The sequence below is a fragment of the Paraburkholderia sp. LEh10 genome (assembly GCF_017814945.1).
Lineage (GTDB): Bacteria > Pseudomonadota > Gammaproteobacteria > Burkholderiales > Burkholderiaceae > Paraburkholderia.
This window is the reverse complement of record NZ_JAGIPX010000016.1, coordinates 1-56958: the sequence shown is the minus strand read 5'-3', so window position 1 is coordinate 56958 and position 56958 is coordinate 1. Positions and strand designations below refer to the sequence as shown.

Below are 56958 nucleotides of genomic sequence, written 5' to 3'. Positions count from 1 at the left end.
CGAACGTTGACAGCGCGTTCAGATCCGGCGCGACGATACGCAGCAAATAGTCCGCGTCGCCGACGACCGCGTGGCACTCCAGCACTTCGGGCAGCACGTCGATTTGCTGCTGGAACTGCTCGATGATCGAATCGCCGTGGTGCTTGAGCTTCAGGCTCGTGAATGCGGTGACGCCGAGCCCGAGCTTTTCCGGCCGCAGCACTACCCGATAGCCGTCGACCACGCCGATCGCTTCCAGCCGCTGCAAGCGCCGCCCGATCTGCGACGGGGACAGCGGCACCTGTTCGCCAAGCTGCTGATGCGTCGCGCGCCCGAAGCGCTGCAATACATCGAGAAGCGCCAGATCGAAGTGATCGAGCTCTACCATGGGGATTCTCCGCATCCATTCGCGTTTTGATGCGCGATTATCGCATTTATCAGGCTCATCGCGAGCAATTTGCGCTGTTTCCGCGCGCCGTCCGCTATAGACTTGCATTATCCAATTTCCAGCGGGCGCGCTGCCCGGACAAATCATGTCCGCCTCTAATACCGCCAAGCTCAAGGAGCAATTCGACGCCGGTCTAGAAACCCGCGCCGACTTCACGATCGACCAGCCGATGGATCGCTACAGCGCGGTCGATCACATGGTCTGGAAGCAACTCTACGCGCGGCAGACCACGCTGCTGCGAGGGCGCGTTTGCGACGAGTTTCTCGAAGGCGTCGCGCGGCTGAATCTGTCGCCGGAAAGCGTGCCTTCGTTCGACTCGATCAACGAACAGGTGACACCCGCGACGGGCTGGCAAATCGTCGCCGTGCCGGGGCTCGTGCCGGACCAGGTGTTCTTCGAGCATCTGGCGAACCGCCGCTTTCCGGTGACATGGTGGATGCGCCGTCCCGATCAGCTCGACTATCTGCAGGAGCCCGACTGTTTCCATGATCTGTTCGGTCACGTGCCGCTTCTGATCAACCCCGTGTTCGCTGATTACATGCACGCGTATGGCCGTGCCGCCCTCGCCGCTCACGACGCGAACGCGTTGCCGCTGCTCGCGCGCCTGTATTGGTACACGGTCGAGTTTGGCCTGATCCGCGACGAAGCGAGCCCCAACGGCGTGAAGATCAATGGCGCGGGCATCGTGTCGAGCAAGGGCGAGACGCTCTACAGCCAGCAAAGCGATGCGCCGAACCGCATCGCGTTCGATCTCGAGCGTGTGATGCAGACGCAGTACCGGATCGACACCTTCCAGAAGACCTACTTCGTCATCGACGACTTCGCGCAACTGTTCGACGTCGCACGTACCGACTTTGCGCCGTTGCTGACGAGGCTCGCCGGCACCACGCCGTTCCCGGCGGGTGAAATCCGCGCCGCAGATCGGGTGATCACGCGCGGCACGGGCGAAGGCTGGGCGACGGACGCGGACGTCTGACGCAGCGCACTGCAGCGCACCTTCAAGCGTGGAAAAATACAACGGACGCGCGCAATAGCGCCTTCGGCGCATGCAGCATAGGCACGGCCGCGCAGCGCTTCGAAACAGGTGAAACGATGATTCAGAAACTCTCTTCCGACAAGCGCGCGGCGCACGTCGCGCAACTCAATGGGTGGCAAGACGTCGAAGGCCGCGACGCGATCAGGCGGCAATTCAGGTTCGCCGACTTCAACGAAGCGTTCGGCTTCATGACGCGCGTCGCGATCAAGGCCCAGGAGATAGACCATCACCCGGAATGGTTCAACGTCTATAGCACCGTCGACATCACGCTATCGACGCACGACGCGAACGGACTCACCGAACGCGATATTCGGCTCGCGCGTTTTATCGATGAGATCGCTGTTGGGAAGTGACGCTAACGCAAAAGCAGACGCAAAAAGCAGACGCAAACGCGCTCGCGAAAAGTTGATCGGACGAAAGCCGCCCACGTTCGACGGTGTTAGGGAAAGCCCGCAATGAAAGCGTTTTGCAGGTAATCAGGCCACCAAACCTTCACTTCTACAGGCCATTTTTAAGGGACACGTAAGAATCCCACGCAGCGCGGGCTGACTCGTCCAAACCTTCCTGCGGCAGCACCGTCTGTCGCTGTACAATCATCAGCGCATACGGCTTGGAGAGCGCGCTTGCCTCCTTGCACAGAACGAGTTCGTCGCCGCTCGAAGGCGAGCGGGTACGCCAGAAATTGATCGCGGCTTCCAGTTCGTAGATCGTAATATCGGACATAGCTGGCTGATCTGTTGAAGGCCGCATCGACCGCAGGTCGCGCGGCATTCTGTGCAGCAGGCGCCCCGGCGAACCGCGTGCCTCTTGCCCAACCCATTGTACTTGAGCGAAACCCATGCGACTCCTTCTGATCGAAGATGACCGCCCTATTGCACGCGGCATCCAAAGCAGTCTCGAACAAGCCGGCTTCACGGTCGACATGGTCCACGACGGCATCTTCGCCGAACAGGCCCTCACGCAAAACCGCCATGAGCTCGTGATCCTCGATTTGGGCCTGCCCGGCATCGACGGCATGACGCTGCTCTCGCGCTTCCGTCAGAGCAACCGTCACACGCCTGTGATCGTGCTGACCGCGCGTGACGAACTGAACGACCGCGTGCAAGGCCTTAACTCCGGCGCGGACGACTACATGCTGAAGCCGTTCGAGCCCGCCGAGCTCGAAGCGCGCATCCGCGCAGTGATGCGCCGCAGCGGACCGCACGGCGACATGCCGCGCCCGGAAGTGTCGCTCGGCGGTGTGCGTCTGTCGGGTGTGGACCGCCGCATCTTCAACGACGACAAACCGCTCGAGCTGTCGCCGCGCGAATTCGCGGTGCTCGAAATGCTGTTGCTGCGCCATGGCCGCGTCGTCAGCAAGGCGCAACTGCAGGATCACCTGACGCACTTCGGCGGCGATCTCGGCGATACGGCGATCGAAGTCTATGTGCACCGAGTGCGCAAGAAACTCGAAAATTGCCGCGTCGAAATCGTCACGGTGCGCGGCTTCGGTTATCTACTCCAGGAAATCCGCCAGGCGTCATAATGGTCGGCAAGACCGTTGTGGTCTGACGGCGTCCGGGTCGTTCGACGGGCGGCCGCAAGCGCATCGATAAATGCGCCGCGGCCGCCTGTGCCATTTTGCCCGGCAGCGGCCGGCGATCGCCCGGCAACGTTCGGCGGCTTTCGCACGGCGCGCGCCATGCGTGCGATTCGCCAAGCGCGCCGCTGAAACCCCGCCGTTCAAACGCATGGCTGACGCAGCCGGTCATCCGTCAACGTCGGCTTTTTATCGCGGGTTCGATCATGCCCTATCCCGCCGCGAATAGTCTGCGCCGCCAGTTGCTGCGCCGGCTCGCCGCTCCCCTTTCGTTGCTCGCGCTGATGAGCGGCCTCATCGCGTATTGGCTCGCATGGCAATACACGCAGCACGTGGTCGACCGTTCGCTCGCCGATCTCGCCACGGCGATCTCGAAGCAGATCCAGATTGCCGGTCCCGATGCCCCCATCACCGTGCCGCCGCTCGCTCAGGCGATGTTCTCCGATCCCGTCGAACAACTGGTGTACCGGATCAGCAATGGCGAAACCGAAATCGCCGGCGATCCCAAGCTGCCGCTGCAAGGCACGAACGTGCGGCGCATGCACTACGCGTATGTGTTCGAGACGCAGCATGAAGGCACGGCTGTGCGCGTCGCGCAGGTGCGCGTCGATCAGCCGACGGGCAATCCCGTCGTCATCGAAGTCGGCCAGCCGGTGCATCATCGCTTTCGCATCGCCGCCGAGTTCCTGGTCGCGATCATGATGCCGCTGCTGCTTCTGCTGCTTGCGGGCTGGGTGATCGTGTGGCGCGTCGTGAACCAGCAGCTCAATCCGCTGACCGATCTGGCCGATTCGCTGAACCGCCAGACGCACACATCGCTGGAACCCGTCGACGAAAGCTTCGTTCCCGTCGAAATCCGTCCGTTGACGGGCGCGCTGAACGGCCTGCTCGACCGCCTGAAATCCGCGCTCGACGCACAGCGCAAATTCATCGCGGACGCCGCACATCAACTGCGAACGCCCCTCACAGCGATCAAGCTGCACGCCGAACAGGCGGCCATCGCGCGCGATCCGCAGCAGGCGCTCGCTGCCGTCAAGGAATTGCGTGCCGCCGCTGATCGCGCGGTGCGTCTGTCGAATCAGTTGCTGTCGCTCGCGCGCGCCGAGCCGGGCGAACAGGCCGCGCGTTTCGTGAATCTCGACGTCGCGTCGCTCGCGTTCGATACAGGTGCCGAATGGGTTCCGCGCGCGCTCGCCGTGCATGTCGACCTCGGTTTTCAGCGGCTCGACGATCCATCGAACGATCATCCGCTGGTCGCGCGCGGCAATCCCGTGCTGCTGCGCGAAGTGATCGCGAACCTGCTCGATAACGCGCTGAAATACGTGCCGCCGTCACGGATGAACGGCGCGCGCATCACGATGACGGTTACGCAAACGGTGGTGGACGGCGTCACGATGGCGGAAATCACGGTCGAGGACAACGGCTCGGGCGTGCCGCCGAAACAGCAGCCCGATCTCTTCAAGCGCTTCTTCCGTGGCGACGGGCAGGGACAAAGCGATAGCAGCGTCGATGGCGGCGCGGGTCTAGGGCTCGCCATCGTGCACGACATCATGGCGCTGCATCGCGGCAGCGTGCATTACGAAGACGCCGCAGAAGGCGGCGCGCGCTTCATCGTGCGTCTTCCCATCGAAACGGGCGCGGTGCTGCGCGAACCCGAACAGACATGGGAAACAAAAAAACCGGCGCATCATGCGCCGGTCGATCCGTGATATCCGCTTCTTGAGCGCGCTGCCTCAAATGCAGCCGGCGGCGCGCCTGGATTATTTCTTCTTCTTCGATTTCTTCGCGTCTTTCTTGTCGGGCGCCGCGAGCATCGTGCCGCGGCACTTGCGCGCGCCACACCGGCACTCGTATTCCTTCTTCAGCTTCTTCGTCTGACGCGCGTCGATCACGAGGCCGTAGTCGTAGAACAGCTCTTCACCGGCTTCGATATTGCGCAGCGCGTCGATATACACGTGGCCGTCGATTTCTTCCGCCTCGCAGTTCGGCGCGCACGAGTGGTTGATCCAGCGCGCACTGTTGCCCTTCACCTTGCCGTCGATCACGTCGCCGCTATCGAGCGCGAAGTAGAACGTGTGATTCGGTTCGTCCGGATTATGAGGATGCCGTCGCAGCGCTTCCTTCCACGAAATCCGTTCGCCCTTGTATTCGATCAGCCGCTCGCCGGCCGCGATCGGTTCGAGTGCAAACACGCCTTTGCCGTGCACGCCCGATTGACGCACAGCGATCCTGCGTGAACTCATTGAATCAATCCTTTGTAGAACGGTGGATGAGCAAACTCTTGTTCGCCGATGCCTCCGCGTCAGGCACGCACCTCGATGCATCGCGTTTCTGGCGCGGATAGCAAACGCGGCGCCGTGCTGGCGCCGCGTCGACACGTGACGCGCAGCGTCACAACCGAAATCGTACACGGATGATACGACTTCGTTCAACCGTCAAACGCGCGGATACGTATGTATCGCAAGCAATGCTGCACGCGACGCGCGTCAAGGACGCCCAATGTCAGCGCTGTCCGAACGAAATGTCGCCGAACAGCGCCTTTTGATCGCGAGGTTGTGAGCGCCAGTATTGCGGCGGAGCATCGACGGTTGCACCGAGCTTCGCGGCGGCGTGCCAAGGCCAGCGCGGATCGTAGAGCATCGCGCGCGCCATCGCAATCAGATCCGCGTCCCCCTCTTCGATCAGCCGGTTCGCATGGTCGGGGTCGGTGATGAGGCCGACGGCCATCGTCGTCATACCCGTTGCCTCCCTCACCGCCTTCGCGAACGGCACCTGATAGCCGGGTTCGACGGGTATCTTCTGCAACGGCGACACGCCACCCGACGACACGTCGACCCAGTCGCAACCGCGCTTCTTCAACTCCCTGGCAAAAGCGATGGTGTCTTCGATCGTGGTGCCGCCGTCGACCCAATCGACGGCCGATACGCGCACGCCGACGGGTTTGTCGGCCGGGAACGCAGCGCGCACGATGTCGAAGATTTCGAGCGGGAAACGCATGCGGTTTTCACGCGAGCCGCCGTATTCGTCGCTGCGCTGGTTCGCGAGCGGCGACAGGAACTGATGCAGCAGATAGCCATGCGCCGCGTGCACTTCGAGCGCATCGACGCCGAGACGCGCGGCACGGCGGGCCGTCGCTGCAAACGCTTCGCGGATACGGTTCAGCCCCGCGTTGTCGAGCGCGAGCGGCGGCTCTTCGCCAGCCTTGTGCGGCAATGCCGACGGCGCATGTGGCAGCCAGCCGCCTTCGGCAACGGGGATCAGCTGCCCGCCGTCCCACGGCACGTGGCTCGATGCCTTGCGTCCCGCGTGCGACAGCTGCATCGCGACGTGCACCTTCGAATGCTGGCGAATTGCGGCGAGCACCGGCTTGAGCGCGGCCTCCGTCACATCGTCCCACAGGCCGAGATCGTTCGGCGTGATGCGTCCATCGGGCTCGACAGCCGTCGCTTCGATGCACAGCATGCCTGCGCCCGACAACGCGAGATGACCGAGATGAATCATGTGCCATGCCGTTGCTTCACCGCGTTCGGCCGAGTATTGACACATCGGCGACACAACGATGCGGTTTGGCAGCGTCACGCTACGCAGCGTGAGCGGAGAAAAAAGTGCGCTCATGGTTACGGTGTTGCCCGTGGAAGCTCAAGAGCGATCGAGGATAGCACCGGGTCCGATTTGCTGCAGACCTGGCGCGGCGCGCGAGGTCATGCGTGGAATGCGCGCTGCAAACGATGAGGCGCCAGTCGGTGCGGCGTTCAGCTTTTCGTCGCGAGCTGATCGAGCCATTCCCCAAACATGTTGCACGCTGCAACTTCGAGCTTCGGACCGTGCTTGGCGGTATCGGCGCGCAGCTCACGCACATCGATGCCATGGCCCGCGATTTCGCCGGCATTGCCGATCAGCCAGGGCTCGAAACGATCAGTGCGGATCTCGGGGTGACATTGCAGGCCGAGCACATGCTTGCCCCACGCGAACGCCTGGTTCTGACAAGCCGGCGTAGACGCGAGATGCACCGCGCCCTGCGGAAGATCGAATGTATCGCCGTGCCAATGAAGCATCGACGTGTGCGCCGCGTCCAGATGGCGCAACGGCGACTCTTTGCCCGCCTCGGTGAGCGTCAACGGCGTCCAGCCGATTTCGGTTTGACCTGAAGGGTAGACCCGCGCGCCCAGCACGCGCGCGATCAGTTGCGCGCCGAGACAGATGCCAAGCGTCGGCAAACCGGCAGCGATGCGCTTTTCGATCATCGCGACGAGCGGCGCGATGGTCGGGTAGCCGTCATCGTCGTACGCGCTGATCGGGCCGCCCAGTATCACCATCAGCGACGGCATGACAGGATTGGGCGCCTCGATGCGCGCAAAGCCGACGTCCAGATAGCGCACCGGCCGCCCTCGCTCGCCGAGTACCCGTTCGAGACTGCCCAGATCCTCGAAGTGCACGTGGCGTATGGCCAGAACTTCGTGATTCATCGGCACATCCCACTGTCAGGTTGACTGAACACGCGCTAACGCACGCCGGAAGACACGCCGCAAGCCGATGCACGGGCGACGCGAGCAGCCGGCCGCCGATCGCGCAAAGCGTGCGATCGGCGGCCGGCTTCGCAGTTTAGCCGACTCAGCCTTGCTGCGCGAAGATCTTCCAGGTCTTTTTCTGCGTGGCGGCGTCAGCCGTTTCGTGCACCGAGCAGTCGAGACGCAGATCGGTGTCCGCCATCGACAGATCGAGCAGCACGCAGCGATGCGGCGTTTTCTTCGGATTCTTGCTCGGTTCGAGGTGCGTGCAGGTCACGCACATCCGGTGCGGCGGGATATCGCCCTGCACTTCGAGCTGGCGCACGGTCTTCAGCAGCGTGCGATAGAACATCGATTGCTCTTCGTCGCGCAGCGTACCGACCGCCTTCGCGAGGAAGTCCGGCCATTGCGCCGCACGCTTGGCCGCCGTGCGGCCGCGCGCCGTCAGACGCACGGCAAGCGCCCGCCCGTCGTCGAGTGCGCGGCGCTTTTCCACCAGGCCCTTGGTTTCCAGCGTGCTCACGGCGTCGCTCGTGGTCGCGGCCGTCAGCGCGGTTTCGCGTGCGATTTCGCCCAGACGCATCGGTCCCTTGCGCTGCATCAGCAGCACGAGGATTTCGCCTTGAGTCGGCGTCAGGCCCGCGCCTTCCGCCCACTCCCATGCCTGGCTCCGCATGGCCGTGCTGAGTCGCAGCAGGCTGTGGGTCACCCGCCCGGTTGCCTGCTCTCCGTATACGCCTTCGCTCATAGTCTTTCGTTCGTTGTTGACAGCTTGCCGTGTCCCGCCGGCATCCGAATCGATGCCTCGGGGTCGACAGTCTGTAGGGGGATTCTTCACCGGTCAACCCGGTCTGCCATTTACTGCTATCTCAAAAATTTCCCGTGATGCCGCCTGTTCCGGCTGCTTACACAGGCATTGCACATGCTCCGTGTCCGCTGCGATCTGTTGTCCGGGCACCAACGGCGTGATCCGGGCGGGCCGCAACGGCGAAAAACGACATTCTATGCGAGAGCGGCGAATCGTACAGCTAAGTTATCCAATGCAATCTGTGGATAACCACGGGAAAGACGGAGGATGGCTTGTGCGCCGATTCTTGATAACCGTCGAGCCGGCAGGGCGTCTGCCAATCGTTCTCCCAGGTTTACGCTTTCGATGCACGTCCCATCCGCGTGGTTATCGTTTACGCAGCATATTGAGTTTTCAGGAAATTATTCGGTTGTCCACAGGCAAACGCAATGCTTGTTAACTACTACTACGTTTGTATACGTAAACATTGGATAAACCTGAAGGACGGCCTATCGGAAACTCGACCTACAAAAAAACCCGCCGAAGCGGGTTGTGTCGAGCCTGGTGATCGGGCCAGTTGCCTTTTCGGCGCAAAACGGGCCAAGGCTCGGATCCAGCGGGACCCGCAACCACGCCCCGCTTCGCTGCCCGCGTCACGCGCGCCATTGCAGACACTGCTGCCGCACTACTTCGTGCAGCGATTTTTCGTGCGCGACCATATTGCGCAGCCAGGTCGCATCGTTCATCTGGCCGCGCGCGATCGAACCGATCTCGTCGAGCGCCTTGCCCGAGCCCAGCGCATCCGCATGCGGCGCAATGCGCTCGAGCGTGTGAATGATGTCTTCCGAAATCGTGCGGCGCTCGCCCGTCTGCGGATCGATGCAGGTGCCGGCAAGGCCGAAGCGGCATGCTTCGAAACGGTTGAACGTATAGACGAGGTAGTCGTCTTCCTTTGGCGTCAACGGCTTGTCGAGCAGCAGATGGCGCGCGAGCGTCTGGATGTAGCACGCAATGGCTGCCGCGCGATCCACGGAAAGCGGCGTATCCATCACGCGCACTTCGATCGTGCCGAAGCCGGGCTTGGGCCGGATGTCCCAGTAGAAGTCCTTCATGCTGTTGACGACGCCCGTATGCACCATCTTCGAAAAGTATTCCTCGAAGCTGTCCCAGGTCAGCACGAACGGCGCACGGCCCGACAGCGGAAACGCGAACACGGAATTCAGGCGTGCCGAGTGAAAGCCCGTATCGACGCCCTGCACGAACGGCGACGACGCCGACAGCGCGATGAAATGCGGAATGTAGCGCGACATCGAATGCAGCAAAAACAACGCGCTATCGGCATTCGGACAGCCGATGTGCACGTGCTGGCCGAACACGGTGAACTGCTTCGCGAGGTAGCCGTAGAGTTCGGAAAGGTACTGGAAGCGCGGCGTATCGACGATCTTCCGCTCGCTCCACTGCTGGAACGCGTGCGTGCCGCCGCCGCACAGCCCGACGTTCAGGCGGTCGGCCGCGGCGACGAGCACGTCACGAATGGTTCGCAGATCGGCGACGGCCTGTTCGTGCGACGTGCAGATGCCCGTCGACAGCTCGATCATGCTTTCGGTAATTTCCGGCGTGATGCTGCCCGGAATCTTTTCGTCCTTGATGAGCCGGAGCAGGTCGGTACCCGCTTTGGTCAGATCATAGTCATGGGTGTTGACGATCTGCATCTCGAGTTCGACACCGAAGGTGAACGGTTTCGAATCGACGAAGGCTTCGAGTGACATGGCGTTTCCTGATTCATGTCGGCCGGACGCCGCCCGCTGGCGCAGGCCGCCCGGCCGGATTGACTGGCGGATGCCGCAGCGAACGCGTGCGCTGCGCGAAAAAAGCTGTTGCGCCCGTCAGTGCCAGACCGGTATCGGCCGGCCCCAACCGGCGCTGCCGTTGCTTACTCGCGCCGCTCGCCGACGAGCGCCAGCGAGCGATACACGAGCCAGGGACCGACGATCTGCAGCACGACGATCGAACACATGACGACCGCCCGCAGTGTCGGGTCGAAATTCGGATAAAGCTGGTACGTATCGTCGACGAGCAGATACGCAAGCGCCGACATCGGCGACAGTGACAGCCCGAGCGCCATCCCCTGCTTCAGATTCAGCCCGCTCGGCCTTGCGAACGCGAGCACGCCGACCAGCTTCGCGACGAGCCGCGTGACGATCAGACCGACGGCCGCCACGCCGCCCAGCATGATGTCCTTCCATTCGAACGTCGTCAGCGTCAGCACGAACAGAATCACCGTCAACAGCCAGCCCGCCGTGCCGAAATGCTGCGGCCAAAGTTGCGGGCGCGCTTCCAGATTCTTCACGATGATGCCGGCGGCCAGCAGGCTGAGAATGGTCGAAAGCCTGAACAGATGCGCAAGCGCGATCGCGAGCAGCACGAGGCCGAAGAGCGCGACAAACGAGTGTTCGTCCTGCAGGTTCACACGCTTGTAGAAAAACGTGATGGTCCGCGCGAGCACATACGCAAGGATCAGCGAACCGATCAGCAGGTACAGCGGCTGGACAATTGTCGCCAGCAGATTGCCGTACGCCTCCTGATGCAGCCAGCCGGACGCGAGCTTTTCGATGATGACGGCGTACATGCTGTTGAGTGCCGTCAGCGTCATCAGGCGCTGCGTGACCTGACCTTCCGCGCGCAACTCGGTCTTCAGCTGGATCACCATCGCGGGCGAAGTCGCCATTGCAATCGACGCAAGCACGAGCGCCGTCACCGTCGACACGTGCAGGAACAGCAGCACGAGCAGCACGAGCGCGAAACTGAGCGTTGATTCGGCCACGCTCGACACGATGAGCCATGTATTGCGACGAATCCAGCGCAGATCCAGGCGGCTTCCGAGCTCGAACAGCAAGAGGCCGAGCGCGACGTCGAGCAGCGGGCGCGCGGTGCTGGCCGACTCCGAGTCGATCACGCCCGAGCCCGCCGCACCCGCGATAAGGCCAATGACGGCATAGCCCGACACGCGTGGCAGGTGCCATGCCCGGTAGCACAGTTCGCCGACGAGCCCGGCGGCAAGCAGCGCGAGGCCGGCCCAGAAAATGGCATCGGGCGTGAGCGGCCAGGCTGGGAAAAATGAAAACGCCGACTTCATCGTGGTGGCTTCTCCTTGGCAGCAACGGCAGGCAACGCAAACGGGCAGACGCTGGCGGTGCGCAAGGCGCGGGCCGCGCCGTCGCCGCGATCGGCACGTCGGCCGGCGTTGCGGGTTGTCAACGATCGGATGAAAAACTGAAACGAACACGCCGATGCCGCGCGACTACAGGCGGCTCGACGTGAGTGAAAAGAGCGCCGTCGACTTTTGAATCAGATTCTGAGGGTCCGGCAACCGTTCCATTGACGCGTCGGTTTGCGGGGGCAAAACACGATGCGGAAGAACGGCGATTGTGCCATACCTTGTTTGCAGTTGACGGAAAAGCGTCCAACGAGCTGTCAAAGCGGTAAAAACGTACGCTAATTTCATGACAACAGGAAAAAACGACAGGCGAGAACCCATGTTTCCGAGGGATAACGGCCCGTTGCCGCTGTGCTCGACGAGTGTCGGCTTGCGCCTGTGTTTGATTGCTGCTGGGCTTCGGCGTTCCGGTTGCGGCGGGCGAACGAAGGCGTTGGAACCGTCAGATGCGCCGGATGCGTCGCGTAGCGAAGGCGCTCGCTTCAAGCAGGAGAAAGTTCATGCCGCGGCGCGTCGACGGCCCTCGGCTTTTCATCAATAGGTTTACTCGTATGTATACGTAGTAGAAGTTAACAAGGCCGCCGAGTTTCTGTGGATAACCTCGGTTTACCGAAACGAATCAGCGTTTTGCTGAGCGCATAACCGGATGTGTTTGATGTGCGCCCGGCGTTGGATTCGACGAATAACTTTTTGGGTTGTTTACGTGGCCGTCGAGTTACCCCGTTTACGTCCACATCGATTCCACACGAGTTTCGCCTGCAGTTTTCCCGGTTATCCACAATTTGTTGTGGATAACTTTTAACGGTAATACGTTCAGCGTGCCGTGCCTTGGCGCAGCGCGCGCAACAGGAACCGTGCGGGGTCGAGCGCCTCCGCGAGATCCCGTTCGATCGGCCAGGGCTCGCCCTCAATCTGCGATGCGATCAGCTCCGCGCCCAGCGACGCCCACACCAGACCGCGCGAACCGAACGCGAATGCACCATAAAGCCCCGGCGCGCGCGGCAGATCGAGCGGCCATGCGCCGCGTAGCCTGGCTGCGTCGTGGATCGCGGCTGATTCGTCAGCGAATGCGCCGATCATCGGCAGACGGTCGCTGGTCACACAGCGAAACGCAACGCGCCCTTCCAGCGACGCTTGCGCATAGGCGTCGATTGCCGCGTTCATATCGGGCAGCATATGCGCGACGCGCTCGATGTTTTCGACATGCGCATCGGCGCGCAACGCGGTGTCGGGGTCGTCGATGTCATAGGTTGCGCCCGTCAGCGTGACGCCGTCGGGCAGCGTCAGCGCGTACCCTTCACCGATCACGGGCACGCGCAACGCGTTGGCGCCTGCGGGCAGCAGAGTCAATTGACCGCGTACGCTGCGCGTCGACGCATGACGCAAGCCGGCGACACGCGCCGCTTCATGCGCATTGGCAAAGATGACAACGGGCGCGCCGGCGACGGCAACGCCGTTGGTGTCGAACACAATCCATTGATCTTCAAGGCGCTCGACGCGCGCTACATCGACATTGAAATACCGTTCGAGCAAGCCGCCCGCGACTTCGCATTGCGCTGCGCACAGCGACGCGGGATCGATCCAGCCGCCATGCGGAAAGAACCAACCTGCTCGCGCGACGCGCATGCCGGCGGCGCGCTGCGCTTCATCGCGCGAAACAGGTGTCACGTAGTCTCGTGGATAAGCGAAAGAAGCAAACGCGTGAGCCATCGCCGACGCTTCATCTTCGTCGGCGGCAATTTGCAGCAGGCCTTCGGGACCACGCAACGGACGATGTCCGCGCCGCTCCAGCAACGACCATTGTCGCAACGCGTGCAGAAATCCGGCGCGCGTGATGCGCGAGCCGACGCTATCGTCGCGTGACATCATCGGATGAAATACGCCGGCTGGATTGCCCGACGCATCGCGCGCAACGGCGGCATGCCGTTCGAGCGATGTGACGCACCAGCCGCGCGCCGTCAACCGCTCGATCGCCGCGCAACCCGCGAGTCCCGTGCCGATCACGACGGCATGTCGTTCGCCGACGGAAAGCGGCAGCGGCGGCTCGTGACGACGCACGCGATAGCGCGGCGCGAAGCGTCCGACAAGCATCGCGCGCTTCCATCCGAAGCCGTCGATTTTCCTGTACTCGAACCCCGCCTGCTGCAAGCCGCGCTTTACATCGCCGGCACTCGTATAGGTGGCGAAGGTGGCCTGATCGCCGGCCAGACGCGCGAGCGCCTTGAAGATCGCGGGCGTCCATAGCTCCGGATTCTTCGCAGGCGAGAAGCCGTCGAGATAGAACGCATCGGCCCGCAGCCAGAGCGTGTGCAGCGTTTGCACGGCATCGCCGAAGACGAGCGTGAGCGTCACGCGGCCATCGTCGAACTCGAGACGGTGCGTGCCGGGCACGAGCGTCGGCCATGCATCGGCGAGTTCGCGCGCGAGCGGCGCGATCGATGTGTCCGCAACGGCCGACGCGCATGCCGCCATCAGATCCGCTCGTGAAAACGGATGCTTCTCCGTCGATACGAAGTGCAGCCGCTCGCAACGCTGCGGGTCCGCGCGCCATGCTGCCCAGGTCACGAGGAAGTTGATGCCCATTCCGAAGCCGGTTTCCAGCACGGTAAACACGCGCCGCTTCTGCCAGCGCGCGGGCAGTTCGTTGCCCTTCAGGAAGACGTATTCAGCCTGTGCGAGACCGCCGACGGCGCTGTGATAGATGTCGTCGTGACGTGGGGAATAAGGTGTGCCGTTGTCGCGAAACGCGAGGATAGCGGGAACGAGCGGGTCGGTCATGCGCAATGAAATGCTATGCGGGGAAGAGATCCGGGCATCGGCGAAGCGGTTGCTCGACGTTGCAGATGGATGCGTGAGCACACGTCAAGCGCATGCCGACACCCGCCAAAGCCCGTCCAGACGGCCCTCCAGCGCCGTTCCAGGCGGCTCGAACGTTGGCAAAAACCAACGCTGACGGGGCTTCGAGCGACGCCGATAGCGGCCATTCGATGCCCTCGACGCCGAAAAAGCCGCTTTCCATGCTGTATCAGGCATTGCCGGGTGTAATTCTTCGAAACCCTTATCCAGATTGGGTTTGCGCTGCGCTATCATAGCAAGCGCCGCGCGGGTAGCGGCTGCACGGTGCTCTGCGCGGTGCCTGGCGCGCCGCGGGAGTCCGGGGTATTCCCGAGCCGTCGCTGCTCGACGGCGCGGCGCGCGCACGTATAATCGGCGCGTTCGCGCTGTTCGTGTCAAACCTAAACCAGAAAGGAACCTTAATGAACAAACAGGAACTGATCGACGCCGTCGCAGGTCAGACGGGCGCCAGCAAGGCTCAAACCGGCGAAACGCTGGACACGCTGCTTGAAGTTATCAAGAAGGCTGTGGCGAAGGGTGATGCAGTCCAGTTGATCGGCTTCGGCAGCTTCGGTTCGGGCAAGCGGGCAGCACGTACGGGCCGCAACCCGAAGACGGGCGAAACCATCAAGATTCCGGCCGCAAAGACCGTTAAGTTCACGGCTGGCAAGGCGTTCAAGGACGCAGTCAACAAGCGCTGAGCAACAGCAGCTTGATTTGTTGACGCCCGCCATCGGCGGGTTTTTTTTGTCAGTGGTTTTCGATGACGGGCGTCGAGCTACACAGCGATCATGCTCAATGACGATGGTGATGATGGCCATCGTCGTCGTGATCATGATCGTGATGATGCGCATGATCGTGATCGTCGTCTTCGAGATCCCATGCGGGAAACGGATCGGCTAGCGTGCGCCAGCCTTCGGCGCCCAGCGCGTATTCGTCGTCCGTCAACAGGCAAGCGTCGAATTTCGCGCGCCACTGCGACCGATCAAGATCGACGCCGATCAGCACCAGTTCCTGGCGACGGTCTCCAATCGTGAAGTCGTCCATATCGCCATACCAGTCGGCGGCGATTTCATCCATCAGCTCGGCGTCGCCCTCGGGCCATTCGCTGCGGTCCTGCGCGGCCCACCATGTTCCCGCGGGCGCTGGCCGGCATGCGCCGCCCGCCTGCGATAGCGAACCGCCAATATCGTTGCGCGTCGCGAGCCAGAAAAACCCTTTGCCGCGCAGCACGCCTTTCCATTCCTCATGCAGCAGCGCCCATAGACGTTCGGGATGAAACGGCCGCCGCGCCCGATAGACGAAATGTCCGACGCCGGGTTGTTCAGCGTGTTCGTCGGCTTTGTCTTCGTGACTGATGGGATCATGCAGCAGCGCAAGCCAGCCTGCTCCATTCGACGTCGCGTCGTAATCGAAACGTGCCGTGCGTACGACTTCTTCGATCGGCGCATTGCCGTAGCTGCTGACGATTTGCACCGCACGCGGATTGAGCGCGGCGAGTATCGCTTGCAGGTGGATGAGATCGTCGGGTGAAACCAGGTCTGCCTTGTTGATGACGAGCATATCGGCGAACTCGACCTGCTCGATCAGCACCTCGACGATCGTGCGGTCGTCGTCGTCGTGAGTGGCAATGCCGCGCTCGGACAGCGCGTCCGTCGATGCGTAATCGCGCATGAAATTCGCGGCATCGATCACGGTCACAGCGGTGTCGATGGATGCGCGTTCGGCGAGCGATCCGTCATCTATGATAGACTCCACGATTCTTAGCGGCTCATCCACGGCCGCCGCCTCGATGACAATTGCATCGAAGCGATTCGCCGACGCGAGCTCGAGCATCTGTTCGAGCACGTCTTCATCCGCCTCCACGCAGGCGCAACCATTCGGCAGTTCGACGCGCGATGCGCCTGTGGTTACAGGCGCGGCATTGTCGATGTCGAGACGAACAGCAGCAAGATCGGGAACGATCGCAGCGATGCGCGGGCCAGCGCGGTTCGAAAGAATCTGATCGACGAGCGCGGTCTTGCCGGCGCCCAAGAACCCGGAGATCACGGTGACGGGCAAAAGCGGCTGGTTCATCGCAGTACGGAAAACTTAAAGGTGAATGACACATGCGGCGGCCGAACGTCATCCGGACGCGGGCCGACAGCAGCACGAAGCCGCATTGTGCATCAATTGGCGTGAGGCCGAGGTCCGACTTTGTCCGGCGCAGTCGGCTGGACGAGCCGGCTATCGGGCAGGCATCAGATTCCACTTACGTAGAATCGCCACGATTTGCCTCGCGTACTCGTCGCGCAGCGACGGTGTCTCGGAGTGGTATGCGCCGACGGCAGCCCAGGTATTGCCGTATTTGTTCATTTTCTGGCGTAGATGCCAGGCGGCGATATAGACGTTCTTGCACGGCTCCATCAGCGTGCCCTGCGAGATGCCGTACTGCGCGAGCACAGGCAGATGGACGGAATTGATCTGCATGACGCCGTAGTCGGTCGAGCCGTTGGCGTTCTTGTGAACAGCGGTGGGTCGGTTATGCGACTCCTGCCAGGCAATGGCCCGCAGAATCAGCGGATTGACCTTCTGATAATTGGCGGCCTCGTCGAAACAGTCGGCGCGTGCGGACGCGGCGCTCAATAGCGCGGCGAGCCCAACAGCGACAGTGACGGAGATCAATTTCATCGGTCAAGATGACTAAGTATATGAATGCGCAAACAGATAAAGCGGTAAAGACGACTGGAAACCCTTATCCGCCTGGACAGCACTCGGGAAAACCCGCTGCGCCTATTATGCTCGAATCAGTCGAACCGACCGTATCATACCGGCTGGAAATGTCGCCTCAAAGTTGGCAAGCGGACATAAGCCAGGAAGTTGCGGCCACAGAAGGCGGTCGTTATGGCACGCTGTCTAAAGGCAAAAACTTTCAAGAACGTAACCAGACGCGCAATCGGACAGCCGCCCTGCGGCGAACGTTAGAGGAATCTCACGTGACCTGGCGCTTTTGTGACATTTACGACACGAAAAACTGTTACTGTTCATTGTTTTCGGTTACAGGGAGGCAAGGCATCCTTGGCAGACGACTGCCATGCGAGCACTTGTCTGACCGGGGACGACTGGATGTCGGCCGGTCGTTCGCTGTGCATGACCGTCGACGGACCACAACGTCGGCTTCGAAATCACATTCATGAGAAGAAATCGTATGGCTCTGCGTCGCGTCGCGAAGGGGTTGCTGGTCGCTGGCATGATCGCAGCGCAATGTGCGCACGCGCAGGTGACGCTCAACTTCGTCAACGCCGACATCGACCAGGTAGCCAGGGCGATTGGCGCGGCGACGGGCAAAACCATCATCGTCGATCCCCGTGTGAAAGGGCAATTGAACCTGGTATCGGAGAACCCCGTTCCCGAAGAACAGGCGCTCAAGACGCTGCAGTCCGCGCTGCGGATGCAGGGCTTTTCGCTCGTGCAGGATCACGGTGTACTGAAGGTGGTGCCCGAAGCCGATGCGAAGCTGCAAGGCGTGCCGACCTATGTCGGCAACGCGCCCCAGGCGCGCGGCGATCAGGTCGTCACGCAGGTTTTTCAGCTGAAGAACGAATCGGCGAACAACCTGCTGCCGGTGCTGCGTCCGCTCATCTCGCCGAACAATACGATCGCGGCCTATCCGTCGAACAACACGATCGTCGTCACCGACTATGCCGATAACGTGCGCCGCATCGCGCAGATCATCGCGGGCGTCGATACGGCGGCCGGCCAGCAGGTGCAGGTCGTTCCTCTGAAGAATGCGAACTCGATCGACGTCGCGACACAAATGTCGAAAATGCTCGACCCCGGCTCGATCGGCAACACGGATGCAACGCTGAAGGTTTCGGTTCAGGCCGATCCGCGCACCAATTCGCTGCTGTTGCGCGCGTCGAACCCGGCGCGCCTCGCAGCCGCGAAGTCGCTCGCGAAGCAGCTCGATGCCGCGACCGGCCAGCCGGGCAACATTCATGTGGTGCAGTTGCGCAACGCGGACGCCGTGCGTCTCGCGAAGACGCTGCGCGGCATGCTCGGCAAGGGCGGCGGCGAGTCGTCCTCGACGTCGAGCGCCGGCGGCAACGCCGCGAACGCGTTCAACCAGAACAACTCGAGCCAGTCGACGGGCGGTTCGGGCAACCCGCCATTGCCGTCGGGGCTGGGCAGCTCGTCATCGTCGTCGGGCAGCAATCCGCTGGGCGGCGGCGGGGGCGGCGGCGGCACGTATGGCGGTCAGGGCAACAACAACGCCGCCTTTCTCGGCGAAAAGGAAGGCGGGGGTGAAGAAGGCGAGCAGCCGGGCGGCATGATCCAGGCCGACGCAGCGACGAACTCGCTGATCATCACCGCGTCCGACACGGTCTACCGCAATCTTCGCAGCGTGATCGACCAGCTCGATTCGCGCCGCGCGCAGGTCTATATCGAAGCGCTGATCGTCGAACTTTCGGCGACGACAAGTGCGAACCTCGGCATCCAGTGGCAAGGCGCGCTGCTGTCGGACAGCCGCAACAACGGTCTCTATGGCAGTTCCAACTTCCCGACGAACGGCAGCCAAGGCATCGTCAACCTGACCGCGACGGGCGCAATCATTGCGAACAACCCAGCCGCGGCGCTCGCGACGACAGGCACGAATCTGTTGAACAGCGGGCTGAACGTCGGGCTTTTGCACCGCTTCGGCAATGTGCTTGGTCTTGGCGGCCTGCTGCAGGCGCTGTCGCAATCGAGCGACGCGAACATTCTGTCGACGCCTAACCTGATCACGCTCGACAACGAAGAAGCGAAGATCGTCGTCGGCTCCAACGTGCCTGTCGTGACAGGCTCCTACGCGACGCCGACTGCGAACGCCGCGACATCCGTTACCGCGTTTAACACGTTCGACCGTCAGGACGTCGGTATCGTGCTGCACGTGAAGCCGCAGATTACCGATGGCGGCATCATCAAGCTGCAGATCTATTCGGAAGACTCATCCGTCGATCCAACCTCGACGAATAATCCAGGCGGCGTGACGATCATCAAGCGTTCGGTCCAGTCAACGGTGCTTTCCGACGATGGCGAAATCATCGTGCTCGGCGGCCTGATGCAGGACAATTACTCGAACGGCAACAGCAAGGTGCCGCTGCTCGGCGATATTCCGTGGATCGGCCAGCTGTTCCGCTCGGAAAACAAGACGCGTACGAAGACCAACGTGATGGTGTTTCTGCGGCCTGTGATCGTGCGCGACCAGGCGACGAGCTCGTCGATTGCGATGAGCCGCTACGACTATCTGCGCGCGGAGCAAGGCGGCTACCAGACCGATAACCATCTGATCCGCGACAAGGACATTCCGATGCTGCCGCCCGCGCCGCCGGGGCCGAGCGAGGGCGGCGTGCCCGCACAGAACCTGTTCGATTTCAACCAGATGACGCGTCAGCCGCAAGCGCCCGTCGGCTCAAGCGATCAGAACGGCATGAACGGGACAACCGGTGCGAACGGCGCCGGTGGCGCTAACAGCGTGAATGGCGCGAATGGTCAAACGGGCTCGACAGGTGCTGCACCTCCTCCGGGCAGTACCGCATCGCCGGGAGCCAAGCCGTGAGCACGACGCCGCTTTCCGGGCCGCACGCCACTGCCACGACGAACGGCGTGCGCGAAGCCCCGGAAACACCTGTACAAGCGGGGCGCGAAGCCCCGGAAATATCCGCTCCAGCGGGGCGCGATGCGCCCTCTCCGCTTGCTGCGCGGCTCGTGCCGTACGGCTTTGCGAAGGGCGGCCAGATTCTCGTCGCGCACCAGCATGCCGATTCGATCGAAGTCTGGATCAGCGAGCGCACGAGCCAGGCCGCGCTTGCTGAGGTTGCGCGCAATTTCGGCGTGGTGTCGGTCGTGCGCCTGGAGGCTGACGAACTCGCGGAAGCGATCAACCACGCGTACGCGCGCCAGGACGGCAGCGCGGCGCAGGTGGTCGGCGAAGTGGAAGGCGAAGTCGATCTGTCGCGTCTGATGCAGGACATTCCCGAAGTGGAAGATCTGCTGGAGTCGGAAGACGACGCGCCGATCATCCGCATGATCAACGCGCTGCTCACACAGGCCGCGCGCGAACAGGCATCGGATATTCACATCGAGCCGTTCGAGAATGCATCCGTGGTGCGTTTTCGCGTCGACGGCACGCTGCGTGATGTCGTGCGGCCAAAGAAGGCGCTGCACGGTGCGCTGATTTCGCGGATCAAGATCATGGCGCAGCTCGATATCGCCGAGAAGCGTCTGCCGCAAGATGGCCGCATCACGCTGCGCGTCGGCGGACGACCCGTCGACGTGCGCGTTTCCACCCTGCCGACAGGCCACGGCGAACGCGCCGTGCTGCGTCTGCTGGAAAAAGACGCGACGCGCCTGAATCTCGAAGCGCTCGGCATGGCGCCCGACACGCTCGTGCAATTCGACAAGCTGATATCGCGTCCGCACGGCATCGTGCTCGTCACGGGGCCGACGGGTTCCGGCAAGACGACGACGCTCTACGCGTCGATGTCACGCCTCGAAACGGCGACGACGAACATCATGACCGTCGAAGACCCGATCGAATACGATCTGGCCGGCATCGGCCAGACGCAGGTCAACGAGCGGATCGGCATGTCGTTTGCGCGCGCGCTGCGCTCCATCTTGCGTCAGGACCCGGACATCATCATGATCGGTGAGATCCGCGACCTCGAAACGGCGCAGATCGCGGTGCAGGCGTCGCTCACGGGCCACCTGGTTCTCGCGACGCTGCACACCAACGACGCCGCATCCGCCGTCACGCGTCTCACGGATATGGGTGTCGAGCCCTATCTGCTCGCGTCGTCGCTGCTCGGCGTGCTGGCGCAGCGCCTCGTGCGGCGTCTGTGCCCCGTGTGCAGGGAAGAGCGCGATGAGGACGGACACAAGCACTGGCACCCGGTCGGCTGCGACAAATGCGGTTTTTCGGGCTATGCGGGACGACGCGGCGTGTATGAGCTGCTCACTGTCGACGAGTCGATCCGCACACTGATCCACCGCAATGCAGCCGACGCCGAGATTCTCGACGCCGGCCGCAAGCGGGGCATGCGCACGCTGCGCGAGGACGGCGAGCGCTGGATCGCGTCTGGGATGACATCGCTCGAAGAAGTGATACGCGTGACGGGCGGGGTCTGAGCGCATGCCGGCATTCCGTTTCGAAGCAATCGACGCCGCGGGCAAGGCGCAAAAAGGCGTGCTCGACGCCGACAGCGCGCGCGGCGCACGCTCGCAGTTGCGCACGCAAGGCCTTACGCCACTGGTCGTCGAACCGGCGGCGACGCGCACGCGCGGCGAGCGCAGCCAGCGTCTGTCGCTCGGACGCAAGCTGTCGCAACGCGAACAGGCGATTCTCACGCGCCAGCTCGCAAGCCTGCTGATCGCGGGCCTGCCGCTCGACGAAGCGCTCGCCGTGCTGACGGAACAGTCGGAGCGCGACTACATCCGCGAACTGATGGCCGCGATCCGCGCGGAAGTGCTGGGCGGGCATTCGCTTGCGAACGCGCTGTCACAGCATCCGAAGGATTTTCCCGAGATCTATCGCGCGCTCGTCGCGGCAGGCGAGCACACGGGCAAGCTCGGGCTCGTGCTGTCGCGCCTTGCCGACTATATCGAGCAGCGCAACGCGCTCAAGCAGAAGATCATTCTCGCGTTCACGTATCCGACCATCGTGACGATCATCGCGCTCGGCATCGTCACGTTCCTGTTGAGCTATGTGGTGCCGCAGGTCGTCAATGTGTTCGCGAGCACGAAGCAGCAACTGCCATTTCTGACGATCATGATGATGGCGCTGTCCGCTTTCGTGCGGAACTGGTGGTGGGCGGTGCTGATCGCGCTCGCAATCCTGATTTACGTGGCGCGTTCGGTACTTGCGCAACCGGGGCCGCGCCTCGCGTTCGATCGCTGGACGCTGACCGCCCCGCTCTTCGGCAAGCTCGTGCGCGGCTACAACACGGTGCGTTTCGCGAGCACACTCGGAATTTTGACGGCGGCGGGCGTGCCGATCCTGCGCGCGTTGCAGGCCGCCAGCGAAACGCTCAGCAATGTCGCGATGCGCGGCAATATCGACGATGCCATCGTGCGCGTGCGGGAAGGCACGTCACTGTCGCGCGCGCTCGGCAACACGAAAACGTTTCCGCCCGTGCTCGTGCACCTGATCCGGTCCGGCGAAGCGACGGGCGACGTGACGACGATGCTCGATCGTGCGGCGGACGGCGAAGCACGCGAACTCGAACGGCGGACGATGTTTCTGACGAGCCTGCTCGAGCCGCTGCTGATCCTCGCGATGGGCGGCGTGGTGCTGGTGATCGTGCTCGCCGTGATGCTGCCGATCATCGAGTTGAACAACCTGGTGCAATAGCCGTAGCGGTGGCGGCGAGATGTCACGCCGCGAAAGGTTCGTGCGTGCCGTCGCGGCCTGGACGGTGCGCCGGCGCGGCGGAAAATGAACTCAGCGCACGTAGATGGTTGGGCCGGGCGCGTTGGCGGGAAGGGTCACTTCGGAATGCGCGCCGTTGCGGTCGAGGATGATCGAGCGCGGGCGTACTTCGGAGAGCTTGGTGCCTTGCATGATCGTGCCGCCCAGCGACACCGTGCGGGGCGGCTCGCCGCCCGTGCTGACGATCGCGGCGGCGCCTTCGCGCAGCGCGAGAATGCCGAACAGCCGCACGTCCTGATTCGCGTTGCGCGTCAGCTGGCCGCCGAACAGCGTCCCTGCCAGTTCCGTCGAAACGGGCCCCCGCACGGCCGCGGCGGCTACGGGCGCGCCGGAATGCGACGTGAGCGCGACGATCCAGTAAGTGAGCGTCGCGCAGAACACGGCGAAGAGCGTGAGCGAAATCAGTCGGATCTGGAGTGCGTTCATGCTGTCATTGTACGGACTATTGGGAATTTGCGGCCTGTCCAGGGCCTTCACTGGATGACATTAAAATGACCGACCGGACCTGCGGCGTGCTGCGTTTGTTTCGACGCGTGCCGCGATGTCCGGTCGATCGACCATTTTTTCAAAGAGAGGTAGCAAGTTATGCAAATGTGGATCAGTCGCCGAAACGAAACCGCGGTCATGCGCGCGAACCCGCGCGCCCGTCGTCAACGCGGGTTCACGCTGATCGAAATCATGGTCGTGATCGCGATTCTCGGCATTCTGGCCGCGCTGATCGTGCCGAAGATCATGAGCCGTCCGGACGAAGCGCGCCGCGTGGCCGCGAAACAGGACATCGGCACCATCATGCAGTCGCTCAAGCTCTACCGTCTCGACAACGGCCGCTATCCGACCCAGGAGCAAGGCCTGCGCGCGCTGATCGAAAAGCCGAGCACGGACCCGGTGCCGAACAACTGGAAGGACGGCGGCTATCTGGAACGTTTGCCTAACGATCCTTGGGGCAACCAGTATCAATACCTGAATCCGGGCGTGCACGGCGAGATCGACGTGTTCAGCTATGGCGCGGACGGCAAGGCGGGCGGAGAAGGCAACGATTCCGATGTCGGCTCGTGGCAATGAGCAGCGTTGCTCGTTGCCGCGCTTTGGATGTTTAGATCGATCGTCAGCGGCGTCATCATGCGATTGTCCGACTGCTTGCCTCGTGCTTCGCGCGCGGTCCTGAACGTCGATGACGCTGACGGTGTCGTCGCCGTCGGCGGCTCGACGGGGCATGCGCGGCGCGCGGGCGCACTCAGGCGGCAGCGCGGCTTCACGCTGCTCGAAATGCTGGTGGTGCTGGTGATTGCGGGCTTGCTGGTGTCGCTGGCGTCGCTGACGCTGAACCGCAATCCGCGCACGGATCTGAACGAAGAGGCGCAGCGTCTTGCGCTGCTGTTCGAGTCGGCGGGCGACGAGGCGCAGGTGCGCGCGCGCCCGATTTCGTGGCTGCCGCTCGAAGGCGGCTTTCGTTTCGATATCCGCACGAACGACGGCTGGCGTCCTTTGCGTGACGATCTGCTCGGGCCGCGCCACTGGGAAGGCGGCGTGACGGGCGTGACGATCGACTACCCCGGTTCGGATACGCATTCGGACCGCATCGTGTTCGGTACCGAGAGTATCGATACGCCCGTGAAGATCACGCTGTTTTCCGCCGCGGGCCATGTGACGATCGTCGGCACGGGCAACGGCCGTTACGAGGTCCGCTGATGACACGCGCGCTTCGCCTTCGCCGCTCGGGCCGTGGAACCGGCAATCCGAATCGTATGAACGCCGATGGCTTCACGATGATCGAAGTGCTCGTCGCGCTGGCGATCATCGCAGTGGCGCTAGCCGCGTCGCTGCGGGCCGTCGGCAGTCTCGCGACGGGCGAGGCGGATCTGCATCGGCGGCTGCTCGCCGGCTGGAGCGCGGACAACGCGCTCGCGCAATTGCATCTGACGCGCAAGTGGCCGGACGTTGGCACGCAAAGTTTCGATTGTTCGCAGGGCAACCTGCAGCTGATTTGCTCGGAAACCGTGAGCGCGACGCCGAACCCGGTGTTTCGGCGCGTCGAGGTGTCGGTGAAGATGCCCGGACGGCCGGGCAATCTTGCGCAATTGGTGACGGTGATCGCGAATGAAACGAACCGGTCGCTCTGAGCCCCGCGGGGAGTCCCGCTGTGAGTCCCGCTCCGAGCCCGATGGGCTGCGCGCGCGTCGCGCTCCCTTGTCGATGAGGAAGACGGCGGGCGGCTTCACGCTGATCGAACTGCTCGTTGCGATTGCGATTCTGGCTGTGATCGCGGTGCTGTCATGGCGCGGTCTGGATCAGATCATTCGCGGCCGGCAGACGATCACGAACGCAATGGAAGACGAGCGCGTGTTCGCGCAACTGTTCGATCAGATGCGCATCGACGTGCGCAACGCGGCATCCGATGACGAAGTCGGCGAGCCGGCCGTGGGCGTGCAAAGCAACACATTGCAGATCGTGCGGTACGCGCGAACGCCTGGCGTGGCGCCCCGGCTGGTGGTGGTGCGGTATCGGATCACCAATGGGCGCATCATTCGCTATGCGTCGCCGCCGCTCGGAAATGTCGGCGAAGTGCGGCGCGCGCTCGGCGGCGGCGAGAATGAGAACTGGGGGTCGGTGCCGTTGATGGGCGGCGTCGGCGCAATCTCGGCCAGAATGTATGTGCCGAAAGTCGGCTGGACGACGCAGATGAAAGACGTGCAGTCGGCCATCACCGAAAACGACAATAATCTGAAAGTCCCTCAGCTTGGGAATGCGCCGTTGCCGAGGTCCGTGACGGGGGTCGAAGTCAGTGTCGGCGCGACGTCGCTGGCCCGGCCGATTACGCGGGTTTTTCTCGTAGGGGAGTGATTTTTTCATGAAGTGCGTTCGCTCTGCCCGTTCGAAACCTGCTGCGCAACAACGCGGGGCGGCCATCATCAGCGCATTGCTGGTTGTCGCGCTGTCGGCCATCCTCGTTTCCGGCATGCTCTGGCGGCAGCAGGTGCAGATCCGGCGCATCGAGAACCAGCGGCTGCTTGCGCAGGCGCAGTGGGTCTCGCGCGGCGCGCTCGACTGGACGCGCCTCATTCTTCGCTCCGAAGGCGATACGTCGGCCGGCATCACCTATCTTGGCGGCGTGTGGGGCGTTCCCATCGCGCGGACGCGTTTGTCGGATTTTCTCGGCCAAATTGGCGAAGTGCGCGCGCAGCAAGCCGCCGCGACCTATATCTCCGGCTCCATCGAGGACGCTCAGGCCAAGTTCAATCTGCGCAATCTCGTGTCGTCGCCCGTGCCGGGCGCCCTCACGTTGAATGCCGACCAGATCCTGGCGTTTCAGCGCCTGCTCCAGACGCTTGGGATCAATAGTCAGCTTGCGAAAACTACCGCAATTCAGATGCGCGCCGGGCTTCGGCAGTCGGCAACCCGCTTTCAGAGTTCCGAGACGCCTGGAAATGTCGATCCGGCCCAGCTCCAGGGCGCCGTAGGCGGCGGCAACGCGGACAAGGCCGGTCTCGGGGACGCCGACAAAACCGCCGGCGTCGCGCCGCTTCAGATGACGGGCGTCGATTCGCTGCTCGACGTGCCCGGCTTTACGCCGGACATGGTCGCGCGGCTGCGTCCGTTCGTAACCGTGCTGCCGACGGCAACGGCCGTCAACATGAATACCGCACCCGCCGAGGTGGTCGCGGCCGTCGTGCCCGGCATGAATCTGTCGAATGCGCAGGCGTTCGTCGCGCGGCGCGAGACGGTGTTCTTCCACAACATCAGCGATGTGCAACTGGCGTTGCGCGGCGCGGGCGTACAGCAAACCTCGTTCGATCCGAACGAACTCGACGTCAATACGAGCTACTTTCTAGTGCATGGCCGTGTCGAGCACGAGCGTGCCGAAGTCGATCGCACCACCCTCGTCTACCGTGACGTGCAGACGCATATCACGCGTGTCGTATGGGGACGAGATCAACCATGAACAATGCAATTTCCCGAGAGAGTGGCCTTTGAGCACGCTGATCGTTCTTCTGCCGCCGCGTGACCCGGCGGTGCCGTCGCAGGAATGGCAACTGCCGGAATTGCCGTTTCTGCTGCTCGACAAAGCGGGGCGCATACAGCGCGCAGGTCAGTCGGCGCCCGGTCTGTTGCCGCGCGCAGGCTCGACGGTGCTGATGGTCGCCGCGCGCGACTGTCTAATGCTCGCCGCCGCCGTGCCGCCGCTGAAGGGCCCGCGCTTGCGCCAGGCATTGCCGAATGTCGTCGAGGATCAACTGATTCAGGACGCGCAGACGACCCATATCGCGCTCGATCCGCAACCGATCGACGGCAATCGCCACGTGCTCGCGATCGTCGATCGCGGCTGGTTCCGCTATATCGTCGAGACCTTTGCGGCGGCCGGTCATCGCAATGTGAAGGCGGTGCCCGTCGCGCGTTGCCTGCCGCGGCCCGTCGCCGCCGCAGCAGCGCCGGCGCGTGCGGAACAAGCCGTCGCAGCGGGCGCCGCGGATGACGATACGGCGCCGCCGCGCGACCATTTCGGCGAGGACGTCACGCCGATCGTTGCGGCCGTGCTCGGCAACGTCGTGTCTTCGACGGCCGCGGTGCTCGGTGAGGACGCCATCGCCAATACAGCCCCGCCTCGCGTCGAACTCGCGCTCTTGCGCGGTCCGCTCGGCGAAGGGATCGCCGTTCCCGCGACGGACGTCAACATGACGGTGGCGGCGCTCGCGGGCCACGCGCCTGTCACGCTCTACACGCTCGTCGATCTGCCCGGCAGCGAGCCGCGCCTTGCATCGACCGCGCCATCGGGTCGCGCGTCGCCGATCAGCGGCGCGCTGCCGATGTCGTTCGAGACGCTCGCGCGCAACGCCATCGACTGCCGCTTCGATCTATGCCAGTTCGAGTTCGCGGTGCAGCCGTGGCGACTCGATCGCGCGACGCTGCGACGTCTGCGCCTGCCGTTGTGGCTGCTGGCGGGGACGGTGCTCGTCGCGATCATCGGCGCGAATGTGCAATGGCTGATGCTGTCGCGCCAGCGTGACGCGATCAGCGCGCAAATGACGGAGCTGCTGCTCAACACGTTTCCGAAGACGACCGTCGTGCTCGACGCGCCCGATCAGATGGCGCGTCAATTGCAGCAATTGCGCGTCGCGGCGGGCGAGCTGTCGCCGGACGACTTTCTGTCGCTGGCCGATGCGCTTGCACGTTCGCTCGGGCCCGTGCCCGTCAACGGCATTGCCGCGCTCGACTATCACGACCGGCGGCTCGACGTGACGTTCAAGCCGGAGGTCAAGGTCGATCCCGATTTCCAGCAGCGTCTGACGCGCAGCGGCCTGAAGGGCTCGATCGACAGCAATACCGGCAAATGGACCATCAGGAACGGACAATGAAAGCTGAACTCTTGAATACCTGGGCCGGCTTCTGGGAAGCGCGCACGCCGCGCGAGAGAGGAATCCTGACATGGGGCGGCGTGGCCGTGGCCGTCGCAGTCGTGTGGTCGGTTCTGTGGGCGCCCGCGCAGGAAGGCCGCGCGCGGCTGCGTGAATCGATTCCGGCGCTGCAGCGCCAGCTCGCGCAAATGACCGCGCAGGCGAACGAAGCGCGCTCGCTGTCCGGGGCGGCCCAAGGCGTCGCGCCGACGGGCGGCGCGCTGAAGGACGCGCTGACGTCCTCGCTTGGCGATCACGGTCTTGCGGCGACGCAGGTCCAGGTGATCGGCAACGCGGTGCAGATCCAGTTGAAGAACGCGTCGTTTCCCGCATGGACGGACTGGCTCGACGACGCACGCAAGCAGTTCAAGGTGCAGGTCGCCGAGGCGCATGTCACCGCGTTGAAGCAGGACGGCCAGGTCGATCTGACGGCGTCGCTGCAACCCGCAACGATCAAATGACGGCGCTGCCACAGGACCACGCATGAGATTCTGGATGCGGCGATTGCGCGCCGCGCTGCCCTGGATCGTCGTCGCGCTGATCGCGAACGTCGTGGTGCTCCTCGTGGCGGCGCCCGCCGCGTGGATCACGCCGCAGTTCGCGAAGGCCACGCAAGGCCACGTCAATCTCGTCGATCCGTCGGGGTCGCTGTGGCATGGCTCGGCGTCGCTGATGCTCGCCGCCGGGCCCGACGCCGAATCAGCGACGCTGCTGCCGGGGCGGATCGAATGGCACACGTCGTTCTGGGCGCTGTTCACGGGCCGCGTGCGCATGCAGATGCAGCAAAGCGATGCGATGCCCAACCCCATTACCGTCGACGCGACGCTGCGCAGCGCGACGATGTCGAGCGGCAGCCTGACCGTGCCGGCCGCATTGCTCGCGGGATTGGGCGCGCCGTTCAACACGCTCGATCTCCAGGGCGACGTGCGGCTCAACTGGACCGACTGGCGCACCTTCAATCGACAGGCTTTCGGTCAGCTGATCGTGACGCTGAACGACATGAGTTCGCGCGTTTCACGGGTGAAGCCGCTCGGGTCTTATCGCGTGGTGTTCCAGGCGGAAGGCGCTGCGGGCACGCTCGATTTGTCGACGACGAAGGGGCCGCTGCTGCTGAACGGCCATGGCACGCTCAGCCAAAGCTCGACATCGTTCGCCGGCACCGCGAGCTCGGCACCCGAAGCCGCCGACAATCTGGCCGGGCTGCTGAATCTGCTCGGGCGTCCGACGGGCCGCGGACAGGTCGCGCTGGGTTTCGCCCGCTGACCTGCCTCGCGGGCAAAAACGGAATGCCGCCATGGTCGCGCATCGCGGCCGTCTGCATTCCTGGTTCGTACGTGGCGACGTCTAGCCGGCTGATGCTGGCGCTCCGGCGACGGGCGTAGTGGGAGCCGCAGGCGCGGAAGCGGGCGCTGGCGCGGCGACATCGCCCGTTTCGCGGTCCATCTGCGACACTTCCCAGCCACCGCCCAATGCCTTGACGAGACCCACTGACGAAACCATCCGCTGACCGGCGATGCTCGCGAGCTTCTGCTCGGCCGTGAACGCGGTGGTTTGCGCCGTCAGCACGTTCAGATAGCCGACCGTGCCGGACTTGTACTGGTTCGTCACGATATCGAGCGCCTGCTGTGCGGACTGCACGGCCTGTTCCTGAACCGTGATTTCCTGCTCGAGAATGCGCAGCGACGCGAGGTTGTCTTCGACATCCTGGAACGCCGTCAGCACCGTCAGCCGATAGGTGGCGACGTCCTGATCATATGCGGCGCGCGCGGCTTCCGTCTGCGCGTGGCGCAGGCCCGCGTCGAAAATGGTCGTCGCGAGCTGCGGGCCGAGCGTCCAGAAGCGCGACGGCATCTGCAGCAATTGCGAGAACACCGAGCTTTCGAAGCCGCCGCTCGCCGACAGCGTCAGCGTCGGAAAGAACGCCGAAATCGCGACGCCGATCTGCTCGTTTGCCGCCGCGGCCCTGCGTTCCGCCGACGCGATATCCGGCCGCCGCTCGAGCAGCGCGGACGGCAATTGCGCGGGCACGGCGGGCGGCAAGGCGTCGAGCGGCGCGGGCGGCAGCGCGAACGTCGAGGCGGGCTCGCCGACCAGCACGGCGATCGCGTGCTCGTTCTGCGCGCGCGCGACGCCGTTGTCGATTGCCGCGGCCTGCGCCGATTGCAGCTGCGTTTGCGCCTGAATCACGTCGGAGCGCGCCGCGACACCCTGCGCATAACGGTTCTGCGTGAGCGTGAGCGAGCGCTGGTATGCGGCGACGGTGTCGTCGAGCAATTTCTGCTGCGCGTCGAGCGAACGGGTATTGAAGTAGGTTTGCGCGAGCGTCGCCTGAGCGGAAAGGCGCGCGTTCGCCAGATCGGCGGCGGCGCTTTGTTGGCCCGCCTTTTGTCCCGCGACGGTGCGGCTCACCTTGCCCCAGAGGTCGGGTTCCCAGGTGGCGTCGAGCGACAGGCTGTAGCTGTTGCTGATCGAGCCGGAGCTGCTCAGCGACGAAGTGGTCCCGCCCCCGCCTCCCGTCACTGATCCGTTGAAACTGCGGCTCGGCGTGCGCGAGCGCGAAGCATCCGCCGATGCGCTGATCACCGGGAAATAGGCTGCGCGCGCCTCGCTGACGAGCGCGCGTGCCTGCCGGTATGCGGCGGCGAACTGCGCGATGCTCTGGTTCGACGCGTTCAGCTTGTCTTCGAGCGCATTCAGCTGCGGGTCGTTATAGATGGTCCACCATGCGCCACGGTCCTGCTGGTCGGCGGGCTGCGCGACCTTCCAGCCTTCGGCGGCTTCCTTGTACGAAGCGGGAACCTCGACCGACGGCCGCTTGTAGTCGGGGCCGACCGCGCAACCGGCAAGAGCGACGGCGAGCGCAGCGGCAGCGGCAATGGTCAGGACGCGTGGCCCCGCGACGTTCGCGACAGCGGCAGGTGCGCGCGAAGTTCGATCAAACTGCATGCAAATGAATTCCTGTCGATTCGGATGGCGCGATGCGCACAGGCGAGGCGATCGCGGAGCGGCCGCTCACGCGGTGCCCGGCGCGGATTCGCGATCGCTCGAATGGTAGCTGACACGGCGGCCGGCGACGAAAACAGAAGGTTAATGCCGCGCACGCTCCGTGTGTGTTACCGACGGTATATCGACGGTTACGTGCTGTTACGGCGCTTCACGCACGGAAAAGGGCCGCCTGCCAGGGCAGCCTTCGTCACGTAGCGCCTGGGATGGGTTCAGACGCGCGGGTCCGCTGTCGTCTGCCGCGCCTGTTTGCCGGCGGCGGCGCGGCATGCCGGCGCGTCGGGGCGGGTCTGGCAGACCGTCGCGGCAGGCGCGATCGTCTGGTGGTTGCCCGTCAAGCGGGCCTTGAGCGGGGATGCAAGCAGCGCGATCGGCCTGACGGCGCGCTTTTGGGCGCCAGGCGAGCGCCGATGTTCGAACCACGCGAAGAGCAACACCCCGAGAGACCCGCCCGGCAGGACGAAAATTACCGCGTACAGAGCCACTTTCCACCAGCGGTTGGCTCCCTGGAAAGTTTGAAGCGCGGAATCGGTCAATGAGCGGCCCCAGCCGCCAAGGGTGTTTTTGAGGTACAGCATCGCGGAAATCCTCTGTGCGCCGGTAAAGGAAGGCGCACGCAAGTGCGGTCAGAACATGGTCTCCGATGACGCGGATCGGGTAATTCGTTGCTTGCCATAATATTGACTATGCAATCAATTTTCAACATACTGTGCATCGCAGCATGGTCATTCGTTGTTTTTGGATTGAATTCCCGACCGGTTCGCTGCCTGGGCAGATAAAATTTTCGGCATTGTCCCGATCTCCGCCGATAGGCAACTTACGAAAGAGCTTTTATGACGCACGGTCCTTATCAGCCGGAGTCGATTCACCTCGAATCGAGTCTTGGCTATTTCCTGACCAAAGCGCGCAACGTGCTGGTCGATCGCACGGACCGCGCGGTCGCGCATCTGGGGCTGACCACGCAGCAGATCGGCGTGATCCTGTTGCTGTCGTGCGGCCGGGCGACAACGCCGTTCGAATTGTCGCGGGTGATGTCCTATGACAGCGGATCGATGACGCGGATGCTCGATCGCCTCGAAAAGAAGGGGTTGATCGCGCGATCGCGCAGCGACAGGGACCGGCGCATCGTGAAACTGGAATTGACGCTGCAGGGCCAAGAGGCGGCGTCGCAGTTGCCGCAAATCGGCGCCGCCGTGCTCAACGAGCAACTGCGCGGTTTTTCCGACGCGGATCTGGCGACGCTGATCGATCTGCTGAGCCGATTCATTGCAAATGGCATCGACGCGGGCGCCGAGGCTGATGGATGCGCCGCTGGCGGCGCTGGGGAAGACGAAGAGGACAGGCCGTCCGCGTGAACGGCGAGCGCTAAGGCGGCCGCGCGAACTGGCGCCATTTTTTTTAAAAACTATCTGTCTGGGCAGAAAGTGTCAAGACATGAAAATTACGCCATGTGCGTCGGGCATTTTCGTGTCAGGTCAAGTTCTTGCCATGATTCACAGGAGACACGAATGACCGCCTCGGCTTCCGCTTCTGCCGATACGACGGCCGACTGGCCGATTTCCGATCTGTCGGATCGATCGGCGCCCGGTTCAGCTCCGCCCGGCGCCCCTGTTTCCCCGAAGCCCACCGTCCCTGCTCCGCTCGCTGGCGGCACGCTTGCGCTTCTGACGGTGGGGCTTGCTTTGGGCACCTTCATGGAAGTCCTCGACACGTCGATTGCCAATGTCGCCGTGCCGACGATCTCCGGCAGTCTCGGCGTCGCGACAAGCGAGGGCACATGGGTGATCTCGTCGTATTCGGTGGCATCCGCGATCGCCGTGCCGTTGACTGGATGGCTCGCGCGACGGGTGGGCGAAGTCCGGCTGTTCACGTTGTCGGTGCTGCTGTTCACGCTGGCGTCCGCGGCATGCGGCTTTGCGCAGAACTTCGAATCGCTGATCGCGTTCCGTCTGCTGCAAGGTCTCGTGTCCGGGCCGATGGTGCCACTGTCGCAGACGATTCTGATGCGCTCCTATCCGCTTGAGAAGCGCGGGCTCGCGCTCGGCTTATGGGCGATGACGGTGATCGTCGCACCGATCTTCGGGCCCGTGATGGGCGGCTGGATCACCGACAACTACACTTGGCCGTGGATCTTCTATATCAATCTGCCCATTGGCCTGTTTTCGGCTGCATGCGCGTACTTCCTGCTGCGCGGGCGCGAAACACCGACGACGAAGCAGCGCATCGACGGCGTCGGCCTCGGCCTGCTCGTGATCGGCGTGTCGTGTCTGCAGATGATGCTCGACCTGGGCAAAGATCACGACTGGTTCAATTCCACGTTCATTGTCGCGCTCTCGATCATCGCGGTGACGTCGCTCGCCTTCATGCTCGTGTGGGAGATGACGGAGAAAGAGCCTGTCGTTGATTTGTCGCTCTTCAAGGACCGCAATTTCGCACTCGGCGCGCTGATTATCTCGTTTGGTTTCATGGCGTTTTTCGGCTCGGTGGTGATCTTCCCGCTTTGGCTGCAGACCGTCATGGGATACACAGCCGGACTCGCCGGACTCGCGACGGCGCCCGTCGGCTTGCTCGCACTTGTGCTGTCGCCGATGATCGGCCGCAACATGCATCGCCTGAATTTGCGGTTGGTCGCGAGTTTCGCGTTCGTGGTCTTCGCGTTCGTGTCGCTGTGGAACTCGACGTTTACGCTCGATGCGCCGTTCAATCAGGTGATCCTGCCGCGGCTCGTGCAGGGGATCGGCGTTGCGTGCTTCTTCGTGCCAATGACGACGATCACGCTATCCAGCGTCGCCGACGAGCGGCTCGCGAGCGCGTCGGGACTGTCGAATTTCCTGCGGACGCTATCGGGCGCGATTGGTACGGCGATTAGCACGACATTTTGGGAAAACGACGCGATTTATCACCATGCGCTGCTGACCGAATCGGTAAGCGCCTATTCGGCGAATACGACCTCTTATACCGTTCAGCTGACGTCGTTGGGTTTCAACGGACAGGCGGTGACCGCCCAGTTGAATGAGATCGTCACGCAACAGGGCTACATGATGGCGACCAACGACTTCTTCCGGATCTCATGCGCGTGCTTCATCGTGCTCGCGTGTCTCGTGTGGATTACGAAGCCCAAAAAAGGAGCGGCGGCGTCAATGGGACATTGACACCGCCGCCGCCGGTTGGGAGCTTCGCCGCTCCCGGGCTTTGCTGCGTGGAATTACTTGCCGTCGACCTGAATCTCGACGCGGCGGTTCTTCGCCCGGCCGATCGACGTGGTGTTCGGCGCGACGGGCGATGCGCTGCCGTAACCCTGCACGTCCCACTTCGTGGCACGCATGCCGGCGGTGGCCAGGTAGCTCTGCACCGAGCGGGCGCGCGCCGCCGACAGACGGTTGTTCAACTCTGCTGAGCCAGTCGAATCCGTATAGCCGGCGATCGTCAGGTGGTCGATATCGACGCCCTGATTCGCCGCGACGAAGTCATCGAGCTTTGCCGTTGCAACGGGCGTCAGTGTCGCGCTGCCGACGGCGAAGGTTGCATCGCCTTGCAACGTGATTTTGCGGACGGGTGCGTGGCGCACGGGAGCCGGAGCGGGTGTGGCAACCGGTGCCACGACGGGCATGACGACGACAGGCGCCGGCGCGACCGGCTTCTCGACGACGGGCGTCGTGCACTGGAACGTGATTTCGCGCGGATCGTTTTCCGACTTGAAATCGGAAGACATGTGATCCACCGATTCAATTCGCGTCGCGCGCTTGTCGCCGCAAATGCGCTTTACTTCGGCCATGCAGCTTTGGGAGCTTTCCAGCAGACCAAGACATTGGACGCGATATGCCTGAGTACCATTGGCGAGCGTCACGACATCCGTATTATGGGTGGGACCGGAATATGAAGTGCAGCCGGCAATACCCGCGGCGCATGCAAGTGACATTAACGTACGAATGAACATGAGACTTCTCGGGAAGGAATTCAGAGGTTGCAGAACGATAAGTTCCACAAGCGTCTGCACCAATCGGAGAAGTCTTAAAGAAATGCTAATTGGCGGCGATTCGTCCTACTGAGAGACGGGCTCACCCGTCGGCGACGATGTCGATTGGCCCGACGTTCCAGCTGCATGACCGGACGACGATGTCGACGCCGCACCTGGCGTGTTGCCGCGTACGAATTGCTTGAAGTCGGCGCCCGCTTCCCAAGGGTTCGGTCGACATCCGAGAGCGCTGTCGCAATGGGCGGCAAATCCAATCGTGGACGTGCCGTCGTTGTTCGGCGCCTTTGTTATTTCGAACGCGAGCGCGCGGTTGCCGCCGTCCGGTCCCGCCGTCTGGATCAGCGAATCGGTCGCGCTAGTGACCTCGTAGCGGGAATGCGCTGTAACCCATGTGTGCGCGCGTTGCCACCACGCGTCGCATTGGCTCTTGCTGGTGCAAGTAAGGGGCGCGGTGGCGATCTGCATCACATCGGGATTGACCTGACCTTGCGTCGAGCAGCCGGCGGCGACTATGCAAAGCGTGGCTACCAGAACTTTGTTCATAACCCGGTTTCCTCCCTCGCATCACCCTTGCAAACGGGCGATCGACAAAGCGCTGCGCCATACAGGATTGGACCGCAACGGCGCCGACGTGTTCATACTGCGCGCATGGAGGCGCATCGCGATTGAGGCAGCGCAACACCAACGAACAGCAATTTTCGGCCCCGATGCGACCGCCATGAAAAAGGGCAGCGCGAAGCTGCCCTCGATGACGTCCCCGGCGCGCCCGTGCCCGGCGCGCTATACGCTGAAGCGGTTCAACGTATAGGCGCGGTATGCGGCGACGAACGCATCGAATGATCCGACTTCGTCGCGTTCGAGCTTCGCCTGTTCTTCAAGCGACTTGGCGGCAAGCGTCGCGAACGCTTGCGTTTGGGCTTCGTCCAGCGGGCGGGCGCGGAAATATTCCGCGTGCGCCGCACTCTGAGTGAGGCCGAACTCGAGGAAGCCTTGCTGCTTGTCTCGCATGATCTGCAGCACGCGAGCCGACGGCGTCAGCGATGCATCGGCGAGCTTCGCGCGTTGCGCGGCGACCGAGCGCGCGTGGCTGTCGTCGCCGCGGACCGAGTCGAGCACGGCGGCCGCGTGATCGATCTTGGCGAGCAGTTCGTTGGCCCAATCGAGCATCCTGACCGGCTGGCCGTCGCGCGTCAGTTCGAGGTCCGGCTTGCGCCCTTCCATCGTCACGCGGCCGAAGTTCCGGTTCGCTTCCGTGTACGCAGGCGGCGGCAGCGGCGCGCTCTCGTCCAGCGCACAGACCAGCAGGTAAGCGTCGAGAAAACGGGCGGTTTCCAGCGAGATGCCCGTCGGCTCGAACGGATCGATGTCCATGCAACGCACCTCGACATACTGCACGCCGCGCGCGGCCAGCGCATGCAACGGACGCTCGCCGGGATACGTGACGCGCTTCGGGCGGATCGTCGAGTAGAACTCGTTTTCGATCTGTAGCACGTTGGTGTTGATTTGCACCCATTCGCCGTCGCGCTGCGTGCCGATGGCCTCATATTGCGGATACGGCTGGCTGACCGCTTTTGCCAGCGCGTCGAGGTAGCCTGGCAGCGTGTCGTAGTCGGCGTGCAGCGCGGCCTGCGCCGTCGTGTTCGAGTAGCCGAGATCGCTCATGCGCAGGCTCGTCGCGTAAGGGCGGTAGAGCGTGTCCGCATTGAACGATTCGAGCGTGTGCGGACGGCCGCGCAGGAAACGACGATCGATCGCCGGCGATGCGCCGAACAGATACATCAGCAGCCAGCTCGTGCGGCGGAAATTGCGGATCAGCGCGAGATAACGGTCGGACTGAAAATCGACGGCATTGGCCGTCGATTGCTGGTCGGCGTGGAGCAGCCGCCACACTTCTTCGTTCAACGAATAGTTGTAGTGGATGCCCGAGATGCACTGCATTGTGCGTCCATAGCGCAGCGCGAGGCCGACGCGATACACGTATTTGAGCCTGCCGATATTCGACGTGCCGTAGTGCGCGATGGGAATCTCGTCGTCTTCGGGCAAGAGGCCCGGCATCGAGTTGTTCCACAGCAGTTCGTCGCCAATCGCCGAGTAGACGAAGCGATGCAGCGTGTCGAGACGCTCGAGCGTGGTCGCCGCGTCGTGCTCCGCGGGCGTGATGAGTTCGAGCAGCGCTTCGGAATAGTCCGTCGTCAGCGAAGGATGCGTGAGTGCAGAGCCGAGCGCGCGCGGATGCGCAGTCGTCGCGAGATGACCGTCAGCCGTCACGCGCAGGCTTTCCTTTTCGATGCCGCGCAAACCGCCCGGCAGCGCATCGCGCTGCGGGCCGGAAGTCAGCACGGACAGGCGGTGCAGGAGCGCGTCGGTCGTGCGGGAGGGTGTCGTGTTTGGCATTGATGCGGGGCGAACTTGGTCGGCCGCCATGCGCCGCACGATGTTGCTCGGGCGCGGTCGACAACGTTCGGCGGAATTTTCAGTAGCGGGCACTTTAACATCTCGCCAGAACGGCTGCTTGGGGCTGCCTCGGGCAGCATCCGCGCCGCTTGCGGCCGAGCTGCGATGTCCGGTCCGCTCCTTCTCACTCTACGCCGCGCAGGGGCGCGAAGTCGATCCGCCGCGGGCGCACATGTGTGCGCAAAGCCGCTAGCCGCCGCGCGCCGCGCCCGCGCGATCGGCGACTTCGTTCCACAGATGCATCGCCGCGTAGGCCCGCCACGGGCGCCAGGCATCGGTGCGCTCGCGCTGCAGACGCGGGCGCGAGAGCGCAGGATCGCGCGCCGCGATGGCTTGCATCAGCACCAGATCCGACGCAGGCCACGCATCGGCGTCGCGCCATGCGCGCATTGCGACGTATTCGACCGTCCACGGGCCGACGCCCGGGAGCGCGAGCAGCGACGCCCGAAGCCGCTCGACATCGAAGGACGCGCTGCCGACGCTATCGACGGGCACGTCGCCAGACGCGACCGCGCGCGCGAAGCCCTGCAACGCCTCGATGCGCTTGCCGGGCATGCCGATCTGCGCGAGGTTCGCTGCGGCCAGCGTGTCGGGAGTCGGGAAGCGCCAGGCGGTGGTTTGATGCGGATGATCGTCGATGCGCACACCGGCGCGCTGCACGATTCGTCCGATGATCGTGGTCGCGGCCTTTACACTGACTTGCTGGCCGACGATCGCCCGCACGACCAGTTCGAATCCGGACCACGCGCCGGGTACGCGCAAACCAGGCGCTGTGGCGACGAGCGGCGCGAGCCACGGATCGGCGGCAAGGCTCGCACCGATCGCCTTCGGATCGGCGTGCAGATCGAACATGCGCGCGATGGGCGCGGCGAGCGCGTCGACGTGGCGGCTCGCGGCGCCGTCGATGATCGCGACGATGCAGTGCTTGCGCGGATGCTTGCGTACGGCGAGTGTGCCGCTGTCGCCGTTCCAGCCGATCGCGCGGCGCCAGACGCCGTCTTCGACAGCTTCGACCCCCGGCGTCGCGCGGCCGCCGACAAAGCGCAGGATGCGCGGCCAGTCGAAGGGAGCCTTGTACGGCAGTTCTAGTACGGCAGTCGGCGTGGTGCTCAAGCGGCGTGATCCATGTCGGGAATGGGCGGAGTGGTGTTGCCTGCGTCCTTGGCCTCGTGGTGCGCCTCGGTGTCGAGCAGCATCGCTTTGCGTGCGATGCCCCATCGATAGCCCGCCAGCGATCCGCCCTTTTGCACGACGCGGTGGCATGGTATCGCGAGTGCGACGGGGTTCGACGCACACGCGCTCGCGACGGCTCGTACCGCCCGCGGCGATCCGACTGCCTCGGCGATCTGCGAATAGCTGCGCGTCTCACCGTAGGGGATGCGCCGCAAGGCTTCCCAGACGCGCTGCTGGAATGCTGTGGCGGCGATGTCGAGGGGCAGATCGAAGCGCTGGCGTGTGCCGCGCAAATAGGCATCGACCTGGTCGATGAACGGCGCGAGCCGCGCCGGGTCGTCGATCAGTTCCGCGCTCGCGAATTCCTTGCCCAGTTCGTCTGCGAGCGCCGCGGGGTCGTCGCCGAAGGCGATCTTGCAGATGCCCTTGTCGGTCGTCGCGACGAGCACGAGGCCAAGCGAGGTCGGCGCGCTCGCGTAGCGGACGCGCAGGCCGGCGCCTTTGCGGCGGTAGTCGGAGGGCGCCATGCCCAGTTCCGCAGCGGCTGTGTCGTACATGCGCGACGGCGAGCCGAAGCCGGCGTCGACGGTCGCGCGTGTGACGTCCACGCCGCGTTGCAGGGAGTCGCGCAGCGCCGCGCCGCGCTGGGCCGCCTGGTATTGCCGCGGCGACACGCCGACTACGCGCTTGAAAAGCCGCTGCAGATGAAACGGGCTGACGTGCACGGCTTCGCTGAGTTGCGCGAGCGTGAGACGCTGCTGCGGATCGGCGTCGAGTGCCGCGCACGCGCGATTGACGATCTCCAGTTCGCGCGGCAGGCCGCCAGGCTGGCAGCGCTTGCATTCGCGATAACCGGCGGCGCGTGCTTCGTCGGCCGAGCTGAAAAAGTCGACGTTCTCACGACGCGGAAACCGCGACGCGCACGACGGACGGCAAAACACGCCCGTCGTGCGCACGCCATAGAAGAAGGCGCCGTCAGCGGACATGTCGCGATTCAGAACGGCCGTCCAGCGTTCGTCGTCGGTGGAGAATGCGCTGGCTTCGGATAAGGCTGTGTTCATCGTTTGCCCCGAGGGACGGTTTCGACGCTTACCAATCTAGCGGGCAAGCTTACACAGTACGCTCCGCTTCTTGCTGTGTCATTTGGCTGAACGCCGGCCGGCCTTGGTCCACCCAAATACCGGGACAGAATGAGAAGCAAAAAAATCGGGGTTTTCCCTTAAAAAGTTATTGCGTCGCATCAAGCTGGCGTGTATAGTGGTTCCTGTCTCCTCCATGTCTCCTCCTGATATGGATTCAGCCCGCCCACTTAGGCGGGCTTTTTTTTGTCCCTTCGGCGCTCCTTTTCTTCCCGGCTTCCCGGCTTCCCGGCTTCCCGGCTTCCCGGCTTCCCGGCTTCCCGGCTTCCCGGTGCCTCGTTCCGGCCGCGAACTTCGCGCGCAATTCCTTCTAAACTGGGTTCTCTCGCCGGAACTTCAGCCAAGGACAGGATGCCGCCCATGAAATTCCAGATTCTCGATATCGATCACGTCGTCATTCGCGCGGCGGATCTCGACAAGATGACGCGCTTTTACCGTGAGGTGCTCGGCTGCGCGCTGGAGAAGGAGCAACTCGATCTCGGCCTGATCCAGCTACGGGCGGGACGCGCTCTGATCGATCTGCTGCAGGTCGGGGGGAGTATCGACCGGCCGGATAGCGGCGTGCCGGGCGAGGGGCGCAACATGGATCACGTGTGCCTGCGCGTCGAACCATTCGATGCTGCTGCGCTCATGGAATGGCTTGCCGGGAAGCACGTGCGGATCGGTGAGCAGGCGACGCGTTACGGTGCGGATGGTTACGGGCCTTCGCTTTATCTGTTCGATCCGGAGGGTAATATGGTTGAGCTGAAAGGCCCACCGACCGCGGCTACCTGAAAGGACCGCCTCGTTTATTGGTACACAGGACGACCGAATCCGCGACTAGCGGCCGCCATGCGCCGCCGGACGCGCATCGGCGGCGGCCTTGAGGACCGTCCACTCGATCGGCACGGCGTCGGCGGTTTCACTGCCGAGCCATGCCGCGTTGTCCTGGACCGTGCACTGCAGGCGCATCGTCCGTTCGGCCAGCGCGGCGAGGGCGGGCGCGACGTTTTCGCCAAGCGACCACACCGTCACGTTCCGCAGACGTTCGACCTTGTTGCGCACGCCTTGCCACCAGATATCGGAAGTCCGGCCGCCATAGGCGATCACGATCACTTCGTTCGCGCGGCTGCTCGCCTTGGCGATCCGGCGCTCGTCCGGTTGCCCGACCTCGATCCATGTGTCGACGGCGCCCGTCAGGTCTTTGGCCCACAGGTCCGGTTCATCGATATCCGAAAGGCCCTTGCAGAATTCGAGGCGTTCTTGTGCAAATAGTGCGAACGCGGCTACGCGGACCATCATGCGCTCGCTGGTTTCCGACGGATGCAGCGCGATTGTCACCGAATGGTCGGCATAGTAATGCCGGTCCATGTCGGCGATCTGGACTTCAGCTTTATAAATTGTCGATTTCAGAGCCATGCTGCAACCTGGTCCCGCAAAGGCGGACCGGATAGTGAATAAAGAGTCGGCGTACCTAGCCATGATCGTTCCCCTGCCTTGCAGCGGTCACGCCTGGGTCGCGCGTCTCGCCGGTGAAACATGTCGGTCGGGTTGCAGTGTGTCGGGCGCGAGGCCTCGATCCATCAACCCCTCTGCTTTCGCTTGCTCGGAAAGCAGCAACCTCTGTGCCGATCATCTGTCTTGGCGAGACGCGATCAACGATTTCTGCTGCGAGGTGGGAGCGTGATGATACCGAATATGCGGGGACGCTATGACATTCCGATGAGCGTCAGGCCCGCGCGGCGCGCTCATGAGGGCGTGGAATGAGCGAACTGGAGGGAGCGGCCGGGGATTGTCAATCCCGGCGATTTACGAAAATGCCGGCGGAAAATCAAAATGGCCGGGTAAAAACCCGGCCACGCTGAAAACGCGAAAGCGGACTTTCGTTTGGTGTTCGTATTCACCCAACATTCGATGTCGGGGGCGATCCAACTTCCGAAATCTATTGCTTGATAAAGCGGTCGTTAGTCCAAAGGCCTTGCGTATCGCTATTGCCCGCATTCACGAATTCGACGTCGTGTCCGACCACCCGAACGACGCGGAAATCCGAATTTTCCGGTGTCGCGATGCACTCATATCCTGAGAAGAATTCCTGCATTTTCTGCTGCTCGCCCGCCTGGGCGTGCTGCGTGACGGCGTCGAGTTTGTCTCTCGACAGGCAGCCATATGCATTCGCCTTGAACTGCACTGTTTGCAGGGGTTTGACGACGACGTCCTGCGCGTGCGCACCTGCTGCCGCGACCAAACCCGTCAGTGCGAAAAGAATGGCGACTCGCTTGCTCATGGTTACCCTCCGTGCGGGTTTATTGCTCAGGTTAGCTATGTATTTAACTGCCGGAAAAGACGCACATTTTTAACTCTAGGAGAACGGTCGTGAACGGCAAGCAGATCTTGTGTGCGAGTGCAACAGCGGCGAATTGTCGCACCGCCTGCGTGGGCGTCCCGATGCCGCCCTATTGGCGTGGTTTGGCAATTATTCGGCGGATAGCGAAAAGAAATGCTGGTCGCAAACAGTGTCTACGTAACGTTTTGCGGGAGCGATACGCGTTTACGCTTAAAGCCTAGTAAGCCGTTTGCGATTACGTCATTAAGGTTTGATGCATCGCACACAAAGTCATTCGCGCGATTCATCAAATGAGGTTTCAGATTGGAGCGAACGCAGAATAAAAAGGATGCCTGGCGGAATCCGCACCTAAGGCGGCAGTAACGGCACGCCATTCACGTCTTGCATCGACGTGGAGTTCATGGATAAATCGACCGGCCAAAGGAGACGATTCATGACATTTGCACACTGGCTTCCCTTCGCCATTGCCTCAGCGATTCTCGTCGCGATACCCGGCCCTACCGTGCTGCTTGTAATTTCTTACGCGCTCGGCCACGGCCGGCGTTACGCGATGGTGACGACGGCAGGCGTCGCGCTCGGCGACCTGACGTCGATGACGGCGTCAATGCTCGGGCTCGGCGTTATTCTCGCGGCATCGGCGACGTTGTTCACCGCGCTCAAATGGATCGGCGCCGCGTACCTGATTTATCTCGGGCTAAAGCTGTGGCGCGCGCCCGCGCCGACGGGCGACGCGCCGCCCGCCGGCGAAACGCGTACGGGCCACATCTTCGCGCACGCCTACGCGGTGACGGCGCTCAATCCGAAAAGCATCGTGTTCTTCGTGGCGTTCGTTCCGCAGTTCATCGATACGCAGGTCGCCACGTGGTCGCAGATTGCAATTTTCGAAGCGACCTTCGTCGCGCTCGGGACGTTGAACGCACTCGGCTATGCATTCCTCGCATCAGGTGCGCGGCGCGCGATTCGCAGCCCGCGCGTGCAGCGCGCCGTCAATTGCACAGGTGGGACGCTGCTGATCGGTGCCGGACTTTTGGCGGCGGCGTGGAAAAAGTCGGCGGCCTGAAAGCGATTCGCCGTTGGTGAGCCCACGTACCTGGCGCGTTGCTTGCAGGTGAACGTGCGCATGTCGAGTGTGCGAGGTGGAGCACACGCAGCGAGATTCGCCCCGCCTACAATGAAAGTGTCGTTGTTCCATCGATCTGGAGGTCACTGTGATCGAGCATTTGATTCTCGGCGCGTTTTTGATCGTGCCGCTTCTCATCGTCGCGTTCCTGTTTTCCGACGAGCTTTGGCAGGAACATCGCCAGGCGCTGCACGACGACGAGCATCACAGGCGCATGGACTGGCGACATCGTATTCGCAGCCTGCTGCATCACTGAGCGAGCTGGCGTCACCGGAACGGAAGGAGGCTGCCATGCTGGCCTTCACTTTTTCGTGGACGGAATACTGGCTGTGAATGGTTGCGCTGATTCTCATCAGCGTCGCCCTGACGTCGATTTGCGGGTCGGTGCCGCGCGCGCCCGATCCGCCGGATGACGACGTATGGGCTGTCGCGCGCAATTCTCCCCTGCTGGCGTTGCTCCGCGCGATCCGTCGGCCCGCGCCGGGCCTTTTGCGGGCTCTTTCCGTGCGCCGTCAAAATGGCGTGCAAACCTTGTTCTGTTCACCGGATTGCGTCGCGATCCGCATGCGTACTCTTTCGTCCATGCAATGTCGCTTGCCAATGTCCGCCGATGCGGGGAAACCTATTTGTTTTTATAGGTAGCGTCTGGCTAAAATGCGGCTAAAGTGAATCATCAGACGTAACAAACCTTGGCCTTTTCGAGACGTCGCGGGGGATTGTATGAACCGGTTGATCGATCAAGAGATCGCGCACATCTCGCGCGTCATGCGGCCATCGCTGCTCGGCGATCTGGGCGGTGCCATCCTTTCTTCCCGGTATTGGCGCATGCGCCTGCACGCGTTGCTCGATGCCCCCTCCCTTACCAAGGCGCAGCTCTGCTCGATCGATAGCCTGCTGCTCCAGCTGGATGACTACGAACGGCGCGGCCCTCAGGTCTATTCGACGCCCCCAGCCGAGGCATTTGCGGAAAATCGCGCCGAGCGAAGTTCCGAGCAGGTTGCCGTGCATGGGTGAAGTTGGGCGGTCGGCCTGAGCCGCCCAGCGGCGTGCGTGATTGTGTACGAAACCCCGCTTGAGTCAGCGCGACTCTTTAACTGGCAGGCTTTTAGCCGAGTCCACTAGGCGCTGTGTACCTAAAGCGCGCACTTGAACCGGAGTGAGACGTTGGCACGGATGAAACCTACTGTAACTCGCTTACAAGCGTCTCATATAGGGCATTCTGGCGTGTTTTCATGGACTCGTGTACCAATAGGAGTCTCGCCCCGTAGCTGGTTGTCCGGATCAAGACGGTCCGATCGATCCTGATGCGTCCCGCAACTGCGCTTCGACGAAATCGCCCCACATTTGCATCTCTCGTTTGCTATAGCCGCTGGACTGTTCACGCGCCTTTCCGGCCGACTGCAGCATGGCATCTATATGGCTCGAAGCAGTGCGGCGAAAATCGTGCAGCACAAAATGCTCGACACCCATCGAGAGCGTCTTGACCGCCTGATTCAGCGTGCCCTTCGCAATAGGCCGATCTTCGCCTCCGCGCGTCGACGGAAAGACGCGATTGCGGCGGCCCTTCGCATCGCGTAGCTCACGGAGTATCGCCACGGCCTGGGCCGAAAGGTGGTCGCGGCGCTCGCGGCCGTTGCTCGCCCGCGCGGCGGGTAGCGTCCACGTGCCGGCGTCGAGATCGAATTCGCGCCATGTCGCTTCGATCAGTTCGGATTTGTTCGCCATCGTGAGCACGAGCAAGTGGACGGCGAGTTTCAACGGCCGGCGGATGCATGATTGGTAGATCGCGCTCAGCAACGTGCCGATCTCGTTTGCGGACAGCACCCGCATGCGGCCGTCGTGAGTGGCGACCGTGCGCGCTGCGATGGCTTCGGCAGGATTGGAACTCGCCAGTTGTCGCGCGATCAGGAACGCAAACAGACGCTTCACGACGTTGCGCGTGTGCAGCGCCATTTGCGGCGCGCCTCGGTTCTTGATCGCATCGCAAATGGACTGGACATCTTCGGTGGTGACCTGGGCGATAGGCTTGTGACCGATTGCAGGAAGGATGTCCTTGTCGAGCGCGCGCTGCGTCGTGCGCCGATATTCCGCGGATTTGCGGGCGATTTCGGAGGCTACGTAAAGCTCGGCGCCATCACGCAGCACGTCGATCCGTTTCTCGGCGCCCCGATCCTGCCTCGCTATCGAGACGGGCGACAAACCATTCGCGACTACATCTGCGTATTTTTGCGCGCGGGCGCGGGCGACGCGCAACGACATCAACTGATAGTCGCCGATCGTGACCATCGGCTGCCGCTGTCCGTTTAGCGTGTAGCGAAAGCGCCAGACCTTCTTTCCCGTCGGCATCACTTCCAGGATGAGGCCCTTGCCGTCGGCGACGCTGTAACGCGTCTCGCGAGGCTGCAAGTTGCGGATGTGGGATTCGGTGAGTGGCGTCGCGAGTTTCGGCATGAGCGGGTTGGTACACAGGATGCGCCGAATACGAAGTGTACCTGTTTGTGTACCTAAAAATAGCTGCTTCTGAGCGTAGCGCTGGTTGTCCGTGGGCTACACGGTGTGTGAGTTGCTGGGACAGGCAGCGCCCCTCGCCTATTTGCCGATACAAAACCTGCTGAAAATCACACCCAAGAGGTCGTCCGAGGTGAATTCTCCGGTGATCGAATTGAGCTGATCCTGACCCAGCCGCAATTCCTCTGCGAAGAGGTCAAGAGCCTGCGCGTTCTGATCTGCATGGTCGGCCGCCAGTCCTAAATGTTCCTGCGCGGCGCGAAGCGCAATCAGATGTCGCTCGCGCGCCAGATAAACGCTTTCGGCGCCCGCCTGCCATCCTGCGATCCGCAGCAATTCGCCGCGCAACAGGTCGATCCCGTTACCCATCTTGGCTGACAGGCGTACCTCGCATAAGTCGATACCGTCCGCATCGCTCGGTCTGGCGACGGAAGGTGCGACATCAGTCAGATCTGTCTTGTTCAACACTCGCACAACAGGCACGCCGGCCGGAAATCGCACGGCGATCGATTCATCGCCGGGCGTCATGCCCGAGCGGGCGTCGAGCAGATGCAGCACCACGTCGGCGCGTTCGATCTCGCCCCACGTGCGCTCGATTCCGATCCTCTCGACCTCGTCTTCCGTATCGCGCAAGCCGGCGGTGTCGATTACATGCAGTGGGATGCCTTCGATCTGTATCGTCTGCGCGACCTTGTCGCGAGTCGTGCCGGCGATCGGCGTGACGATTGCGAGTTCGGCGCCCGCGAGTGCGTTCAGCAGCGACGATTTGCCAACATTCGGCTGCCCCGCGAGCACGACGGATAAACCTTCACGCAGCAACGCGCCCTGCCGTGCCTCGCTCAGCACGAGCGCGAGACGTTCACGGATGCGCGCGAGCTTGCCGCGTGCGTCGGCGGCTTCGAGGAAATCAATCTCTTCTTCGGGAAAATCGAGCGTTGCCTCGACCAGCATCCGCAACGCGATGACCTCTTCGACCAGCGCGTGAATATCGCGTGAGAACGCGCCTTCCAGTGAGCGTCCGGCCGAGCGTGCCGCTGCCTCCGTGCTCGCCTCGATGAGATCGGCGACTGCCTCGGCTTGGGCGAGATCGAGCTTGTCGTTGAGAAACGCACGGCGCGTGAATTCGCCAGGTTCCGCAAGGCGCAGGCCGAATGCGCGGCCCGCGTCGATACATCGTTGCAGAACCAGTTGTAGGACGATGGGGCCGCCGTGTCCTTGCAGTTCGAGCACATGTTCGCCCGTGTACGAATGCGGCGCGGGAAAATACAGCGCGATGCCGCGGTCAAGCGCATTTCCGCCGCCGTCGAGGAACGGAACATAGCTTGCGTGACGCGGCGCGAGCGCCTGACCCGTCAGCGCTTGCATCATCGGCTGTGCTGCCGCTTCACCGGCACGGCCGAACGATATCCGAACGACGCCTATCCCGCCGCGACCGGGCGCGGTGGCAATGGCGACGATGGGATCGGAGTCGGTGGCGAGCATGGGAACGGATGGAAATGATCTTGAGACACGCGCACGACCCGTGCGCCAAACGCCTGGCATTGTAACGCGCGCGTTCGGCCGGCCTGGCGGGCGCGACTGTCAATTCGGGTGAAATCCGTGTACAGATTATCTCAGACAAGATAAGACAACCTGGTCGCCCAATCGATTGACGCAAAGTCTACGTGTAGTCCAATCCTTACGGATTATGCTTAAGCGATCTGCACGCCTCAAAAGAGACTAATCTTGATGCTTGCTGGATCAGGATAGTCGGATCTAAAACGCGCTAAATGTAGCGTGTACGGTTGTCTACCTGCAATGCGTCGGACGGCACAATTTCCCGATGCCAACCGTCGAAGAAAAAGCGGCCTTTGCCGAGCGACTCAAGTTCGCGATGAGACGCGCCCCTGAAAAACTCAAGGGCGGGACCGACCTTGCGTTGCATTTCAATCTGCGCCATCACGGAGATCAGCCAGTTTCACCGCAAACGGTGCACAAATGGTTGAGCGGCCGCACGATTCCGACTGACGACAAGCTTCGAACGCTCGCCGCGTGGTTCGAAGTCGATGTCCATTGGCTGCATTACGGACCTTCGCCTAGCGGTGCGACGAGGAGTGTTCCGAAGCCCTTGGAGCGCGGCGAGAAATATCCGCTTTCACCTGAGACGCTCGAACTCGCGTCAAAAATCGAATCGCTGACGCCGCATCACCGCTACCTGGTGCAGGAGTTGATTGCGCAACTCTACGGCGACGCCGATAAATCTTAAGGAACATGGAAATAAAAACCGCCCGGTTATGCCGGGCGGTTTTTTGTTTCGGATTGGATCGGCCATAAAGAAGGCCGATCCGAACGCGCGATCAGACAGCCTTCCTTTTCTGACCCATCATCCGCGTGATGTAGTACTGCTGGGCAATCGACAGCACGTTGTTCACGACGTAGTACAGCACGAGACCCGCCGGGAAGAAGAAGAACATGACCGAGAAGGCGATCGGCATGAACATCATCATCTTGGCCTGGACTGGGTCCGGCGGCGTCGGGTTCAGCTTCGTCTGAACAAACATCGAGACGGCCATCAGCACGGGCAGGATGAAATACGGATCCTGCTGGGACAGATCGTGAATCCACAGGACCCACGGCGCGCCGCGCATTTCAACCGACGACAGCAGCACCCAGTACAGCGAGATAAACACCGGAATCTGAATCAGGACGGGCAGACAGCCGCCGAACGGATTCACTTTCTCAGTCTTGTACAGCTCCATCAGAGCCGCGTTCATCTTCTGCGGATCGCCCTTGAAGCGCTCGCGCAGCGCCTGCATGCGCGGCGTGATTTCCTTCATGCGCGCCATCGACTTGTAGCTCGCCGCCGACAGCGGGAAGAACACCGCCTTGATCAGCAGCGTCAGCAGGACGATCGCCCAGCCCCAGTTGCCCACATAGCTGTGGATCTTTTCGAGCAGCCAGAACAGCGGCTTGGCAATGATCGTCACCCAGCCGTAATCCTTCACCAGTTCCAGACCCGGCGCGATGCCTTCGAGCATCCGCTCTTCTTCGGGACCGGCAAACAGGCGCGCGGACACATCAACCGTCTGGCCCGGCTGGATTGTCTGTACCGGCTGCTTGACGCCGACGCGATAGAGCGACGGATCGATTTTCTCGACATAGATGTCACGCTTGGCGCCCTGCTGCGGAATCCACGCCGACGCGAAATAGTGCTGCACCATCGCGATCCAGCCGTTGTTGGCCGACTTTGCGTAGTCTTCCTTGTTCTTGTCGATATCGCCGAAGCTCAGCTTCTGGAAGTGATGCTGCTCGGTGTAGACAGCCGGGCCGATGAACGTGTGCGAGAAGCGCGGCGTCTCGACGGGCTGGCTGTCGCGCACGAGTTCCATGTAGACGGTGGGACTGACGGGCGTCGAACCGACGTTCTGGATCTTTGTGTCGACGTTGATCACATAGCTGCCGCGCGTGAACGTGTAAGTCTTCACGACCTTCACGCCACCCTTTTCCGGCGACTCGAACGACAGCTTCAGCGTGTTGCCCGTCATGTCGGTCGGCTGTCCCGCGACGGGCGTGAACACGTCGGTGTGATTCGGGAAATCGCCGCCGAGCAGGCCCGTGCGCGCCAGATACGTGTGGTCGGCCGTATGGTCGAACAGCGTGATGACCTGCTCAGGCTGCTTGCCCTCGCCCGGCTTGATCAGCGTGAGTTTGGACAGGGTGCCGCCACGCGTGTCGATGTTGCCGCGATACACGTCGGTGCTGAACGAAACCAGCTGCGCCTGCTGCGCGGCGGGCGTGGTCGAGCCCGGTGCGGCGGCATTGGTCTGCGGCAGTTCAGCGGGGGTTCCCTGCGTCGTCGATCCCGGCGCAGCGGGGCTTGCCGTCTTGGTCGGCGTCGCGCTCGGGAAAAACATCGACGGGCGTCCATGGTCGCGCTGCCAGTTGTCGAACAGCATGACAGCTGACATGAAGAAGATGACCCATAGGACGGTGCGTTTGATATCCATGCGTTGTCTCAGTGTCGATGGCACAGCGCGTCAGCGCTTCTTAGGAGTTGGAGGCGGGACAAGATCGATGCCGCCCGCCGAAAACGGGTGACAGCGGCACAGGCGCCTTGCGGCGAGGTAAGTACCACGCGCGGCGCCATGATACTGGATTGCTTCGCGCGCGTAATCCGAACAGGAGGGATAAAAACGGCACCGGTTGCCGAGCATGGGACTCACGGCAATCTTGTAGAAACGCAGCAAGGCGAACAATACCGTTTGCATGACTAGTGCGGCTGGACTGCACCGCCTGAAATGAGGCGCTGGAAGACAGTCGCGCCTCGAGGCTGCGCGGATATCATGGCGCGGCGGGCGGCTTGACCGCCGGCTGCACCGCCGACACTTCGCGACGGGCAATTTCGCGCGCTGCCTTGTCGAGCAGCTCGTCGATTTCGCCGCGGCACAGTGCTTTCAAGGGCGGCGACGATCCGCTGGGCATCGCCTTCCTGTCGAACTTCGCATGCAACCGCAGCAGCACGTCCCAGCCGCCAAACTGCGCGCGGCGCAGCCGAAACGCTTCGCGAGCAAGACGCTTCACCAGATTACGCGTGACAGCGCGCGGCGCATATTTCTTGCCGATCACGAGGCCGAGGCGCGCTGCGTTGCCTGTCGGCCGTGCGTACACGACGAAGTGTGCGGTACGGCGCCACGGGCGCAAACGAAAAACGGATGAAAATTCATCCGTTTTTAGCAGCCTTGCGGCTTTGGGAAAGGCTGCGGACGCCTGCAACTGAACTGGGTTCTGTTGCGGCGCGTCTGCCGTTCCCGCAGCGACGCGGGTCTCGGACACAGCGCGCACTCGGCTTGACCGCGTGTCTGCCTGCCTTAGATGGCGAGGCGCTTGCGGCCCTTTGCGCGGCGTGCGTTGATGACTTTGCGGCCACCAGCGGTCTTCATGCGAACGCGGAAGCCATGGGTGCGCTTACGGCGCGTCACGGAAGGTTGGTAGGTACGTTTCATGTTGCTCTCACTTGTTTGAGAAATGACCGCGCGAGCATCGCTGAAAGTGCAATGGCCGGAGGTTCGAAAATTGGTTTTCGCGGAACCCGCTATTTAAACCGGTTTTCTCTGAGCCGTCAATAGTTTAGGCCGATGATCCACAGCCGGCATCTTTCGGCGTTGTTTGATCAGGCCCTGTGGATAACTCACTTTGCACGCCGTTTTGGCGGTAGAATCTCGCCTTACTTCCCAAGAATCCTGCCCGCCGCCCCGGCCCGCTTGACCCCGCAAACCCTTGTGGCACAAGCGTCTGGGGCTTTTCCGCCTGGCAGCTTCGGGCCTCGTCGCGTATCTCGCGACCAGAGCGCGGGCGGAAAAGCGGCGCAACCATAACGATAGCAACTTGATGAACGAATTCTGGCAACACTGTTCCGCACTGCTGGAGCGTGAATTGACGCCCCAGCAGTACGTGACGTGGATCAAACCGTTGGCCCCGGTCGCCTTCGACGCCGATGCGAATACCCTGAGCATCGCCGCGCCGAACCGTTTCAAGCTGGACTGGGTCAAGAGCCAGTTTTCCGGTCGCATCACCGACCTCGCGCGCGACTTCTGGCATTCGCCCGTCGACGTCCAGTTCGTCCTCGATCCCAAGGCCGGCTTGCGCTCGGCGCCTGCCGCGCCGTCACGGCCGTCTCCCGTGGGTGTGAACAGCGCGACGGCAACAGTGGATGCCGCCGTCGGCGCCGTGCAGGCTGCTCAGGTGGCCCGCGCGGGCGGGATGGCCGGCGCCAGCGCAATGGGGGGGCTCGGTGCGTCCATCAACGCGGCACAACTGACTGACGACGCCGCCGACCTCGACTTGCCCAGCCTCGACGCCAACGAAGCTGCTGCGGCACGCCGCACGTGGCGGCCGGGCGCGGCCGCGCCCGCGTCAGGCGGTGAAAACGACTCCATGTATGAGCGCTCGAAGCTGAACCCGGTGCTCACTTTCGACAACTTCGTGACCGGCAAGGCCAACCAGTTGGCGCGCGCCGCCGCGATCCAGGTCGCCGACAACCCCGGCATTTCATACAACCCGTTGTTTCTGTACGGCGGCGTGGGCCTCGGCAAGACGCACCTGATTCACGCAATCGGCAATCAACTGCTGATGGACAAGCCCGGCGCGCGCATCCGCTACATCCACGCGGAACAGTACGTGTCGGATGTGGTAAAGGCGTACCAGCGCAAGGCGTTCGACGACTTCAAGCGCTACTACCATTCGCTGGACCTGCTGCTGATCGACGATATTCAGTTCTTTTCGGGCAAGTCCCGGACGCAGGAAGAGTTTTTCTACGCGTTCGAGGCGCTGGTCGCCAACAAGGCGCAGGTCATCATCACCAGCGATACGTATCCGAAGGAAATCTCAGGCATCGACGACCGTCTGATTTCCCGTTTCGACTCTGGCCTGACCGTCGCAATCGAGCCGCCCGAGCTCGAGATGCGGGTCGCGATTCTGATGCGCAAGGCGCAATCGGAGGGCGTGAGTCTGAATGAGGACGTCGCGTTCTTCGTCGCGAAGCATCTGCGCTCGAACGTGCGCGAACTGGAAGGCGCGCTGCGCAAGATTCTCGCTTACTCGAAATTCCACGGCCGCGAGATCACGATCGAGCTAACCAAGGAGGCGCTGAAAGACCTGCTGACCGTGCAAAACCGGCAGATTTCGGTCGAAAACATCCAGAAGACGGTTGCCGACTTTTACAGCATCAAGGTCGCCGATATGTATTCGAAGAAACGGCCGGCCAACATCGCGCGGCCGCGCCAGATCGCGATGTACCTGGCGAAGGAGTTGACGCAGAAGAGCCTGCCGGAAATCGGCGAGCTGTTCGGCGGGCGCGACCATACGACGGTGCTGCACGCGGTGCGCAAGATCGCCGACGAGCGCGGCAAGGATGCGCAGCTGAATCACGAGTTGCACGTCCTGGAGCAGACGCTGAAGGGCTAGAGGCGCTCAAAAGGGCCGGATCAAACCGAAGGGTTCCTCGAACCGGTCGGAAAAATCGAACTGTTTATTGCGCAAGTCACCCCCAATATAGGGAAGTGCTTCCATTTTCAGGCACAATACAGGTTTAACCGCCCGGCAAAAGCGGGCGGGAATTTACGCCGTGACTGGCGCAGTGCGGCGCCGGCGGGGGGCCGGGACCGTGCGCCTTAGTATTGCCGGGCAAGGCGCGCAGGCCGTCATATCAACGAAGGAACTCTATGCAACTGGTCAAGACCGAACGCGATAACCTCCTCAGGCCGCTGCAAACCGTGAGCGGCATTGTCGAACGCCGTCATACGTTGCCGATCCTCGCCAATTTGCTTATTACCAAGAACGGCCCGGACGTCTCGTTCCTGTCCACCGACCTCGAACTGCAAATCACCACGCGCGCTGACTTCGGCGTCGGCGGCGAGTCAGTGGCCACGACGGTGGCGGCACGCAAGCTCCTCGACATCCTGCGCGCGATGCCCGACGGGCAGGTCACGCTCACCTTGAACGACAAGCGTCTGACGGTACAGTCCGGCAAGAGTCGTTTCGCGCTGCAAACGCTGGCCGCCGACGAGTTCCCGACCGTCGCTCAAGCTAAAGACTTCGGCGCGAACCTCGCGGTTCCCCAAAAGACGTTCCGCCAGTTGCTCGGCATGGTCCACTTCGCGATGGCGCAGCAGGACATCCGTTACTACCTGAACGGCATGCTGCTGGTGGTCGACGGCGATCAGCTGATGGCTGTCGCAACGGACGGTCACCGTCTGGCGTTTTCGTCGATGAAGATCGAAGGCTCGTTCGCGCGCCAGGAAGTGATCATCCCGCGTAAGACGATTCTCGAACTGCAACGGCTGCTCGAAGACATCGACGATGTGCTTAAGATCGACATCGCGCCGACGCAGGTCAAGTTCACGTTTGGCGGCGTCGAACTGGTGTCGAAGCTGGTCGAAGGTAAGTTTCCCGACTTCCAGCGGGTGATCCCGAAGTCGCACAAGAACACGTTCGTGATCGGTCGCGAAGAGCTGCAGCGCTCGCTGCAACGCGCGGCCATTCTGACGTCGGACAAGTTCAAGGGCGTGCGCTGCATCGTCGAGCCGGGCCAGCTGAAAATCATGTCCACCAACGCGGACCAGGAAGAAGCGCAGGAAGAACTCGAAATCGCCTACCAGGGCGACAGCATCGACATCGGTTTCAACGTCACGTATCTGCTCGACGTGCTCGCCAACCTGAAGGTCGACATGCTGCAAGTCAGTCTCGGCGACGCCAGCTCGAGCGCGCTGATCACGATTCCCGAGAACGACGAGTTCAAATACGTGGTGATGCCGATGCGCATCTGACGCGTCCAACACGAAAAAACATCAAGGGGCGCAGCGCCCCTTTGGTGTTTTTATGGTGTTTTGAAAAGCTCCGAGCAGTAACGAAGCAGTAACGCAGAACCGGAAGAAATCCATGAGTGAACTGAACAATTCGCAACCCGATAACAGCTACGGCGCCTCGTCCATTCAGATCCTCGAAGGTCTGGAGGCCGTGCGCAAGCGGCCGGGTATGTATATCGGGGATACGTCGGACGGGACCGGTCTGCATCACCTCGTATTCGAGGTGCTCGACAATTCGATCGACGAGGCGCTCGCCGGTCATTGCGACGACATTCAGGTCATCATCCACGCCGACAACTCGATTTCCGTCACCGACAACGGCCGTGGCATTCCGACGGGTATCAAGCGCGACGACAAGCACGATCCGAAGCGCAGCGCCGCCGAAATCGTGATGACCGAGCTGCACGCGGGCGGCAAGTTCGACCAGAACAGCTACAAGGTGTCGGGCGGCCTGCACGGCGTGGGCGTGTCGTGCGTGAACGCGCTGTCGTCGTGGCTGCGCCTTACCGTGCGCCGCGACGGCAAGAAGCACTTCATGGAGTTTCACCGTGGCGTGCCGCAGAACCGCGTGATCGAAGAAGTGGACGGCGAACACCTGTCGCCGATTCCTGTCGTCGGCGATACGGAAAACCGCGGCACCGAAGTGCATTTCATGGCCGATGAGACGATCTTCGGCAATGTCGAATACCACTACGACATCCTCGCGAAGCGCATTCGCGAACTCTCATTCCTGAACAACGGCGTGCGGATTCGTCTCACCGACCAGCGTTCGGGCAAGGAAGACGATTTCGCGTTCGTCGGCGGCGTGAAGGGCTTCGTCGAGTACATCAACAAGACAAAGACCGTGCTGCATCCGACGATTTTCCATATCGTCGGCGAGAGGGAAGGGGTGGGCGTCGAAGTGGCGATGCAGTGGAACGACAGCTACAACGAAAACGTGCTGTGCTTCACGAACAACATTCCACAGCGCGACGGCGGCACGCACCTGACGGGCCTGCGCGCGGCGATGACGCGAGTGATCAACAAGTACATCGTCGATCACGAGATCGCGAAGAAGGCAAAGGTCGAAACTTCCGGCGACGACATGCGTGAAGGGCTGTCGTGTGTGCTGTCAGTGAAGGTGCCGGAGCCGAAGTTCAGTTCGCAGACAAAGGACAAGCTGGTTTCGTCGGAAGTGCGCGCGCCCGTCGAAGAAGTGGTCGCGAAGGCGCTCGAAGAGTTTCTGCTGGAGACGCCGAACGACGCGAAGATCATCTGCGGCAAGATCGTCGACGCAGCGCGCGCCCGTGATGCTGCGCGCAAGGCGCGCGAGATGACGCGACGCAAGGGCGTGCTGGACGGCGTCGGACTGCCGGGCAAGCTCGCAGACTGCCAGGAGAAAGATCCTGCGAAGTCCGAGATTTATATCGTCGAGGGTGACTCCGCAGGCGGTTCGGCAAAGCAGGGCCGCGACAGAAAATTCCAGGCCATTCTGCCGCTGCGCGGCAAGGTGCTGAACGTCGAGAAGGCTCGGTACGACAAACTGCTGTCGTCGGAGCAGATCGTCACGCTGATCACCGCGCTCGGCTGCGGCATCGGCAAGGACGACTACAACCTCGACAAGCTGCGCTATCACCGCATCATCATCATGACCGATGCGGACGTCGACGGCGCGCACATCCGTACGCTGCTGCTGACGTTCTTCTATCGTCAGATGCCGGAGATGATCGAGCGCGGCTACATCTACATCGCGCAGCCGCCGTTGTACAAGGTGAAGGCCGGCAAGGACGAGCGTTATCTTAAGGACACGGCGGAATTGAACGCGCATATGCTGCGCCTCGCTCTGAACGGGTCCGAGCTGATTCCGTCAGAAGGCGCGACGCCGATTGCGGGCGATGCGCTGGGTGAGCTGGCTCGTTCTTATTTGTTGGCACAGGCTGTGGTGGATCGTCTGAGCAAGCTTTACGACGAAGCCGCGCTCGGCGCGGTGATGGACGGCGTGACGGTCGACCTGTCGAGCGAACAATCGACGGAAGCGTCGGCGCGCGCGCTCGAAGCCAAGTTGCGTGACGATCCGCTCAAGCCTGAGGTCAACGTAATCGCCATGTACGACCCGGTGCGTGAACTGCGTTCGCTGCGCGTCGAGCGTCGTCATCACGGCAACGTGAAGGTGACGGTGATCGATGAAGAGTTCCAGCTGACTGCCGACTACCTGCAATTGGTCAATACGGCGAATACGTTCAAGGGCTTGATCGGCGAGGGCGCGGTGATCAAGCGTGGCGAGCGCAGCATGGCCGTGAACGACTTCAAGAGCGCTATGAAGTGGCTGATTGCCGATGCGGAGCGGAATGTGTCGAAGCAGCGCTATAAGGGGCTAGGTGAGATGAACCCCGAACAGCTGTGGGAAACGACGATGGATCCGAGCGTGCGTCGTCTGCTGCGCGTGCAGATCGAGGATGCGATTGCGGCAGATGGAATCTTTACGACGCTGATGGGCGATGAAGTCGAGCCGCGCCGGGCGTTTATCGAAACCAATGCGTTGCGGGCGGGGAATATTGACGTGTGAGGATCGCCTCGCACCTTCACCCAATCCGCTAACGTCTAAAAAACTCCAACCGGCAACGGTTGGAGCTTTTTATTGGGTGCGCCCGGCAGGGCGCACTTACCTGGAGGTGAAAGTCCTCTACCCACCCGGCAAGGGGAAGGGTTAGCTGAA

54 protein-coding genes (1 of these 54 only partly in view) are annotated in these 56958 nt (G+C 62.6%); 27 read left to right on the top strand and 27 right to left on the bottom strand.

From position 1 onward, the window contains the following. Nucleotides 1–367: the 5' portion of an Lrp/AsnC family transcriptional regulator gene (locus tag J8I87_RS15720; protein WP_209932373.1), read on the bottom strand. 125 nt of this gene lie to the left of the window's left edge; the window shows 367 of its 492 coding nt (coding positions 1–367); the start codon lies at nucleotides 365–367; its stop codon lies off the left edge, out of view. Nucleotides 368–512: 145 nt separating this feature from the next. On the opposite strand from J8I87_RS15720, the gene phhA reads away from it, so the two are divergent. Further along, nucleotides 513–1403 (top strand): phenylalanine 4-monooxygenase, encoded by an 891-nt coding sequence (gene phhA / locus J8I87_RS15715; protein ID WP_209932372.1) that lies wholly within the window; start codon nucleotides 513–515, stop codon nucleotides 1401–1403. A 116-nt stretch (nucleotides 1404–1519) separates the two neighbouring features. Next, the gene (locus tag J8I87_RS15710) at nucleotides 1520–1816 is read left to right on the top strand and encodes a 4a-hydroxytetrahydrobiopterin dehydratase (protein ID WP_209932371.1); all 297 of its coding nucleotides are present in this window, start codon (nucleotides 1520–1522) and stop codon (nucleotides 1814–1816) included. A gap of 145 nt (nucleotides 1817–1961) precedes the next feature. Here J8I87_RS15710 and J8I87_RS15705 read toward each other — a convergent pair whose 3' ends face one another. After that, nucleotides 1962–2186 (bottom strand): DUF3717 domain-containing protein, encoded by a 225-nt coding sequence (locus tag J8I87_RS15705; RefSeq protein ID WP_209932469.1) that lies wholly within the window; start codon nucleotides 2184–2186, stop codon nucleotides 1962–1964. Nucleotides 2187–2301: 115 nt separating this feature from the next. On the opposite strand from J8I87_RS15705, the gene J8I87_RS15700 reads away from it, so the two are divergent. Then, the gene (locus J8I87_RS15700; protein WP_007581727.1) at nucleotides 2302–2988 is read left to right on the top strand and encodes a response regulator transcription factor; all 687 of its coding nucleotides are present in this window, start codon (nucleotides 2302–2304) and stop codon (nucleotides 2986–2988) included. Nucleotides 2989–3248: 260 nt separating this feature from the next. Further along, complete coding sequence (locus J8I87_RS15695; RefSeq protein ID WP_209932370.1) at nucleotides 3249–4751, top strand: sensor histidine kinase; 1503 nt, start codon at nucleotides 3249–3251, stop codon at nucleotides 4749–4751. A gap of 51 nt (nucleotides 4752–4802) precedes the next feature. On the opposite strand, the gene J8I87_RS15690 is transcribed toward J8I87_RS15695, so the two are convergent. From J8I87_RS15690 to mnmC, 7 genes are all read right to left on the bottom strand, one after another. After that, entirely contained in the window at nucleotides 4803–5285 is a 483-nt protein-coding gene (locus J8I87_RS15690; protein ID WP_209932369.1) for an SET domain-containing protein, read from the bottom strand. 259 nt (nucleotides 5286–5544) lie between these two features. After that, a complete protein-coding gene (locus tag J8I87_RS15685; protein WP_209932368.1) occupies nucleotides 5545–6657 on the bottom strand; it encodes an NADH:flavin oxidoreductase/NADH oxidase in 1113 nt (370 codons plus the stop codon). 137 nt (nucleotides 6658–6794) lie between these two features. After that, on the bottom strand, nucleotides 6795–7508 hold the full coding sequence (locus tag J8I87_RS15680) for a glutamine amidotransferase (RefSeq protein WP_209932367.1): 714 nt from the start codon (nucleotides 7506–7508) through the stop codon (nucleotides 6795–6797). A 145-nt stretch (nucleotides 7509–7653) separates the two neighbouring features. Further along, nucleotides 7654–8298 (bottom strand): MarR family winged helix-turn-helix transcriptional regulator, encoded by a 645-nt coding sequence (locus J8I87_RS15675; RefSeq protein WP_209932366.1) that lies wholly within the window; start codon nucleotides 8296–8298, stop codon nucleotides 7654–7656. A 692-nt stretch (nucleotides 8299–8990) separates the two neighbouring features. Then, entirely contained in the window at nucleotides 8991–10106 is a 1116-nt protein-coding gene (locus tag J8I87_RS15670; protein ID WP_209932365.1) for a YbdK family carboxylate-amine ligase, read from the bottom strand. A gap of 164 nt (nucleotides 10107–10270) precedes the next feature. Then, complete coding sequence (locus J8I87_RS15665) at nucleotides 10271–11473, bottom strand: cation:proton antiporter (RefSeq protein WP_209932364.1); 1203 nt, start codon at nucleotides 11471–11473, stop codon at nucleotides 10271–10273. 894 nt (nucleotides 11474–12367) lie between these two features. After that, on the bottom strand, nucleotides 12368–14332 hold the full coding sequence (gene mnmC / locus J8I87_RS15660) for a bifunctional tRNA (5-methylaminomethyl-2-thiouridine)(34)-methyltransferase MnmD/FAD-dependent 5-carboxymethylaminomethyl-2-thiouridine(34) oxidoreductase MnmC (RefSeq protein WP_209932363.1): 1965 nt from the start codon (nucleotides 14330–14332) through the stop codon (nucleotides 12368–12370). A 479-nt stretch (nucleotides 14333–14811) separates the two neighbouring features. Between mnmC and J8I87_RS15655 the strand changes: the two genes are divergently transcribed. Next, entirely contained in the window at nucleotides 14812–15090 is a 279-nt protein-coding gene (locus J8I87_RS15655; RefSeq protein ID WP_007581741.1) for an HU family DNA-binding protein, read from the top strand. Between the two features lie 94 nt (nucleotides 15091–15184). On the opposite strand, the gene J8I87_RS15650 is transcribed toward J8I87_RS15655, so the two are convergent. Both J8I87_RS15650 and J8I87_RS15645 read right to left on the bottom strand, forming a co-directional pair. After that, entirely contained in the window at nucleotides 15185–16465 is a 1281-nt protein-coding gene (locus tag J8I87_RS15650; protein ID WP_209932362.1) for a GTP-binding protein, read from the bottom strand. Between the two features lie 150 nt (nucleotides 16466–16615). Then, nucleotides 16616–17059: a lytic transglycosylase domain-containing protein gene (locus J8I87_RS15645; protein ID WP_209932361.1), complete on the bottom strand. Its 444-nt coding sequence runs from the start codon at nucleotides 17057–17059 to the stop codon at nucleotides 16616–16618. 502 nt (nucleotides 17060–17561) lie between these two features. Here J8I87_RS15645 and gspD point away from each other — a divergent pair. The 3 genes from gspD to gspF all read left to right on the top strand — a co-directional run bounded on the left by gspD (nucleotide 17562) and on the right by gspF (nucleotide 22757). Beyond that, nucleotides 17562–19967, top strand: coding sequence for a type II secretion system secretin GspD (gene gspD / locus J8I87_RS15640; RefSeq protein ID WP_209932360.1), 2406 nt, complete (start codon nucleotides 17562–17564; stop codon nucleotides 19965–19967). 98 nt (nucleotides 19968–20065) lie between these two features. Beyond that, nucleotides 20066–21535, top strand: a complete 1470-nt coding sequence (gene gspE, locus J8I87_RS15635) for a type II secretion system ATPase GspE (protein ID WP_209932468.1) — start codon at nucleotides 20066–20068, stop codon at nucleotides 21533–21535. 4 nt (nucleotides 21536–21539) lie between these two features. Further along, the gene (gene gspF, locus J8I87_RS15630; protein ID WP_209932359.1) at nucleotides 21540–22757 is read left to right on the top strand and encodes a type II secretion system inner membrane protein GspF; all 1218 of its coding nucleotides are present in this window, start codon (nucleotides 21540–21542) and stop codon (nucleotides 22755–22757) included. A gap of 90 nt (nucleotides 22758–22847) precedes the next feature. Here gspF and J8I87_RS15625 read toward each other — a convergent pair whose 3' ends face one another. Continuing rightward, nucleotides 22848–23261 carry a type II secretion system protein N gene (locus J8I87_RS15625; RefSeq protein WP_209932358.1) on the bottom strand — a complete coding sequence of 138 codons (414 nt, stop codon included), beginning with the start codon at nucleotides 23259–23261 and terminating at the stop codon, nucleotides 22848–22850. 159 nt (nucleotides 23262–23420) lie between these two features. On the opposite strand from J8I87_RS15625, the gene gspG reads away from it, so the two are divergent. From gspG to J8I87_RS15585, 8 genes are read left to right on the top strand one after another with little or no spacing between them, the layout of a single operon-like run. Beyond that, complete coding sequence (gspG, locus tag J8I87_RS15620) at nucleotides 23421–23897, top strand: type II secretion system major pseudopilin GspG (protein ID WP_409518761.1); 477 nt, start codon at nucleotides 23421–23423, stop codon at nucleotides 23895–23897. A gap of 57 nt (nucleotides 23898–23954) precedes the next feature. Beyond that, nucleotides 23955–24524, top strand: coding sequence for a GspH/FimT family pseudopilin (locus tag J8I87_RS15615; RefSeq protein ID WP_245253962.1), 570 nt, complete (start codon nucleotides 23955–23957; stop codon nucleotides 24522–24524). A 56-nt stretch (nucleotides 24525–24580) separates the two neighbouring features. Next, nucleotides 24581–24955 carry a type II secretion system minor pseudopilin GspI gene (gene gspI, locus J8I87_RS15610; protein WP_209932467.1) on the top strand — a complete coding sequence of 125 codons (375 nt, stop codon included), beginning with the start codon at nucleotides 24581–24583 and terminating at the stop codon, nucleotides 24953–24955. After that, on the top strand, nucleotides 24933–25676 hold the full coding sequence (locus J8I87_RS15605) for a prepilin-type N-terminal cleavage/methylation domain-containing protein (protein ID WP_209932355.1): 744 nt from the start codon (nucleotides 24933–24935) through the stop codon (nucleotides 25674–25676). Before gspI ends, J8I87_RS15605 begins: the two co-directional genes overlap by 23 nt. Nucleotides 25677–25683: 7 nt before the next feature. Next, nucleotides 25684–26775, top strand: coding sequence for a type II secretion system minor pseudopilin GspK (gene gspK, locus J8I87_RS15600; protein WP_209932354.1), 1092 nt, complete (start codon nucleotides 25684–25686; stop codon nucleotides 26773–26775). Between the two features lie 28 nt (nucleotides 26776–26803). Beyond that, nucleotides 26804–28186, top strand: coding sequence for a type II secretion system protein GspL (gene gspL, locus J8I87_RS15595; RefSeq protein WP_209932353.1), 1383 nt, complete (start codon nucleotides 26804–26806; stop codon nucleotides 28184–28186). After that, nucleotides 28183–28686, top strand: a complete 504-nt coding sequence (locus J8I87_RS15590; protein ID WP_209932352.1) for a type II secretion system protein M — start codon at nucleotides 28183–28185, stop codon at nucleotides 28684–28686. The genes gspL and J8I87_RS15590 overlap by 4 nt, the downstream gene beginning before the upstream one ends. Nucleotides 28687–28708: 22 nt before the next feature. Beyond that, on the top strand, nucleotides 28709–29488 hold the full coding sequence (locus tag J8I87_RS15585) for a type II secretion system protein N (protein ID WP_209932351.1): 780 nt from the start codon (nucleotides 28709–28711) through the stop codon (nucleotides 29486–29488). Nucleotides 29489–29569: 81 nt separating this feature from the next. Here the strand turns inward: J8I87_RS15585 and J8I87_RS15580 are convergent, their stop codons facing one another. Next, on the bottom strand, nucleotides 29570–31171 hold the full coding sequence (locus J8I87_RS15580; RefSeq protein WP_209932350.1) for an efflux transporter outer membrane subunit: 1602 nt from the start codon (nucleotides 31169–31171) through the stop codon (nucleotides 29570–29572). Between the two features lie 269 nt (nucleotides 31172–31440). Further along, nucleotides 31441–31806, bottom strand: a complete 366-nt coding sequence (locus J8I87_RS15575) for a hypothetical protein (protein WP_209932349.1) — start codon at nucleotides 31804–31806, stop codon at nucleotides 31441–31443. 255 nt (nucleotides 31807–32061) lie between these two features. On the opposite strand from J8I87_RS15575, the gene J8I87_RS15570 reads away from it, so the two are divergent. Both J8I87_RS15570 and J8I87_RS15565 read left to right on the top strand, forming a co-directional pair. Then, nucleotides 32062–32583: a MarR family winged helix-turn-helix transcriptional regulator gene (locus tag J8I87_RS15570; RefSeq protein ID WP_209932348.1), complete on the top strand. Its 522-nt coding sequence runs from the start codon at nucleotides 32062–32064 to the stop codon at nucleotides 32581–32583. 153 nt (nucleotides 32584–32736) lie between these two features. Further along, nucleotides 32737–34380, top strand: a complete 1644-nt coding sequence (locus tag J8I87_RS15565) for a DHA2 family efflux MFS transporter permease subunit (RefSeq protein WP_245253961.1) — start codon at nucleotides 32737–32739, stop codon at nucleotides 34378–34380. A 53-nt stretch (nucleotides 34381–34433) separates the two neighbouring features. Here J8I87_RS15565 and J8I87_RS15560 read toward each other — a convergent pair whose 3' ends face one another. The 5 genes from J8I87_RS15560 to ada all read right to left on the bottom strand — a co-directional run bounded on the left by J8I87_RS15560 (nucleotide 34434) and on the right by ada (nucleotide 39892). Beyond that, nucleotides 34434–34940, bottom strand: a complete 507-nt coding sequence (locus J8I87_RS15560) for an OmpA family protein (protein ID WP_245253960.1) — start codon at nucleotides 34938–34940, stop codon at nucleotides 34434–34436. A 330-nt stretch (nucleotides 34941–35270) separates the two neighbouring features. Next, nucleotides 35271–35747: a hypothetical protein gene (locus J8I87_RS15555; protein ID WP_209932346.1), complete on the bottom strand. Its 477-nt coding sequence runs from the start codon at nucleotides 35745–35747 to the stop codon at nucleotides 35271–35273. Between the two features lie 237 nt (nucleotides 35748–35984). Beyond that, nucleotides 35985–37598, bottom strand: coding sequence for a glutamate--cysteine ligase (gene gshA, locus J8I87_RS15550; protein ID WP_209932345.1), 1614 nt, complete (start codon nucleotides 37596–37598; stop codon nucleotides 35985–35987). 249 nt (nucleotides 37599–37847) lie between these two features. Further along, nucleotides 37848–38771: a DNA-3-methyladenine glycosylase family protein gene (locus J8I87_RS15545; protein WP_245253959.1), complete on the bottom strand. Its 924-nt coding sequence runs from the start codon at nucleotides 38769–38771 to the stop codon at nucleotides 37848–37850. Then, the gene (gene ada / locus J8I87_RS15540) at nucleotides 38768–39892 is read right to left on the bottom strand and encodes a bifunctional DNA-binding transcriptional regulator/O6-methylguanine-DNA methyltransferase Ada (protein ID WP_209932343.1); all 1125 of its coding nucleotides are present in this window, start codon (nucleotides 39890–39892) and stop codon (nucleotides 38768–38770) included. Before ada ends, J8I87_RS15545 begins: the two co-directional genes overlap by 4 nt. A 438-nt stretch (nucleotides 39893–40330) precedes the next feature. Between ada and J8I87_RS15535 the strand changes: the two genes are divergently transcribed. Then, nucleotides 40331–40744, top strand: a complete 414-nt coding sequence (locus J8I87_RS15535) for a VOC family protein (RefSeq protein ID WP_209932342.1) — start codon at nucleotides 40331–40333, stop codon at nucleotides 40742–40744. A 45-nt stretch (nucleotides 40745–40789) separates the two neighbouring features. On the opposite strand, the gene J8I87_RS15530 is transcribed toward J8I87_RS15535, so the two are convergent. Both J8I87_RS15530 and sap1 read right to left on the bottom strand, forming a co-directional pair. Beyond that, a complete protein-coding gene (locus J8I87_RS15530; protein WP_209932341.1) occupies nucleotides 40790–41368 on the bottom strand; it encodes a YaeQ family protein in 579 nt (192 codons plus the stop codon). Between the two features lie 523 nt (nucleotides 41369–41891). After that, nucleotides 41892–42233 carry a surface attachment protein Sap1 gene (gene sap1 / locus J8I87_RS15525; protein WP_209932340.1) on the bottom strand — a complete coding sequence of 114 codons (342 nt, stop codon included), beginning with the start codon at nucleotides 42231–42233 and terminating at the stop codon, nucleotides 41892–41894. A gap of 493 nt (nucleotides 42234–42726) precedes the next feature. On the opposite strand from sap1, the gene J8I87_RS15520 reads away from it, so the two are divergent. From J8I87_RS15520 to J8I87_RS15505, 4 genes are all read left to right on the top strand, one after another. Continuing rightward, complete coding sequence (locus J8I87_RS15520) at nucleotides 42727–43353, top strand: LysE family translocator (RefSeq protein ID WP_209932339.1); 627 nt, start codon at nucleotides 42727–42729, stop codon at nucleotides 43351–43353. Nucleotides 43354–43501: 148 nt separating this feature from the next. Beyond that, nucleotides 43502–43669: a hypothetical protein gene (locus J8I87_RS15515; protein WP_209932338.1), complete on the top strand. Its 168-nt coding sequence runs from the start codon at nucleotides 43502–43504 to the stop codon at nucleotides 43667–43669. 77 nt (nucleotides 43670–43746) lie between these two features. After that, on the top strand, nucleotides 43747–44055 hold the full coding sequence (locus J8I87_RS15510; protein ID WP_209932337.1) for a hypothetical protein: 309 nt from the start codon (nucleotides 43747–43749) through the stop codon (nucleotides 44053–44055). Between the two features lie 78 nt (nucleotides 44056–44133). Then, nucleotides 44134–44427 carry a hypothetical protein gene (locus J8I87_RS15505; RefSeq protein ID WP_209932336.1) on the top strand — a complete coding sequence of 98 codons (294 nt, stop codon included), beginning with the start codon at nucleotides 44134–44136 and terminating at the stop codon, nucleotides 44425–44427. Nucleotides 44428–44694: 267 nt separating this feature from the next. Here J8I87_RS15505 and J8I87_RS15500 read toward each other — a convergent pair whose 3' ends face one another. Then, complete coding sequence (locus J8I87_RS15500) at nucleotides 44695–45864, bottom strand: integrase arm-type DNA-binding domain-containing protein (protein WP_209932335.1); 1170 nt, start codon at nucleotides 45862–45864, stop codon at nucleotides 44695–44697. 138 nt (nucleotides 45865–46002) lie between these two features. Beyond that, nucleotides 46003–47403, bottom strand: coding sequence for a tRNA uridine-5-carboxymethylaminomethyl(34) synthesis GTPase MnmE (gene mnmE, locus J8I87_RS15495; RefSeq protein WP_209932334.1), 1401 nt, complete (start codon nucleotides 47401–47403; stop codon nucleotides 46003–46005). A gap of 340 nt (nucleotides 47404–47743) precedes the next feature. On the opposite strand from mnmE, the gene J8I87_RS15490 reads away from it, so the two are divergent. Then, entirely contained in the window at nucleotides 47744–48166 is a 423-nt protein-coding gene (locus J8I87_RS15490; RefSeq protein WP_209932333.1) for a transcriptional regulator, read from the top strand. Between the two features lie 91 nt (nucleotides 48167–48257). Here J8I87_RS15490 and yidC read toward each other — a convergent pair whose 3' ends face one another. From yidC to rpmH, 4 genes are all read right to left on the bottom strand, one after another. After that, nucleotides 48258–49907: a membrane protein insertase YidC gene (gene yidC / locus J8I87_RS15485; RefSeq protein WP_209932332.1), complete on the bottom strand. Its 1650-nt coding sequence runs from the start codon at nucleotides 49905–49907 to the stop codon at nucleotides 48258–48260. 30 nt (nucleotides 49908–49937) lie between these two features. Continuing rightward, complete coding sequence (gene yidD, locus J8I87_RS15480; RefSeq protein ID WP_007581797.1) at nucleotides 49938–50168, bottom strand: membrane protein insertion efficiency factor YidD; 231 nt, start codon at nucleotides 50166–50168, stop codon at nucleotides 49938–49940. Nucleotides 50169–50241: 73 nt separating this feature from the next. Beyond that, entirely contained in the window at nucleotides 50242–50742 is a 501-nt protein-coding gene (gene rnpA, locus J8I87_RS15475) for a ribonuclease P protein component (protein WP_209932331.1), read from the bottom strand. Nucleotides 50743–50768: 26 nt separating this feature from the next. Then, complete coding sequence (gene rpmH, locus J8I87_RS15470; RefSeq protein ID WP_004198824.1) at nucleotides 50769–50903, bottom strand: 50S ribosomal protein L34; 135 nt, start codon at nucleotides 50901–50903, stop codon at nucleotides 50769–50771. Nucleotides 50904–51288: 385 nt separating this feature from the next. Between rpmH and dnaA the strand changes: the two genes are divergently transcribed. The 3 genes from dnaA to gyrB all read left to right on the top strand — a co-directional run bounded on the left by dnaA (nucleotide 51289) and on the right by gyrB (nucleotide 56808). Beyond that, entirely contained in the window at nucleotides 51289–52863 is a 1575-nt protein-coding gene (gene dnaA / locus J8I87_RS15465; RefSeq protein ID WP_245253958.1) for a chromosomal replication initiator protein DnaA, read from the top strand. A 257-nt stretch (nucleotides 52864–53120) separates the two neighbouring features. Next, nucleotides 53121–54224: a DNA polymerase III subunit beta gene (gene dnaN, locus J8I87_RS15460; protein WP_209932330.1), complete on the top strand. Its 1104-nt coding sequence runs from the start codon at nucleotides 53121–53123 to the stop codon at nucleotides 54222–54224. Between the two features lie 112 nt (nucleotides 54225–54336). After that, entirely contained in the window at nucleotides 54337–56808 is a 2472-nt protein-coding gene (gyrB, locus tag J8I87_RS15455; RefSeq protein WP_209932329.1) for a DNA topoisomerase (ATP-hydrolyzing) subunit B, read from the top strand. Nucleotides 56809–56958: the final 150 nt, after the last annotated feature.

Coding starts and splice junctions, on each gene's coding strand:
- J8I87_RS15560 (WP_245253960.1), bottom strand. CDS start 34,940: ATGTCTTCCGATTTCAAGTCGGAAAACGATCCGCGCGAAATCACGTTC.
- J8I87_RS15675 (WP_209932366.1), bottom strand. CDS start 8,298: ATGAGCGAAGGCGTATACGGAGAGCAGGCAACCGGGCGGGTGACCCAC.
- phhA (WP_209932372.1), top strand. CDS start 513: ATGTCCGCCTCTAATACCGCCAAGCTCAAGGAGCAATTCGACGCCGGT.
- J8I87_RS15530 (WP_209932341.1), bottom strand. CDS start 41,368: ATGGCTCTGAAATCGACAATTTATAAAGCTGAAGTCCAGATCGCCGAC.
- rpmH (WP_004198824.1), bottom strand. CDS start 50,903: ATGAAACGTACCTACCAACCTTCCGTGACGCGCCGTAAGCGCACCCAT.
- dnaN (WP_209932330.1), top strand. CDS start 53,121: ATGCAACTGGTCAAGACCGAACGCGATAACCTCCTCAGGCCGCTGCAA.
- gspK (WP_209932354.1), top strand. CDS start 25,684: ATGAAGTGCGTTCGCTCTGCCCGTTCGAAACCTGCTGCGCAACAACGC.
- dnaA (WP_245253958.1), top strand. CDS start 51,289: ATGAACGAATTCTGGCAACACTGTTCCGCACTGCTGGAGCGTGAATTG.
- J8I87_RS15615 (WP_245253962.1), top strand. CDS start 23,955: ATGCGATTGTCCGACTGCTTGCCTCGTGCTTCGCGCGCGGTCCTGAAC.
- sap1 (WP_209932340.1), bottom strand. CDS start 42,233: ATGAGCAAGCGAGTCGCCATTCTTTTCGCACTGACGGGTTTGGTCGCG.
- gspD (WP_209932360.1), top strand. CDS start 17,562: ATGAGAAGAAATCGTATGGCTCTGCGTCGCGTCGCGAAGGGGTTGCTG.
- J8I87_RS15510 (WP_209932337.1), top strand. CDS start 43,747: ATGGTTGCGCTGATTCTCATCAGCGTCGCCCTGACGTCGATTTGCGGG.
- J8I87_RS15710 (WP_209932371.1), top strand. CDS start 1,520: ATGATTCAGAAACTCTCTTCCGACAAGCGCGCGGCGCACGTCGCGCAA.
- mnmC (WP_209932363.1), bottom strand. CDS start 14,332: ATGACCGACCCGCTCGTTCCCGCTATCCTCGCGTTTCGCGACAACGGC.
- J8I87_RS15580 (WP_209932350.1), bottom strand. CDS start 31,171: ATGCAGTTTGATCGAACTTCGCGCGCACCTGCCGCTGTCGCGAACGTC.
- J8I87_RS15535 (WP_209932342.1), top strand. CDS start 40,331: ATGAAATTCCAGATTCTCGATATCGATCACGTCGTCATTCGCGCGGCG.
- J8I87_RS15625 (WP_209932358.1), bottom strand. CDS start 23,261: ATGAACGCACTCCAGATCCGACTGATTTCGCTCACGCTCTTCGCCGTG.
- yidC (WP_209932332.1), bottom strand. CDS start 49,907: ATGGATATCAAACGCACCGTCCTATGGGTCATCTTCTTCATGTCAGCT.
- J8I87_RS15605 (WP_209932355.1), top strand. CDS start 24,933: ATGAAACGAACCGGTCGCTCTGAGCCCCGCGGGGAGTCCCGCTGTGAG.
- J8I87_RS15685 (WP_209932368.1), bottom strand. CDS start 6,657: ATGAGCGCACTTTTTTCTCCGCTCACGCTGCGTAGCGTGACGCTGCCA.
- J8I87_RS15680 (WP_209932367.1), bottom strand. CDS start 7,508: ATGAATCACGAAGTTCTGGCCATACGCCACGTGCACTTCGAGGATCTG.
- J8I87_RS15570 (WP_209932348.1), top strand. CDS start 32,062: ATGACGCACGGTCCTTATCAGCCGGAGTCGATTCACCTCGAATCGAGT.
- J8I87_RS15505 (WP_209932336.1), top strand. CDS start 44,134: ATGAACCGGTTGATCGATCAAGAGATCGCGCACATCTCGCGCGTCATG.
- gshA (WP_209932345.1), bottom strand. CDS start 37,598: ATGCCAAACACGACACCCTCCCGCACGACCGACGCGCTCCTGCACCGC.
- J8I87_RS15705 (WP_209932469.1), bottom strand. CDS start 2,186: ATGTCCGATATTACGATCTACGAACTGGAAGCCGCGATCAATTTCTGG.
- yidD (WP_007581797.1), bottom strand. CDS start 50,168: ATGCAAACGGTATTGTTCGCCTTGCTGCGTTTCTACAAGATTGCCGTG.
- gspF (WP_209932359.1), top strand. CDS start 21,540: ATGCCGGCATTCCGTTTCGAAGCAATCGACGCCGCGGGCAAGGCGCAA.
- J8I87_RS15585 (WP_209932351.1), top strand. CDS start 28,709: ATGAGATTCTGGATGCGGCGATTGCGCGCCGCGCTGCCCTGGATCGTC.
- J8I87_RS15490 (WP_209932333.1), top strand. CDS start 47,744: ATGCCAACCGTCGAAGAAAAAGCGGCCTTTGCCGAGCGACTCAAGTTC.
- J8I87_RS15645 (WP_209932361.1), bottom strand. CDS start 17,059: ATGAAATTGATCTCCGTCACTGTCGCTGTTGGGCTCGCCGCGCTATTG.
- mnmE (WP_209932334.1), bottom strand. CDS start 47,403: ATGCTCGCCACCGACTCCGATCCCATCGTCGCCATTGCCACCGCGCCC.
- J8I87_RS15690 (WP_209932369.1), bottom strand. CDS start 5,285: ATGAGTTCACGCAGGATCGCTGTGCGTCAATCGGGCGTGCACGGCAAA.
- J8I87_RS15565 (WP_245253961.1), top strand. CDS start 32,737: ATGACCGCCTCGGCTTCCGCTTCTGCCGATACGACGGCCGACTGGCCG.
- gyrB (WP_209932329.1), top strand. CDS start 54,337: ATGAGTGAACTGAACAATTCGCAACCCGATAACAGCTACGGCGCCTCG.
- gspG (WP_409518761.1), top strand. CDS start 23,421: ATGCAAATGTGGATCAGTCGCCGAAACGAAACCGCGGTCATGCGCGCG.
- J8I87_RS15520 (WP_209932339.1), top strand. CDS start 42,727: ATGACATTTGCACACTGGCTTCCCTTCGCCATTGCCTCAGCGATTCTC.
- J8I87_RS15500 (WP_209932335.1), bottom strand. CDS start 45,864: ATGCCGAAACTCGCGACGCCACTCACCGAATCCCACATCCGCAACTTG.
- J8I87_RS15590 (WP_209932352.1), top strand. CDS start 28,183: ATGAAAGCTGAACTCTTGAATACCTGGGCCGGCTTCTGGGAAGCGCGC.
- J8I87_RS15555 (WP_209932346.1), bottom strand. CDS start 35,747: ATGAACAAAGTTCTGGTAGCCACGCTTTGCATAGTCGCCGCCGGCTGC.
- J8I87_RS15650 (WP_209932362.1), bottom strand. CDS start 16,465: ATGAACCAGCCGCTTTTGCCCGTCACCGTGATCTCCGGGTTCTTGGGC.
- J8I87_RS15575 (WP_209932349.1), bottom strand. CDS start 31,806: ATGCTGTACCTCAAAAACACCCTTGGCGGCTGGGGCCGCTCATTGACC.
- ada (WP_209932343.1), bottom strand. CDS start 39,892: ATGAACACAGCCTTATCCGAAGCCAGCGCATTCTCCACCGACGACGAA.
- gspI (WP_209932467.1), top strand. CDS start 24,581: ATGAACGCCGATGGCTTCACGATGATCGAAGTGCTCGTCGCGCTGGCG.
- J8I87_RS15700 (WP_007581727.1), top strand. CDS start 2,302: ATGCGACTCCTTCTGATCGAAGATGACCGCCCTATTGCACGCGGCATC.
- J8I87_RS15695 (WP_209932370.1), top strand. CDS start 3,249: ATGCCCTATCCCGCCGCGAATAGTCTGCGCCGCCAGTTGCTGCGCCGG.
- J8I87_RS15665 (WP_209932364.1), bottom strand. CDS start 11,473: ATGAAGTCGGCGTTTTCATTTTTCCCAGCCTGGCCGCTCACGCCCGAT.
- J8I87_RS15655 (WP_007581741.1), top strand. CDS start 14,812: ATGAACAAACAGGAACTGATCGACGCCGTCGCAGGTCAGACGGGCGCC.
- J8I87_RS15670 (WP_209932365.1), bottom strand. CDS start 10,106: ATGTCACTCGAAGCCTTCGTCGATTCGAAACCGTTCACCTTCGGTGTC.